At 72.8% G+C, this 55,430-nt stretch carries 57 protein-coding genes, 1 pseudogene and 1 riboswitch (1 of these 59 running past the window's edge); of the genes and pseudogenes, 24 read left to right on the forward strand and 34 right to left on the reverse strand.

Translation table 11 applies throughout. The features are described 5' to 3' along the window. Window positions 1-93 precede the first annotated feature (93 nt). Window positions 94-1,197, reverse strand: a complete 1,104-nt coding sequence (locus tag ABZ193_RS06960; protein WP_354709213.1) for a hypothetical protein — start codon at window positions 1,195-1,197, stop codon at window positions 94-96. Window positions 1,198-1,243: 46 nt separating this feature from the next. Next, a pseudogene (locus tag ABZ193_RS06965) lies at window positions 1,244-2,126 on the reverse strand (IS5 family transposase). 162 nt (window positions 2,127-2,288) lie between these two features. On the opposite strand from ABZ193_RS06965, the gene ABZ193_RS06970 reads away from it, so the two are divergent. The 3 genes from ABZ193_RS06970 (at window position 2,289) to ABZ193_RS06980 (ending at window position 3,347) form a co-directional block, all read left to right on the forward strand. After that, window positions 2,289-2,447: a CBS domain-containing protein gene (locus tag ABZ193_RS06970; protein ID WP_237340335.1), complete on the forward strand. Its 159-nt coding sequence runs from the start codon at window positions 2,289-2,291 to the stop codon at window positions 2,445-2,447. Between the two features lie 57 nt (window positions 2,448-2,504). After that, a complete protein-coding gene (locus ABZ193_RS06975; protein ID WP_345075276.1) occupies window positions 2,505-2,876 on the forward strand; it encodes an anti-sigma factor antagonist in 372 nt (123 codons plus the stop codon). A gap of 150 nt (window positions 2,877-3,026) precedes the next feature. Further along, window positions 3,027-3,347 carry a hypothetical protein gene (locus ABZ193_RS06980; RefSeq protein ID WP_354709215.1) on the forward strand — a complete coding sequence of 107 codons (321 nt, stop codon included), beginning with the start codon at window positions 3,027-3,029 and terminating at the stop codon, window positions 3,345-3,347. A gap of 1 nt (window position 3,348) precedes the next feature. On the opposite strand, the gene ABZ193_RS06985 is transcribed toward ABZ193_RS06980, so the two are convergent. Genes ABZ193_RS06985 through ABZ193_RS06995 form a run of 3 tightly spaced genes read right to left on the reverse strand, consistent with a single transcriptional unit; the run spans window position 3,349 to window position 5,937 of the window. Then, entirely contained in the window at window positions 3,349-4,383 is a 1,035-nt protein-coding gene (locus ABZ193_RS06985) for a ferrochelatase (RefSeq protein WP_354709216.1), read from the reverse strand. Between the two features lie 46 nt (window positions 4,384-4,429). After that, the gene (fabI, locus tag ABZ193_RS06990; protein WP_020418437.1) at window positions 4,430-5,197 is read right to left on the reverse strand and encodes an enoyl-ACP reductase FabI; all 768 of its coding nucleotides are present in this window, start codon (window positions 5,195-5,197) and stop codon (window positions 4,430-4,432) included. Window positions 5,198-5,232: 35 nt separating this feature from the next. Continuing rightward, window positions 5,233-5,937 (reverse strand): beta-ketoacyl-ACP reductase, encoded by a 705-nt coding sequence (locus ABZ193_RS06995; RefSeq protein WP_020418438.1) that lies wholly within the window; start codon window positions 5,935-5,937, stop codon window positions 5,233-5,235. Between the two features lie 219 nt (window positions 5,938-6,156). Here ABZ193_RS06995 and ABZ193_RS07000 point away from each other — a divergent pair, with 219 nt between their 5' ends. The 6 genes from ABZ193_RS07000 (at window position 6,157) to ABZ193_RS07025 (ending at window position 11,974) form a co-directional block, all read left to right on the forward strand. After that, window positions 6,157-7,467 carry an MFS transporter gene (locus ABZ193_RS07000; protein ID WP_354709217.1) on the forward strand — a complete coding sequence of 437 codons (1,311 nt, stop codon included), beginning with the start codon at window positions 6,157-6,159 and terminating at the stop codon, window positions 7,465-7,467. Window positions 7,468-7,478: 11 nt separating this feature from the next. Then, window positions 7,479-8,135: a response regulator transcription factor gene (locus tag ABZ193_RS07005; protein ID WP_020418440.1), complete on the forward strand. Its 657-nt coding sequence runs from the start codon at window positions 7,479-7,481 to the stop codon at window positions 8,133-8,135. After that, window positions 8,136-9,524 (forward strand): HAMP domain-containing sensor histidine kinase, encoded by a 1,389-nt coding sequence (locus ABZ193_RS07010; protein ID WP_354709219.1) that lies wholly within the window; start codon window positions 8,136-8,138, stop codon window positions 9,522-9,524. It begins immediately after the preceding gene. A 418-nt stretch (window positions 9,525-9,942) separates the two neighbouring features. Beyond that, a complete protein-coding gene (locus tag ABZ193_RS07015; protein WP_354709220.1) occupies window positions 9,943-10,887 on the forward strand; it encodes a TAXI family TRAP transporter solute-binding subunit in 945 nt (314 codons plus the stop codon). A gap of 17 nt (window positions 10,888-10,904) precedes the next feature. Continuing rightward, window positions 10,905-11,321 (forward strand): thioesterase family protein, encoded by a 417-nt coding sequence (locus tag ABZ193_RS07020; protein ID WP_020418443.1) that lies wholly within the window; start codon window positions 10,905-10,907, stop codon window positions 11,319-11,321. After that, window positions 11,318-11,974 (forward strand): class I SAM-dependent methyltransferase, encoded by a 657-nt coding sequence (locus ABZ193_RS07025; protein ID WP_237340208.1) that lies wholly within the window; start codon window positions 11,318-11,320, stop codon window positions 11,972-11,974. The genes ABZ193_RS07020 and ABZ193_RS07025 overlap by 4 nt, the downstream gene beginning before the upstream one ends. Here the strand turns inward: ABZ193_RS07025 and ABZ193_RS07030 are convergent. Further along, window positions 11,962-13,557, reverse strand: a complete 1,596-nt coding sequence (locus tag ABZ193_RS07030) for an alkaline phosphatase D family protein (protein WP_354709221.1) — start codon at window positions 13,555-13,557, stop codon at window positions 11,962-11,964. The genes ABZ193_RS07025 and ABZ193_RS07030 overlap by 13 nt on opposite strands. Before the next feature lie 107 nt (window positions 13,558-13,664). Here ABZ193_RS07030 and ABZ193_RS07035 point away from each other — a divergent pair, with 107 nt between their 5' ends. Then, on the forward strand, window positions 13,665-14,129 hold the full coding sequence (locus tag ABZ193_RS07035; RefSeq protein WP_020418445.1) for a tRNA (cytidine(34)-2'-O)-methyltransferase: 465 nt from the start codon (window positions 13,665-13,667) through the stop codon (window positions 14,127-14,129). On the opposite strand, the gene ABZ193_RS07040 is transcribed toward ABZ193_RS07035, so the two are convergent. The 7 genes from ABZ193_RS07040 to ABZ193_RS07070 all read right to left on the reverse strand — a co-directional run bounded on the left by ABZ193_RS07040 (window position 14,126) and on the right by ABZ193_RS07070 (window position 22,567). Further along, window positions 14,126-14,527: a DUF2267 domain-containing protein gene (locus ABZ193_RS07040; protein WP_020418446.1), complete on the reverse strand. Its 402-nt coding sequence runs from the start codon at window positions 14,525-14,527 to the stop codon at window positions 14,126-14,128. The genes ABZ193_RS07035 and ABZ193_RS07040 overlap by 4 nt on opposite strands. A 61-nt stretch (window positions 14,528-14,588) precedes the next feature. Next, a complete protein-coding gene (locus tag ABZ193_RS07045) occupies window positions 14,589-17,339 on the reverse strand; it encodes a transcriptional regulator (RefSeq protein WP_354709222.1) in 2,751 nt (916 codons plus the stop codon). Window positions 17,340-17,457: 118 nt separating this feature from the next. Then, a complete protein-coding gene (locus tag ABZ193_RS07050; protein ID WP_020418448.1) occupies window positions 17,458-18,438 on the reverse strand; it encodes a VWA domain-containing protein in 981 nt (326 codons plus the stop codon). Then, window positions 18,435-19,388, reverse strand: a complete 954-nt coding sequence (locus ABZ193_RS07055; RefSeq protein ID WP_020418449.1) for a DUF58 domain-containing protein — start codon at window positions 19,386-19,388, stop codon at window positions 18,435-18,437. Before ABZ193_RS07055 ends, ABZ193_RS07050 begins: the two co-directional genes overlap by 4 nt. After that, window positions 19,388-20,458, reverse strand: coding sequence for a MoxR family ATPase (locus ABZ193_RS07060; RefSeq protein ID WP_354709224.1), 1,071 nt, complete (start codon window positions 20,456-20,458; stop codon window positions 19,388-19,390). Before ABZ193_RS07060 ends, ABZ193_RS07055 begins: the two co-directional genes overlap by 1 nt. A gap of 120 nt (window positions 20,459-20,578) precedes the next feature. Continuing rightward, on the reverse strand, window positions 20,579-21,124 hold the full coding sequence (locus ABZ193_RS07065) for a molybdenum cofactor guanylyltransferase (protein ID WP_354709225.1): 546 nt from the start codon (window positions 21,122-21,124) through the stop codon (window positions 20,579-20,581). Between the two features lie 90 nt (window positions 21,125-21,214). Then, entirely contained in the window at window positions 21,215-22,567 is a 1,353-nt protein-coding gene (locus ABZ193_RS07070) for an NlpC/P60 family protein (protein ID WP_354709226.1), read from the reverse strand. Window positions 22,568-22,716: 149 nt separating this feature from the next. Between ABZ193_RS07070 and ABZ193_RS07075 the strand changes: the two genes are divergently transcribed. From ABZ193_RS07075 to ABZ193_RS07090, 4 genes are all read left to right on the forward strand, one after another. Next, window positions 22,717-23,157 carry a hypothetical protein gene (locus ABZ193_RS07075; RefSeq protein WP_027935933.1) on the forward strand — a complete coding sequence of 147 codons (441 nt, stop codon included), beginning with the start codon at window positions 22,717-22,719 and terminating at the stop codon, window positions 23,155-23,157. After that, the gene (locus ABZ193_RS07080; protein WP_354709227.1) at window positions 23,154-24,542 is read left to right on the forward strand and encodes a flagellar basal body protein FliL; all 1,389 of its coding nucleotides are present in this window, start codon (window positions 23,154-23,156) and stop codon (window positions 24,540-24,542) included. The genes ABZ193_RS07075 and ABZ193_RS07080 overlap by 4 nt, the downstream gene beginning before the upstream one ends. A gap of 184 nt (window positions 24,543-24,726) precedes the next feature. Then, window positions 24,727-27,540 carry an aconitate hydratase AcnA gene (acnA, locus tag ABZ193_RS07085; RefSeq protein WP_354709228.1) on the forward strand — a complete coding sequence of 938 codons (2,814 nt, stop codon included), beginning with the start codon at window positions 24,727-24,729 and terminating at the stop codon, window positions 27,538-27,540. 452 nt (window positions 27,541-27,992) lie between these two features. Continuing rightward, complete coding sequence (locus ABZ193_RS07090) at window positions 27,993-28,172, forward strand: hypothetical protein (RefSeq protein WP_354709229.1); 180 nt, start codon at window positions 27,993-27,995, stop codon at window positions 28,170-28,172. Window positions 28,173-28,206: 34 nt separating this feature from the next. Here the strand turns inward: ABZ193_RS07090 and ABZ193_RS07095 are convergent, their stop codons facing one another. The 8 genes from ABZ193_RS07095 to ABZ193_RS07130 form a co-directional block, all read right to left on the reverse strand. Further along, on the reverse strand, window positions 28,207-29,442 hold the full coding sequence (locus ABZ193_RS07095; protein ID WP_354709231.1) for a DUF6596 domain-containing protein: 1,236 nt from the start codon (window positions 29,440-29,442) through the stop codon (window positions 28,207-28,209). After that, on the reverse strand, window positions 29,439-29,762 hold the full coding sequence (locus tag ABZ193_RS07100) for a YciI family protein (protein WP_020418460.1): 324 nt from the start codon (window positions 29,760-29,762) through the stop codon (window positions 29,439-29,441). Before ABZ193_RS07100 ends, ABZ193_RS07095 begins: the two co-directional genes overlap by 4 nt. A 32-nt stretch (window positions 29,763-29,794) precedes the next feature. Beyond that, window positions 29,795-30,409, reverse strand: a complete 615-nt coding sequence (locus tag ABZ193_RS07105; protein ID WP_354709233.1) for a dihydrofolate reductase family protein — start codon at window positions 30,407-30,409, stop codon at window positions 29,795-29,797. Window positions 30,410-30,518: 109 nt separating this feature from the next. Then, complete coding sequence (locus tag ABZ193_RS07110; RefSeq protein ID WP_020418462.1) at window positions 30,519-30,989, reverse strand: nitroreductase family deazaflavin-dependent oxidoreductase; 471 nt, start codon at window positions 30,987-30,989, stop codon at window positions 30,519-30,521. A 466-nt stretch (window positions 30,990-31,455) separates the two neighbouring features. Beyond that, the gene (gene egtD / locus ABZ193_RS07115) at window positions 31,456-32,430 is read right to left on the reverse strand and encodes an L-histidine N(alpha)-methyltransferase (protein ID WP_354709235.1); all 975 of its coding nucleotides are present in this window, start codon (window positions 32,428-32,430) and stop codon (window positions 31,456-31,458) included. Further along, window positions 32,430-33,188: an ergothioneine biosynthesis protein EgtC gene (gene egtC / locus ABZ193_RS07120; RefSeq protein ID WP_027935935.1), complete on the reverse strand. Its 759-nt coding sequence runs from the start codon at window positions 33,186-33,188 to the stop codon at window positions 32,430-32,432. Before egtC ends, egtD begins: the two co-directional genes overlap by 1 nt. Before the next feature lie 2 nt (window positions 33,189-33,190). Beyond that, window positions 33,191-34,552, reverse strand: coding sequence for an ergothioneine biosynthesis protein EgtB (gene egtB, locus ABZ193_RS07125; RefSeq protein ID WP_354709237.1), 1,362 nt, complete (start codon window positions 34,550-34,552; stop codon window positions 33,191-33,193). Next, entirely contained in the window at window positions 34,549-35,802 is a 1,254-nt protein-coding gene (locus ABZ193_RS07130) for a glutamate-cysteine ligase family protein (protein ID WP_354709238.1), read from the reverse strand. The genes egtB and ABZ193_RS07130 overlap by 4 nt, the downstream gene beginning before the upstream one ends. Window positions 35,803-35,969: 167 nt before the next feature. Here ABZ193_RS07130 and ABZ193_RS07135 point away from each other — a divergent pair, with 167 nt between their 5' ends. From ABZ193_RS07135 to ABZ193_RS07155, 5 genes are all read left to right on the forward strand, one after another. Next, a complete protein-coding gene (locus ABZ193_RS07135; RefSeq protein WP_237335783.1) occupies window positions 35,970-36,563 on the forward strand; it encodes a TetR/AcrR family transcriptional regulator in 594 nt (197 codons plus the stop codon). A 191-nt stretch (window positions 36,564-36,754) separates the two neighbouring features. Continuing rightward, a complete protein-coding gene (locus tag ABZ193_RS07140) occupies window positions 36,755-38,086 on the forward strand; it encodes a hemolysin family protein (RefSeq protein ID WP_020418468.1) in 1,332 nt (443 codons plus the stop codon). Continuing rightward, window positions 38,083-39,126 carry a hemolysin family protein gene (locus tag ABZ193_RS07145; protein WP_354709239.1) on the forward strand — a complete coding sequence of 348 codons (1,044 nt, stop codon included), beginning with the start codon at window positions 38,083-38,085 and terminating at the stop codon, window positions 39,124-39,126. Before ABZ193_RS07140 ends, ABZ193_RS07145 begins: the two co-directional genes overlap by 4 nt. After that, window positions 39,126-39,989 (forward strand): 3-methyladenine DNA glycosylase, encoded by an 864-nt coding sequence (locus ABZ193_RS07150; protein ID WP_354709284.1) that lies wholly within the window; start codon window positions 39,126-39,128, stop codon window positions 39,987-39,989. The genes ABZ193_RS07145 and ABZ193_RS07150 overlap by 1 nt, the downstream gene beginning before the upstream one ends. Before the next feature lie 531 nt (window positions 39,990-40,520). Further along, the gene (locus ABZ193_RS07155; RefSeq protein ID WP_354709241.1) at window positions 40,521-41,729 is read left to right on the forward strand and encodes a hypothetical protein; all 1,209 of its coding nucleotides are present in this window, start codon (window positions 40,521-40,523) and stop codon (window positions 41,727-41,729) included. Between the two features lie 15 nt (window positions 41,730-41,744). On the opposite strand, the gene ABZ193_RS07160 is transcribed toward ABZ193_RS07155, so the two are convergent. Next, on the reverse strand, window positions 41,745-42,515 hold the full coding sequence (locus ABZ193_RS07160) for a helix-turn-helix transcriptional regulator (protein ID WP_354709285.1): 771 nt from the start codon (window positions 42,513-42,515) through the stop codon (window positions 41,745-41,747). Window positions 42,516-42,640: 125 nt separating this feature from the next. On the opposite strand from ABZ193_RS07160, the gene ABZ193_RS07165 reads away from it, so the two are divergent. Then, entirely contained in the window at window positions 42,641-43,003 is a 363-nt protein-coding gene (locus ABZ193_RS07165; protein WP_354709243.1) for a nuclear transport factor 2 family protein, read from the forward strand. A 161-nt stretch (window positions 43,004-43,164) separates the two neighbouring features. Then, window positions 43,165-43,266: riboswitch (glycine riboswitch) on the reverse strand. A gap of 42 nt (window positions 43,267-43,308) precedes the next feature. Here the strand turns inward: ABZ193_RS07165 and ABZ193_RS07170 are convergent. From ABZ193_RS07170 to ABZ193_RS07200, 7 genes are all read right to left on the reverse strand, one after another. Continuing rightward, window positions 43,309-43,875, reverse strand: coding sequence for a MerR family transcriptional regulator (locus ABZ193_RS07170; protein WP_020418474.1), 567 nt, complete (start codon window positions 43,873-43,875; stop codon window positions 43,309-43,311). 359 nt (window positions 43,876-44,234) lie between these two features. Then, window positions 44,235-44,708 (reverse strand): bifunctional nuclease family protein, encoded by a 474-nt coding sequence (locus ABZ193_RS07175; RefSeq protein ID WP_017988091.1) that lies wholly within the window; start codon window positions 44,706-44,708, stop codon window positions 44,235-44,237. A gap of 248 nt (window positions 44,709-44,956) precedes the next feature. Then, window positions 44,957-45,709 (reverse strand): MerR family transcriptional regulator, encoded by a 753-nt coding sequence (locus ABZ193_RS07180; RefSeq protein WP_039791535.1) that lies wholly within the window; start codon window positions 45,707-45,709, stop codon window positions 44,957-44,959. Beyond that, window positions 45,706-46,170 (reverse strand): glycogen accumulation regulator GarA, encoded by a 465-nt coding sequence (gene garA / locus ABZ193_RS07185; protein WP_017988089.1) that lies wholly within the window; start codon window positions 46,168-46,170, stop codon window positions 45,706-45,708. Before garA ends, ABZ193_RS07180 begins: the two co-directional genes overlap by 4 nt. 104 nt (window positions 46,171-46,274) lie before the next feature. Next, window positions 46,275-46,658 (reverse strand): glycine cleavage system protein GcvH, encoded by a 384-nt coding sequence (gcvH, locus tag ABZ193_RS07190; RefSeq protein WP_027935938.1) that lies wholly within the window; start codon window positions 46,656-46,658, stop codon window positions 46,275-46,277. A gap of 57 nt (window positions 46,659-46,715) precedes the next feature. Then, window positions 46,716-47,327: a CDP-alcohol phosphatidyltransferase family protein gene (locus ABZ193_RS07195; RefSeq protein ID WP_020418478.1), complete on the reverse strand. Its 612-nt coding sequence runs from the start codon at window positions 47,325-47,327 to the stop codon at window positions 46,716-46,718. A gap of 467 nt (window positions 47,328-47,794) precedes the next feature. Then, on the reverse strand, window positions 47,795-47,992 hold the full coding sequence (locus tag ABZ193_RS07200) for a hypothetical protein (RefSeq protein WP_027935939.1): 198 nt from the start codon (window positions 47,990-47,992) through the stop codon (window positions 47,795-47,797). Between the two features lie 155 nt (window positions 47,993-48,147). Here ABZ193_RS07200 and ABZ193_RS07205 point away from each other — a divergent pair, with 155 nt between their 5' ends. Beyond that, complete coding sequence (locus ABZ193_RS07205) at window positions 48,148-48,588, forward strand: hypothetical protein (protein ID WP_354709244.1); 441 nt, start codon at window positions 48,148-48,150, stop codon at window positions 48,586-48,588. A 34-nt stretch (window positions 48,589-48,622) separates the two neighbouring features. Here the strand turns inward: ABZ193_RS07205 and ABZ193_RS07210 are convergent, their stop codons facing one another. Next, window positions 48,623-50,326, reverse strand: a complete 1,704-nt coding sequence (locus ABZ193_RS07210) for an AMP-binding protein (RefSeq protein ID WP_020418481.1) — start codon at window positions 50,324-50,326, stop codon at window positions 48,623-48,625. An 11-nt stretch (window positions 50,327-50,337) separates the two neighbouring features. Continuing rightward, a complete protein-coding gene (locus tag ABZ193_RS07215; protein ID WP_354709245.1) occupies window positions 50,338-51,180 on the reverse strand; it encodes a crotonase/enoyl-CoA hydratase family protein in 843 nt (280 codons plus the stop codon). A gap of 80 nt (window positions 51,181-51,260) precedes the next feature. Between ABZ193_RS07215 and ABZ193_RS07220 the strand changes: the two genes are divergently transcribed. Beyond that, window positions 51,261-52,088 carry an alpha/beta hydrolase gene (locus ABZ193_RS07220; protein WP_354709247.1) on the forward strand — a complete coding sequence of 276 codons (828 nt, stop codon included), beginning with the start codon at window positions 51,261-51,263 and terminating at the stop codon, window positions 52,086-52,088. On the opposite strand, the gene cobA is transcribed toward ABZ193_RS07220, so the two are convergent. Continuing rightward, window positions 52,076-53,305 (reverse strand): uroporphyrinogen-III C-methyltransferase, encoded by a 1,230-nt coding sequence (gene cobA, locus ABZ193_RS07225; RefSeq protein ID WP_020418484.1) that lies wholly within the window; start codon window positions 53,303-53,305, stop codon window positions 52,076-52,078. The genes ABZ193_RS07220 and cobA overlap by 13 nt on opposite strands. A gap of 477 nt (window positions 53,306-53,782) precedes the next feature. Between cobA and ABZ193_RS07230 the strand changes: the two genes are divergently transcribed. Together ABZ193_RS07230 and ABZ193_RS07235 are read left to right on the forward strand one after the other, a co-directional pair. Next, a complete protein-coding gene (locus tag ABZ193_RS07230; protein WP_354709248.1) occupies window positions 53,783-54,211 on the forward strand; it encodes a hypothetical protein in 429 nt (142 codons plus the stop codon). Window positions 54,212-54,309: 98 nt separating this feature from the next. Further along, window positions 54,310-54,717, forward strand: a complete 408-nt coding sequence (locus tag ABZ193_RS07235) for a DUF3558 domain-containing protein (protein WP_354709249.1) — start codon at window positions 54,310-54,312, stop codon at window positions 54,715-54,717. Between the two features lie 56 nt (window positions 54,718-54,773). On the opposite strand, the gene ABZ193_RS07240 is transcribed toward ABZ193_RS07235, so the two are convergent. Both ABZ193_RS07240 and rpsR read right to left on the reverse strand, forming a co-directional pair. Then, window positions 54,774-55,163 (reverse strand): ankyrin repeat domain-containing protein, encoded by a 390-nt coding sequence (locus ABZ193_RS07240; protein WP_354709250.1) that lies wholly within the window; start codon window positions 55,161-55,163, stop codon window positions 54,774-54,776. A 47-nt stretch (window positions 55,164-55,210) separates the two neighbouring features. Then, a protein-coding gene (gene rpsR, locus ABZ193_RS07245; RefSeq protein ID WP_017988079.1) for a 30S ribosomal protein S18 crosses the window boundary here: on the reverse strand, window positions 55,211-55,430 show its 3' portion. The gene runs 29 nt beyond the window's last position; the window shows 220 of its 249 coding nt (coding positions 30-249); the start codon falls outside the window, past its right edge — the gene reads right to left on this strand; its stop codon occupies window positions 55,211-55,213.

Consider the following 55,430-nt stretch of genomic DNA (forward strand, 5'->3'; position numbering starts at 1 on the left):
TCCCACGGCCTACGCTGCGCCACCAACAACCTCCCGACACAAGATCAACAACGGGAGACATCAAACCACACCAAGATCATTCTGTTACGACCTCTAAGCGGGCCTCAGGAACGCGCGGCGCACCTCGGCGTGCAGGCGGGGATAGCCGCTGCCGAACGTCACCGTGGCGTGGAACAGGGTTTCCAGCGCCGCCGCCAGCGGGTCGCCCGCCACGGCAGACAGGACCGCGGGCAGGGCCGCGTGCTGCTGCGAAACCCGGTCGTGGCGCCCGTCGTAGGACGGCACCGCCGTGTAGGCGACGCGGTCGTCGCCGTGCAGCCGCTCGAAAACCGCGGCGTGGTCGTCGAACGGCGGCACCGCTTCGCCGTCCCCCAGCGCGGCCAGCGCCGGGGCGACCCAGTCGAGGTCGCTCAGGCCGGCCTCGTCGCAGGCCCGGCGAGCCAGCCACCCGGCGACGGCGCGCTGGGTGGCCTCGTCGAGCCGCTCGATCGCGTCGGTGAGATCCCGGTCGAGCCGCGCCAGGATCAGACCGCCGTTCACGCGCTTGATCCGTTCACCCGGCGGCCGCCCGCCCCAGCGCCGGGCTTCGGCGGCACGTGCGGCCTCCCGGCGGGCCCGTTCGCGTTCCAGACGTTCCCGCCGCCGGGCTTCCGCCCGCTGCTCCGGAGTGGGTGGCGGCGGCAGCGTCCGGGCGTGCTTGTGCCAGTAGGCGGCGGTCGCGCTGGTCTCCCGGACGACCACGTCGGCCGCCGGGGGCGCGGGCCACAACTGCAGCAGGTACCGGTCGAGCGGGGGTTCGCCGGTCAGCCGGGTGTCCTTCGCCCGCGCCTGCTCAATGCCCGACGCGCAGTACCGCACGCGGTAGTCGACGGGTTCGAGGTCGAGGGGCCAGCTCGCTTCCGCCGCCCACTGCACCAGCTGCACGGCCGCCGTTCGCGGCCGGAACGACACCTCGACGACCTCCTCCCAGTCCTCCCCCACCGGCGCGGGCCCGTCCAGGACCTCCACGGTGAGTTCGACGTTCCCGGTGTGCAGGCCGGTGATGAGGAACAGCAGACCGGGCACCGCGGCCCCGCACAGACCGTTCGACTGACCGCCGCGGGCGTCGGCCAGCCCGTCGAAGAACTCGTCGGTCCGGCTCTCCACGTAGAACTGCCCGTAGTGCACGTGCAGCTCACCCTCGAACAACAACGTCACGGCCGCAGTCTGCCAGCAACCCGGGCCGGAAAACGCTTCCCGATCCCTAGGCCGTGTCTGACAATGTCTTTGTCCAGGTGATGACGTCGTGGATGAGGATGGCGGCGCGGTAGAGCGTGGCCAACTTGTCGTAGCGGGTGGCGATGCCGCGCCATTGTTTGAGCTGGTTGAAGCTGCGTTCGATGACGTTGCGTCCGCGGTAGTCGACCTCGTTGAAGGCGGGTGGTCGTCCGCCGCGGGCCCCGCGGCGTTTGCGGTGTCGGGCTTGGTCGGCCGGTTCGGGGATGACCGCCTGGATCCCCCGCCTGCGTAGGTGCGTGCGGATGGCGCGGGAGGAGTAGGCCTTGTCTGCGCGGACCCGGTCGGGGCGGGTCCGTGCTCGCCCGCCGCCCTGTCGGGGCACCTGAAGGTGGGCCATCAGCGGCTCGAACATCGGCGAGTCCCCGGCCTGGCCTGGTGTCAGCAGCGTGACCAGTGCGCGTCCGTTTCCGTCGACGACACGGTGGATCTTGGTGGTCCAGCCGCCGCGGGAGCGGCCGATGGCGTGGTCAAGCGGCTCGATTCCGGGTTTCGTGTAGTTCGATCCAGCCCCCTGTGTGGCGGGTGATGTTCGTGGCGTGCTGATGCACCCGCACGATGCTGGAGTCGACCGAGACCGACCAGTCGATCAGCCCCGTGGCGTCCGCGAAGGCCTGGAGCCGCTGGAGCACCACATCCCAGGTGCCTTCCTGGGCCAGCCGGCGGTGCCAGGTCCAGATCGTCTGCCACGGCCCGAACACTCCCGGCACATCCCGCCACGCCAGCCCACAGCGGTACCGGTAGATGATCCCCTCCACCATCGCCCGCGCGTCCGAAAACGGCCTGCCCGGCCTACCGGTCCGCGCCGGCAACAAGTCCTCGATCAACGCCCACTGCTCATCCGAGAGCATCTGAAACCGCGACACGACCAGCAGCATCCCAGCCACCAACCGCGATCTTTGTCAGACACGCCCTAGGCGGGCAGATAGGCCGGGCGACCACGGTGCCGATCGCGAGTCAGACAGGGACGTCATGCCCGACATCGACGCGATCACGGTCCGGTCGGGCGGGTAATGCGGGCGCCTGCCGACGCGGACGTCGCGGCGGTGGCGACCGGCCTGGTCGATTCGCACCAGCGCTGCCTGCCGGTGGTCGACCACGGCAAGGTGGTCGGCATCGTCAGCTGGCGCGACCTGCTGACCCACCTGCTGAACGCGCGCGCCGCGCGGTGAGAACCCACGCCGGCGCATTGGTGCCGCCCGCACGCCGTTTGCCAGACTGGGGCGGTGATGGCTGAGCACGGTGCTCCCGGGGGCGGGCCGGGGCGCGAGCAGCTGCGCGTCGGCGTCGACGTCCTGGACCGCGAGGTCGTGGTGCGCGTCGCGGGCGACGTGGACCTGGAGAGCGCCACGCACCTGGAGCAGGCCCTGACCGAGTCGGCCGAACGGATTCCGCCGGTGCTGGTCGTCGACCTGACCGGCGTGGAGTACTTCGGCTCCGCCGGGATGCGGGTGCTGGTCGGGTTGCAGCAGCGCTGCGGTGACGCCACGCGCGTCCGGGTCGTCGCCTCCGACCAGCGCGTGCTGCGGCCGCTGGAGATCACCGGGCTCACCGAGGTGCTCGACGTCCGCCCCACCGTCGCCGAGGCGCTGCACAGCTGACGGACCCGCTCTCGCGTGCTGTCCACTCAGGACGCTCGCTGGTGGCTTGCGGCCCGTGCGCCTGGTGGATCAGCACTCGGCCGACGAGCGCGCCGGAGCGGTCCATGGTTTGATCACCGCGTCTCCAGCCCGGACCGCAGGGGGAACCTCATGGACTACGTGGACCCGGCCCGCAACCTCATCTCGTTCACCACCGGCGCGGGCGCGGTCTTCACCGAGTCCGCGCCCGCGCAGGCCGTCGACGCCTTCCGCCAGGCCTGGGAACGGGTCTCGGCGGACCACGGCGTCGAGGCGGGCGACGTGACCCGCATCGAGGCCTACTGGCAGCCCGCGCACTGGGACGAGCGCTACCTCACGCGCACCTTCGGCGACGTCGAGCTGGAGTACGTCTTCCCCCGGCCCGACCCGGGCGGCTGGCACACCGCGCTGGACCGGGCGCGGGAAGTCCTCGACGAGGTCGCCGCGGGCTGACTCAGCGGGCCGGGCGCTTCACGGGCTCGCAGCACCCGACCGCGCACGGCGCGCCGTTCACGGTGCAGCCGGCCGGCGGGAAGTCCGACAGCTTCCGCACCGGCGCCTGCGCCAGGTGCTCGCGCACCAGCTCCACCACCAGCTCCGCGAACCGCGGGTCGCCGTTCGGGGTCGCCGCGCGGGCGAAGCCCATGCCGTGCTCGGCGGCGCGCTCGGCGGCCTCGTTGTCCAGGTCCCAGATCACTTCGAGGTGGTCGGAGACGAACCCGACCGGGCACACGACGACGCCCTGGACACCAGCAGCGTGCAGCGCGTCGATGTGGTCGACGATGTCCGGCTCCAGCCACGGCACCTGCGGCGGCCCGGACCGCGACTGCCACACCACGTCGTACTCGGCGACCCCGGCCTGCGCGGCCACCAGGCGCGCGGCTTCGTGGATCTGCCGCGAGTAACGCCGCCCGCCCTCCTCCGGCGGCCCGGCGGCCTTGTCCGCGCTCTCCGGCACCGAGTGCGCGGTGAACACGACCCGCGCGCCGGGCACCTGCTCCAGCGCGGCGCGCAGCGCGTCGGCGAAGGCGCCGACGAACAGCGGGTGGTCGAAGAAGTGCCGCAGCTTCACCAGTTCCGGCGCGCCCGCACCGACGGCGGCGCGGGCCCGCTCGATGTCCTCGTCGTACTGGCGGCACGCCGAATAACCGCCGTAGGCGCTGGTCGGGAACACCAGCGCGCGGCGCACCCCGTCGGCCGTCATGCGGGCGACGGTGTCCTCCACCATCGGCTCCCAGTTGCGGTTGCCGAAGTACACCGGCAGGTCGATGCCCTGCGCGGCCAGCTCCTTCTCCACCGCGGCGATCGCCTCGCGGTTGAGCCGGTTGATCGGCGACACGCCACCGAAGTGCTGGTAGTGCTCCGCGACCTCGAGCAGGCGTTCGCGCGGCACCCCCCGTCCCCGGGTCACGTTCTCCAGGAACGGCATGACGTCGTCCGGTCCCTCCGGACCGCCGAAGGACAGCCACAGCAGCGCGTCGTAACTCACGGTAAGAGATTCTGCCGCTGTGGCCGCCTTCACGCCCGCTCAGGGGTCAGAGTCCGAGCGCGTGCACCCCGCCGTCGACCCAGATCATCGAGCCGGTGGTGGCAGGCAGCCAGTCCGACAGCACGGCGCAGATGGTCTTCGCGACCGGCGTCGGGTCCTCGGCGTCCCAGCCCAGCGGGGCGCGGTCGCCCCAGCCGCCCTCCAGCTCGCCGAAGCCCGGGATGGACTTGGCGGCCATGGTCTTGACGGGGCCCGCCGCCACCAGGTTCACGCGGATGCCCTGCGGGCCCAGGTCCCGCGCCAGGTACCGGTTGACCGACTCCAGCGCCGCCTTCGCCACGCCCATCCAGTTGTAGGCCGGCCATGCCACGCGCGCGTCGAAGTCCATGCCGACCACCGAAGAACCACGCGACAGCAGCGGCAGCAGCGCCTTGGTCAGCGACATGAACGAGTACGCCGAGACCTCGACCGCGACCGAGACGTCCTCCTTCGGGGCGTCCAGGAACGGCGCGCCGAGGCAGGACTGCGGCGCGAAGCCGATCGAGTGCAGCACCCCGTCCAGGCCGTCGACGTGCTCCCGCACGCGGTCGGCCAGCGTGTCCAGGTGCTCGGTGTTCTGCACGTCCAACTCGATCACCGGCGCCTCCTCCGGCAGGCGCTTGGCGATGCGCTCCACCAGCGAAAGCCGGCCGAAACCGGTGAGCACGACCTTCGCGCCCTGCTCCTGCGCGGCCTTCGCCGCGTGGAACGCGATCGAGCCGTCGGTGATCACCCCGGTGATCAGCAGTCGCTTACCTTCCAGAAGTCCGGCCACGCCAGTCCTTTCGGTGTCGGTTCGGGAGAAGAGGGTCAGTGGCCCATGCCGAGGCCGCCGTCGACCGGCAGCACGGCGCCGTTGATGTAACCCGCCTCGTCGGAGGCCAGGAAGCGCACCGCGGCGGCGATGTCCGCGGTGTCGCCGTAGCGCCCCGCCGGGATCTGGTTCAGCGCCGCGTTGCGCTGGTCGTCGGTCAGCGCGTTCGTCATGTCGGTGACGATGAACCCGGGCGCCACCACGTTCGCGGTGATGTTGCGCGAGCCCAGCTCGCGGGCCAGCGACCGCGCCATGCCGACCAGGCCGGCCTTGCTCGCGGCGTAGTTGACCTGCCCGGCGCCGCCGGAGAGGCCCACCACGGACGAGATGAAGATGAACCGGCCCCACTTGCCGCGCAGCATGCCGCGCGAGGCGCGCTTGGCGACCCGGTAGGCGCCGGTGAGATTGGCGTCGACGACCCGGGTGAACTGGTCCTCGCTCATCCGCATGAGCAGCGTGTCGTCGGTGATGCCGGCGTTGGACACGACCACCTCGACCGGGCCCTGGTGCTCCTCGACCTGCTTGAACGCCGCGTCGACCTGCTCGCTGTCGGTGACGTCGGCCTGCACGCCGAACAGGCCCTCCGGCGCGCCGGACCCGCGGTGCGTCACCGCCACCTGGTGCCCGGCCTCGGCGAGGCCCCGGGCGATGGCCAGGCCGATGCCGCGGTTGCCGCCGGTGACCAGTACGGACCGTCCCACGTGACACTCCTCGTTCGATTTCCCTCAGTTGCCCGGTGAGGTTATCCGGCGGCCCGGAGGCGGGGCAGCACCGCCCGGCCCACTACCTGGAAGTAACCCGGTGAGCCCGGTCACGAGGCGTGCCGGCTTAAGGGACTGTTAGGTCTGCGCGCACTCCCTTGTCCGCGGTGGCCCCCGCCACCGAACGTGGTCCGCGGTCATGAGACAAGGGAGTTCCTGATGACGACTGGCATCGACGCCGGGGCGGACCGGCGCGCCGGGCGCCGCGTGGTGAGCAACATCCTCCGCGGCTCGGTCGGCAACCTGATCGAGTGGTACGACTGGTACGCCTACACCGCGTTCAGCGTGTACTTCGCCGCCACCTTCTTCCCGAAGGGCGACTCGACCGCGCAGCTGCTCAACACCGCGGGCGTGTTCGCGGTCGGGTTCCTGATGCGGCCGCTCGGCGGCTGGCTGCTCGGCCGCTACGCCGACCGGTTCGGGCGGCGCTCGGCGCTGACGCTGTCGGTCAGCCTGATGGCCGCGGGTTCGCTGCTGATCGCACTGACGCCGGGCTACGCCTCGATCGGCATCGCCGCGCCGCTGCTGCTGGTGCTGGCGCGGCTGCTGCAGGGCATCTCGGTCGGTGGCGAGTACTCCACCTCGGCGACGTACATGTCGGAGGTCGCCACGCGCGGCAAGCGCGGCTACTACTCGAGCTACCAGTACGTCACGCTGATCGCGGGCCAGCTGGTCGCGCTCGCGGTGCAGATCCTGCTGCAGCAGGTGCTGACCACCGAGCAGCTGGACAGCTGGGGCTGGCGGATCGCGTTCGGCATCGGCGCGATCGGCGCGCTGATCGTGTTCTGGCTGCGCCGCGGCATGGACGAGTCGGCCGACTTCGAGGCCGCCAAGGCCGACCGCGACCGCGCCGCGCACGGCACGCTCAAGGCGCTCGCCAAGCACCCCAAGGAGGTCGCCCTCGTGGTCGGCCTGACCATGGGCGGCACGCTGTTCTTCTACACCTACACGACCTACCTGCAGAAGTTCATGGTCAACACCAGCGGCATCAGCAAGCCGAACGCGGCGTGGATCAACTTCTTCGCGCTGGTGGTGTTCGTGCTGCTGCAGCCGCTGTACGGGGCGCTGTCCGACCGGGTGGGCCGCCGTCCGCTGCTGATCGGGTTCGGGGTGCTGGGCACGCTGGTGACCGTGCCGTCGCTGACGCTGCTGGCGCACACGCGCAACCCGGTGTTCGCGTTCGTGCTGATGGTGGTGCCGCTGGCGATCAGCGCGCTCTACACCTCGATCAGCGCGGTGGTGAAGGCCGAGCTGTTCCCGACCAACATCCGCGCGCTGGGCGTCGGGCTGCCCTACTCGGTCGCGGTCGCCGTGTTCGGCGGCACCGCCGAGTACATCGCGCTGTGGTTCAAGCAGGCCGGGCACGAGTCGCTGTTCTTCTGGTACGTGACCGCGGTCGTGTTCGCCTCGCTGGTCATCTACGTGCGGATGCGGGACACCAGCAAGGACTCGGCGATGGACCGCCCGTAGTGTGTAGGGCCGTGCGCGTGTTGCTGGTCGAGGACGACGACGGGGTGGCCGATGCCCTCGTCGACTCGCTCGGCGCGCACGGCCACCAGCCCACCCGGGTGCGGCGCGGCGAGGACGCGCTGCTCGCCCACCGCGACGCCGACCTGGCCCTGCTCGACCTCGGCCTGCCCGACCTGGACGGCCTGGAAGTGCTGCGCAAGCTGCGGGCGGTGAGCACGCTGCCGGTCATCGTGCTCACCGCCCGCGGCGACGAACGGTCGGTGGTGCGCGGGCTGCGGCTCGGGGCGGACGACTACCTGGTCAAACCGGTGCGGCTGAGCGAGCTGCTGGCCCGGATCGAGGCGGTGACCCGGCGGGCCGCGGCCGCGCGGCCGGAACCGCAGGTGGTCGTCGTCGGCGACATCGAGGTGGACCTCGGCGCGCGGCGGGTCGTGGTGGGCGGCGCGGAGGTCGAGCTGACCGCGAAGGAGTTCGCCGTGCTGGCGGCGCTGGCGCGGCGGGCGGGCACGGCGGTGAGCAGGCAGCAGCTGATGGACGAGGTGTGGGGCGACGCGTACGTGGCGGTGTCGCGGTCGCTGGACGTGCACCTGACGCAGCTGCGGGCGAAGCTGCGGCGGCCGGAGCTGCTGACCACGATCCGCGGGTTCGGCTACCGGCTGGGCGCGTAGGTGCGCACCCGGGTCCTGGCCGTCCTGCTGGCCTTCGTCGTGCTCGCGACCGCGGGGTTCGCGCTGCCGCTGCTGACCGTGACCGCCACCGAGCGCACCCAGCAGCTGCTGCTCGCGCGGACCGCGGACCTGGACCGGTTCGCGGCGCTGGCCGACCAGGCGGTCGCCGCGGGTGACGCGTCGGCGCTGCGGGCGGAGGTGACGCGGTACACCGAGCTGTACGGCGAGGGGATCGTGGTGGTCACCACCCGGCGCGCGCCGGTGGCCGAGACCGGTGGGCTGAGCGCGTCGGACCCGGTGGTGGCGGAGCTGGTCGACGCCGCGTTGCGGAACCAGCCGAGCCAGCCCGCGGCGACCGTGCGGCCGTGGTCGCGGACGCCGGCGCTGCTGGCGCGGCCGGCCGGGACGGGCACGAAGGTGTCGGGAGCGGTGGTGCTGCGGGCGTCGGTGGCGGCGGCCGCGGCGGACGTGGGCCGCAGCTGGTTCGCGGTCCTGGCCGGGGCGGCGCTGGTGACGCTGGCCGGTGCCGGGCTCGCGCTCGGGGCGACGCGGTGGGTGCTGGGCCCGATGCGGCGGCTGGACCGCGCGGTGGGCGACCTGACCGCGGGGCTGCGGCCGGTGCACGCGGACTTGGCCGGGCCGCCCGAGCTGCGGCAGCTGACGGCGGGTTTCAACCGGATGTCGGACACGGTCACGGCGGCGCTGGACCAGCAGCGGCGGCTGGTCGCGGACACCTCGCACCAGATGCGCAACCCGATGACGGCGCTGCGGTTGCGGGTCGACGCGCTCGGGTCGTCGCTGCCCGCGTCGGCCGCGCGGACGTACGAGGGCGCGGTCGGGGAGCTGGACCGCCTGGAGGCCCTGCTGGACGACCTGCTGACCCTGGCGGCGGCCGAGCACCGGGCGGGTGAGCTGGCCGTGTCCGGCGAGGGCGCCTCGTGTGACGCGGCGGCCGTGGCGGAGGCGCAGGTGCACCTGTGGCAGCCCGCCGCGGAGCGGGCCGGGGTGTCGTTGCGCTTCACCGGGAGCCCGGCCCACGCGGCGGCGACGGAGGCCGAGCTGGCGCAGGTGCTGGACGTGCTGCTGGACAACGCGCTGAAGTACGCGCCGGGCACGGACGTCACGGTCTCGTGCGGCGCCGAGGGCGCGTGGGTGGTCGTGTCGGTGGCGGATGCCGGGCCCGGGCTGTCCGCGGAGGAGCTGGCGCAGGCGCAGGCACGGTTCTGGCGCGCCGAACGGCACCGGAACCTGCCCGGAACGGGCCTGGGCCTGGCCATCGCCGAGCGCCTGACGGCGGGCCGGGGCGGCCGGATCGAACTCCGGGCCGCGGAGCCGCACGGCTTGGTGGTGCGGGTGCTGCTGCCTCGCGTGGAGGTGGGTGCGTCGTGAGCACGCTGCCCGCCGAGGCCCGCCACGGTCAGCATGCCGAGGCCGGCCACGATGGTGCACTGGCCACCGCGGCCGCGACACGGCGTGGCACCCCGCCACCCGCCGCCAGGCCAACCACTCCCGGCAGCCTACGGGCCGCCGCAGGCGAATCTCGCCGCACGGCGGCACTCACCGCACTTCCCGCGCCTGCCGCCGGGCGCGACGCGCCACTCGCAGCCTGCCTCGCGCGGCGGAAAGCGCCGCCTCGCGGCGGTCAGCAGGGTCCGCGGCGCGCGCCGCACGGGTGCCCCGGGCGGGGCCGCATGACCACCCAAGCCACACTCCCGGCCACCGGCCGGGCCGGAGTCGTGCCGCCGCCGGCGCGCGGTCTTGCTGCCGGAAGTGCCACCCCCAACCGCCGCCCCAGCGGAGCCGCGCCATGACCAGCCGCCGCAGCCTGCTCCGCGCCGGGATCGCCGTCGCGGCCACCGGGGCCCTCCTCGGGGCCGGCGCCCCGCCCCGTCCCGGCGGGCCCGCGGGAACGCTGCGCATCGCCACCGGGGAGGAAGCCGGGTTCTACCTCGCCTTCGGCCAGCTCCTCGCCGCGGAGCTGAACGCCGCCCACCCCCGCCTGCACACCGTCGCGCTGCCGACCGAGGCCAGCGTCGCCAACCTGGAGATGCTCGACGCCGGCACGGCCGAGCTCGCCCTCAGCCTCGCCGACATCGCGGGCGCCGCCACCGATGGCGCGGCCCCCTTCGGCCGCCGCATCGAACTGTGCGCGCTCGGCCGCGTCTACGAGAACTACCTTCAGCTCGCCGTCCGCGCCGACTCCCCCATCACCTCGGTCGCCGGCCTCGCCGGGCGCACCGTCTCCCTCAGCGCGCCCCGCTCCGGCGCGGCCGTGCTCGGCGAGCGGCTGTTCGCCGCGGCCGGGGTCGCGATCGTCGACCGGCACCTGCCGATGCTCGAGGCCGGCGAGGCCCTCCGTCAGGGCCGGATCGACGCGATGCTCGTCTCCGGCGGGGTCCCGCTGCCAGTTCTGTCCACCTTGGACAACGAGATCGGCATCCGCCTGCTGCCGCTGGCCCCCTACCTCCCCGCGTTGCGCGGCCCCGGCCAGGAAGCCGTGCGCGTGCCCGCCGGCGCCTACCGCTCCCCCGAGGTCGACACCATCGGTGTCGCGAGCCTGCTCGTCTGCCGCCCGGACCTGCCCGCCGACGTGGCCGCCGCGGTCACCCGCGTGCTCGTGCAGCGGGCCGCCCAGCTGGTGCCGGCGCAAGCCGTGGCGACCCAGTTTCTCGATGTACGTTCGCTGATCGGAACCGGTACCGTTCCCCTGCACCCCGGAGCCGTGGCGACCTACCGCGCGTTGCACGGCTGAGCGAGGAAGGAGCACCGGTGACCCAGTCCCGCCCGCCGGTCGTGGCCATGCCGCTGCGCGTCCGCTTCCACGAGTGCGATCCGCAGGGCATCGTCTTCAACGCCCACTACCTGGCCTACTTCGACATGGCCTCGTTCGAGTTCTTCAAGGCGATCTTCGGCTCCTACGACGCGCTGCGCGACCAGGGCGTGGACTGCGTGGTGGCCGAGTCGAACCTGCGGTACCGCGCGCCGAGCCGGTTCGACGACGAACTGGTCGTCGAGGTCGCGATCGACCACCTCGGCACGACCTCGATGATCCTGGCGTTCACCGTCCGCCGCGGCGACGACCTGATCGCGACCGGCACGAACCGCTACGTGTTCGTCGACGCCCGGACCCTGGCCAAGGCCGCGCCGCCGGAGGACGTGCGCGCCAAGCTGCTGGCCCACACGTGAGCGAACCCGCCTTCGTGCGGGACACCCGCGCGGCCTACGACGCCATCGCCGGCGAGTTCGCCGAGTGGATCCGCGACGAGCTGGCGGTCAAACCGCTCGACCGCGCCGTGCTCGCCGCGTTCGCCGAACTCGCCGGCGGGCCGGTGGCCGACGTCGGTTGCGGCTCCGGCCGCATCACGGCGCACCTGCGGGGCCTGGGCGTGGACGCGTTCGGCATCGACCTGTCCCCGGAGATGGTCGCCGTGGCGCGGCGCACCCACCCGGGCGTCCGCTTCGAGGTCGGGTCGATGACCGCGCTCGACCTCCCCGACGGCAGCCTCGGCGGGCTCGTGGCCTGGTACTCGATCATCCACGTCCCGCCGGACACGCTGCCCGCGGTGCTCGCCGGGTTCCGCCGGGTCCTCGCGCCCGGCGGCTGGCTGCAGCTGGCGTTCGGGGTCGGCGACGAGCCCGTGCACCGGGACGAGGTCGGCGGGCACCGGGTGAGCCTGGACTTCCACCAGCGCCGCGTGGACGAGGTGGCCGCCCTGCTCACCGAGGCCGGGTTCGAGGTGCGCGCCCGGCTGGAGCGCGCACCGGACGAAGCGGGGCCGTTCCCCGAAACGGCCCCGCAGGCGTTCGTCCTGGCCCGGCGGCCCGCTCAGGCCTCCTGAACGCCCGGGCGCCGGTCCTCCACGACGTAGCTGGCGCGCGTGCTGATCGGCGCGCCCGGCTTCGTCACGTACGGCACGACCCGGAAGTCGCTGCGCCAGCGCTGCCGGTTGACGTTCACCCGCACGTAGCCGCGCTGGGCGTTGAAGAACTTCATGTGCGGGTTGGCCGCGAGGAAGTTCGTGCCGTCGGTGTTCATGTCCGCGCCGTCGCCGCCGCTGGTGATCGAGGTACCGACGAACTCGCTGCCGACGGTGGCCGAGCCAGGGTCGGCGTAGTCGCGCTTGAGGTCCCAGGCGTAGTTCTGGTGGCGGTCGCCGGTGATCACGACCAGGTTGCGCACGTCCCGGTCCTGCGCCGCGGCCAGCACCTTGTTGCGCTCGGCGACGTAGCCGTCCCACGGGTCCAGCCACACGTCCACCGGCGCGCCCGGGTCGCGGTCGGTCTGGCCCATCGGCGCCTGGTTGCCCAGCACCTGCCAGCGCGCCTTCGACCGGGAGAACCCGTCGATGAGCCACTCCCGCTGCTGCGGGCCGAGCAGGGTGCGCTCCGGGTCGAGCCGCTCGGTGCAGGTGGCCGAGTTGCCGTCGCCGCAGGGCTGGTCGTCGCGGTACTGGCGGGTGTCCAGCATGGTGATCTCGGCCAGCTGCCCGTAGGACAGGCGGCGGTGCAGCCGCACGTTCGGCCCGGACGGCATCTGCGTGTGCCGGTAGGGCAGGTTCTCGTAGTTGGCCTGGAACGCCTGCGCCCGCCGCTGCCGGAACACGGCCGGGTCCTGGTCGGGCTCGGTGTCGGCCTGCGAGATGTCGCCGGCCCAGTTGTTCTCGACCTCGTGGTCGTCGATGGTGTGGATCCAGGGGAAGCGGGCGTGTGCGGCCTGCAGCGGCGCCTCCGCCTTGTAGAGCGCGTACTGCAGGCGGTAGCGGGCGAGGTCGAAGGTCTCGGTCTTGAACTTGTCCTCGACGGTCACGCCGCGCTTGTTGGTGCCCACGCCGGACTCGTACAGGTAGTCGCCGAGGTGCACGACGAAGTCCAGGTCCTCGGCGGCCATGTGCTCGTAGGCGGTGTAGTAGCCGTCCTGCCAGGCCTGGCACGAGGCGAACGCGAAGTTCAGCTCCCGCGGCGACGACCACAGCGCCGGGGCCGTGCGGGTGCGGCCGACCATCGAGATCTCGCCGCCGACGCGGAACCGGTAGAAGTACTCGTGGTCGGGCGCCAGGCCGGAGATCTCCGGGTGCACCGAGTGGCCCAGCTCGGGGGTGGCGATCGCGCTGCCCCGCCGCACCACGGCGCGGAACCGCTCGTCGTGGGCCACCTCGTACTCGACCCGGACCGGGACCGCGGGCATCCCGCCCGCGCCGTCGGCGGCGAACGGTTCCGGGGCGAGCCGGGTCCACAGCACGACTCCGTCGGGGGCCGGGTCGCCGGAGGCGACGCCGAGCGTGAACGGGTTGGTCCCCTTGACGGGGCTGGCGTAGGCATTCGCCGCCGTCCAGGCGCCGGTGCCGAGCAGCACCGCCGCGGCTCCCGCCCCGCTGAAGCCGAGGAACCGGCGGCGGGACAGGTGGTTCGGGCGCACGACCATGTGAGGTCCTCCTGTGGTGGGATGGGAGCACCAGGATGCTCACGGCCGGACATGGCCGTCAGCGTCCGGACGGGCGAACCACAGGTGAACGGAAACGATCAACTCGAATGTTCCGGATTCTCTTCTACCAGCCGGAGATCCCGCCCAACACGGGCAACGCGATCCGGCTCGCGGCCAACTCGGGCTGCCAGCTGCACCTCGTCGAGCCGCTGGGCTTCCGGTTCGAGGACAAGCACCTGCGCCGCGCCGGGCTGGACTACCACGACCTGGCCGACGTGCACGTGCACCCGGACCTGGACAGCGCGTGGAAGGCGCTGCTGCCGGCGAACGTGTACGCGTTCAGCGCCGGCGCCACCCGGTGGTACACCGAGGTGGCGTACCAGCCGGGCGACGTGCTGCTGTTCGGGCCCGAATCGTCCGGGCTGCCCGCCGAGGTGCAGGACGCCCCGCAGGTCACCGACCGCGTGCGCGTCCCGATGAAGCCGGGCGTCCGCTCGCTCAACCTGGCCAACACCGCCGCCATCGCGGTGTTCGAAGCCTGGCGGCAGCAGGGGTTCCCCGGCGGCGTCTAGCGATGCTCGTTCACCGGCGCCGTGGACAGCAGGTCGTCGCGGTAGTCGGCGGGCAGCTGCTGCGCCAGGTCGTCGAACTCGCCCTCGCTCACGCCTGCCTTCAGCGCCGCGACGACCGCGCGGGCGTGCTCGCGGGCGCCGTCCTGCGTGCAGCCGTGGCCTTCCGCGTCCATGACGCGCCGGTAGAACTCCTCGACGCCGAACGACGCGCCCTCACCGGTCTCGGGCAGCGCCTCCTTGATGCCGGCGGGCAGCTGTCCGGCCAGGTCACCGGGCTCACCGCCGGCGAGCCGCTGCCCCAGCACGGTCAGGGTCGCGCGGGTGGCGTCGGCGGCGTGCCCGGCGTCCTCCAGCCCGGCGGTCCGGCGCACGGCGGCGACGATCTCCTGTTCCTTCATCACACCTCCCGGTGAACTCGTCTCCGCAAGGCGCATACCCGGCCGCCGCGGGCCTGACACGTCACCCGGCCTCCGGGGGCGCCACCGCCTCCAGCCCCCACGCCTCGCGGAACGCGCTGACCGTCAGCCACGCCAGCCGGGCGTTCACCGCGAACAGCTGGCGCACCGAGGTGAGCGTGTCGAAGGAGGCGTCGCCTTCGCTGTCCCGGCCGCGCGCCAGCTCGGCCTCGCCGAAGCCGTCGCCGAAGACCTCCCGGATCGTGCCCAGGTAGTAGAGGTAGCCGAGGGTTTCGAGCTGGACCCGGCGCAGGCCCTCGTCGTCGCCGGGCGAGACGGGCGGTCGCGTCGCCGCCTTCAGCAGGACCGGCGCGTCCGGCACGGCGTGCGCCTCGACGTGCCGGACCAGCTCGCTGGCCCGCGCGTGGTCGTACGCCTCGCGCGCGACGACCGTGCGCAGCCCGGCGAGCTTGCCCTTCAGGTCTTCGTCGACCACCCGGCGGCACACCGCGTCGAGCGCCCCGGGCTCCGCGGTCACCAGCCGCGCGACGCGGATCAGCTCCCGCGGCAGCCCGCCGGCCAGGCAGTGGCAGAGGCAGACGAACGGCTCGGGCAGGCCCAGCACGCGGGCGCCGAGCACGGCGCTGGCGTCCGGCAGGCGCAGGTGGTCCAGCCGGAAGATCATGTCGAAGGCGCTGTCGAACGCGTCCCGCACCGGCAGCCCGCGCCGTTCGAACGACGCGAGCGCGTCCTCCGACACCGACACCAGGAACAGGAACCCGGGCACGTCCAGGTTGAACAGGGCCTTGACCTCGTTGACGAAGTCCTGCGCCTCCTCCGGGGAGAGGATCTTGTCCAGCTCGTCGAGCACGATCACCACCGAGGGCGTGGCGATGTCCGGCAGGCGGGAGACGCAGTCGATCGTGGTGCGGAGGAACTCGCCGAACTCGTGCACGATCTGCGGGTAGCTGCGCGGCTGGCGGGTCAGCTCGCGGGAGTCGCTCAGCCCGGTCTCCGCCCCGAACAGGAGGCCGACCTTGCCCGACCACCCCGAGGTGTGCTTCTGCTGGAACTCGATGCCGTCCAGGGTTTCCCTGGCCAGGTCCCGCAGTCCGGGCAGGTCCCGCGGCCTGCGGGTGAGGGCGGGTGCGGGCGCCGGCGTGAACCGGCGCCGCCGCGCCAGGTACAGCACGGTCATCCCGGCCAGCACGACGACGAGCGGCCACCACATGGCCGACAGCCAGCTGCCGAGGTCCTGGCGCGGCCCGTTGACCGCGGCCGCGCCGACGAACCCGACCACGACCCACAGGACGACGGCGGCCAGCAACGGCGCGGCGGGCCGCAGCAGCGCGAGCCGCTCGGTCCACCGCGGCGGCCGGTCCTTGATCCGCGCGGCGCAGAACCCGAGCACCTCGGCGCAGGTGCGCGCGAAGAGGTGGAGGACGAACTCGCGGGCGTCGTAGCGCACCGGGACGCTTTCCAGGACCACGATGTGCTGACGGCCCGCCTCGAGGAACCGGCCCGCCTGGTAGGCCTCCAGCAGGGTCGACTTGCCCGCGCCGCGCGGCCCGGCCACACCGATGGCCCCGCCGCTGATCCCGCTGGTGAGCCGGCGCAGCCGGGTGAACGCGGCGGTGTCGACGATGCGGTCGCCCGCGCGCATCAGCCCGAGGCCGGCGCGGTTGAGCTCCGGCAGCACCGTGCTGAACGACGGGTTCACCGCCTCGTTCAGGTGCCGGGTGACCGCCGGGAGCACCGCGCGCATCGCCGCGGACAGCCAGTCCCGCTCGGCCTCGCCGACGCGCACCCGCAACGCGTCCCGCGTGGCGGTCCACTTCGCACTGCCGCGCCGGTCCGGGTCCTGCGACAGCCGGGCGGGCACCAGCCCGGGGCTCAGCGACAGCGGGCCGCCCAGCACGAGGACCAGCAGGGTGACGCCGTCGGCGAGCAACCACACCTGCCAGTCCGGCCACGGCAACGGGATCACGTGCGACAACAGCAGGTAAGCCGCCACCGCGGCCACCGCGGCGGTGAGCGTGGTCCGCGCGACGACCGGCGGCGGGATGCGGCGTCCCGGCTCCTCGTCCTTCTCCGGGCTGAAGGTCGCCAGGCACGCCGTCAGGAGCACGAACCCGGCGGCCAGCCCGGCCAGCACCCACACCACGGTGGCCCAGAACGGCCCCATCGCCGCCTTCGACGACGGCCACAGCCGCCACAACACCAGCAGGAAGGTCGTCGCGATCGCGGTCGTCACCGGGAAGCCGGCGCCGGCGCGGGCGGGCTGGCCGGTGAGCCTCGTGCCTGCCCTGGCGATCAGCCGATGGGCCCACCGCAGCGAGAACCCGCCCACCACCGCCCCGGCCAGGAAGATCCAGAACCGCGCGCCGCCGCTCAGCGACGTCTGGCCGAGCTGCCAGGCCGCGAGCGGGAACACCAGGCCCGGCCACATCGCGGCGCCGGTGAGCGCGTGGCCCTTCCGGTCCCGGGCCGACGGCGTTCGCACGGCCGGGGTGGCGTCGCGTTGCTCGTGGTCGGCCAGCGCCTGCCGGGCCAGCCGCAGCCCCGCGATCTCCGGGTTGGTGTACCGCAGGATGCCCTGGCTGCCGCGCAGCACCGCCGACCGCACGTGCGCCCGCACGCCCGCCCGGTCGGCCTCGGCCACGCGACGGCCGAACTCGGTGGCGACCGAGGGATCATCCAGGGCTACGTCGACGAGGTCCGGCAGGCGATCGCGGAGTTCCGAGACCAGCGCATCCGGGACGGCGCCCGCCGTGTCGCCCGGTGCCCCGGCGGACGCCTCGTGCAGTGCGGTCATGATCGAGCACTGTATCGGCGCGCCGCCCGGACGGCCCGCGTTTCGGCGGATCTAGGTCCCGACGGTCCGGCTGCGGCTGGCCCGCCGGCCGCGGCACCAACCTCACCGCCCAACCCACCTAGGGCAGGCGCTGCCCCACGAACAGCGACGTGCCCGCGGCGGCGACGAGGGCCAGCGTGCCGAGCAGGACCCACGGCCTGCTGGCGTCGGCTTCCTTCATCTCGTAGCCGATCTGCTCGCCGAGGTCGGCGTAGACCTCCTTGAGCTGCTCGGCCGAGCCCGCTTGGTAGAACTGCCCGTCGGAGAGGCGGGCGACCTCCTGCAACGAGCCGTCGTCGACGTCCACCGGCACCTCGCGGCCGTCGATCTCGACCGTGCCGTGGCTGGTGCCGAAGGAGATCGTGGAGATCGGGACCTGCTGCTTGCGCGCCTCCTGCGCGGCGGTGAACGCGCCGCGCGGCGCGTAGAGGTCGTCGGGCACGGTCTGCTTGCCGTCGCTCATCAGCACGATCCGCGCGGGCGGCGGCCCGTCGGCGCCCCCGACCACCGCCGAGAAGCCCTGGATCGACTGCAGCGCCGCGTAGATGCCTTCGCCGGTCGCGGTCGACTGGGCCAGCTTGAGGTTGTCGATCGCGCTGACCACGCTCTGCCGCTGCGTCGTCGGCGCCACCAGGACCGTCGCGGTGCCCGCGAACGACACCAGGCCCAGGTTGATGCCGGGCGTGAGGCCCTGCGCGAACTGGGTCGCCGCGTCCTGGGCCGCCTTGATGCGGGACGGCTTGACGTCGGTGGCCTCCATGGACAGCGACACGTCCACCACCAGCATCACCGTGGCCCGGTTGCGCGGCACCTTCTGCTCGGCGGTCGGCCCGGCCAGCCCGACGGTCAGCAGCAGCAGCGAGACGATGATCAGCGCGGCCGGCACGTGCCGCGGCCAGCCCTGCGAGCGGGGCGCGATGCGGTCGAGCAGTTCGAGATTGGTGAACCGCATGGTGCGGCGGCGCCGGGCGCGCTGCGCCAGCACGTAGCCGACCGCGACCGCGGCGACCACGAACAGCAGCAGGAACCACCAGGGCGCGCTGAATCCGGAGAGGCTCACGCGACGCCCCCGCTCCACCGCCGCTTGCGTGCCACCACGAACCGCACGGTGTCGGCGATCCAGTCGGAGTCCGTGCGCAGCACCAGGTGCGCCGCGCCGGCTTGCCGCAGCGCCCGCGCCACCTGGTCGCGGTGCGCCTGCGCGGCCGCGGCGAACTCGCGCCGCAGCAAGGCCGAGGCCCGCACCTCGCGTTGTTTGCCGGTCTCCGGGTCGGCCAGCACGATCGTGCCCACCTCCGGCAGGTCGACGTCGCGGGGGTCGATCACCTCGATGCCGATGAGGTCGTGCCGCGCGGACAGCGCGCGCAGCGGGCGCTGCCACCCGGTGCCGCCGAGGAAGTCGGACACCACGACGACGAGACCGCGCCGGCGCGGCGGCCGGCGCAGCTGCTCGACCATGGCGGCGAGGTCGCCCCGGGTGCCCTCGGCCGCGCGCGGCATCTCGGCGATCTTGCGCAGCAGGTTGCGGGCGTGCGCGCGGCCGCCGCGCGCCGGGACGCGTTCGGTCTGATCGCCGTTGGAGAACACCGCGCCGAGCCGGTTGCCACCGCCGCCGGTCAGGTGGGCGATCGCGGCGACCGCGCACACCACCAGGTCGCGCTTCTCGGACAGGGCGGTGCCGAAGTCCAGGCTCGCGGACAGGTCGGCGGCCACCCACGTCTCCAGCTCGCGGTCGGCGACCGTCTCGCGGATGTGCGGCTCGGTGGTGCGGGCGGTGACGGCCCAGTCCATGCGCCGCACGTCGTCGCCCGGCTGGTAGGGCCGCGCCTCGCCCGGCTCGGAGCCGGGGCCGGGCACGAGACCGAGGTGGTTGCCCTGCAGCAGGCCGTCGAGCCGGCGGCGCACCTCGAGTTCGAGCATGCGCAGGCCGGCGTCGAGCCGTTCACCACGGAGCACGGGCGGCGCCCACGCGGGCCGGGCGCTGCCGTCGCCGGTGTTTCCCCTGGCCACTACCGCCCCGGGGTCCCGTTCGGCAGCGGCTGGGCCGGACCGCCCTGCGGCCGGGCGGAGACCTGCGGCAGCGGCACGGTCTGCAGCACGCGGGTGACGATGTGGTCCAGCGGCACGGCGTCGGCGAGCGCGTCGTAGGACAGCACGAGCCGGTGGCGCAGCACGTCCGGCACGACGTCGACGACGTCCTGGGGCAGCACGTAGTCGCGGCCGCGGACGAGCGCGAGCGCGCGGGCGGCGGCGATGATGCCGAGGCTGGCGCGCGGCGAGGCGCCGTAGGACACCCAGCCCGCGACGTCGGTGAGGCCGTGCTCGGCCGGGGTGCGGGTGGCCAGCACCAGGCGCACCACGTAGTCGACGAGCGAGTGGTGCACGAACACCTTCGCGGCGACGTCCTGCAGCCGGACCAGCTCGGCCGGGCTGAGGACCTCGTGCGGCTCCGGCGGCGTGACGCCCATCCGGTAGATGATCTCGCGCTCCTCCTCCGCGGAGGGGTAGTCGACGATGATCTTGAACAGGAACCGGTCGCGCTGCGCCTCCGGCAGCGGGTAGACGCCCTCGTTCTCGATCGGGTTCTGGGTCGCGAGCACCAGGAACGGGTCGGGCATCGGGAAGGTCTTGCCGCCGATGGAGACGTGCCGTTCGGCCATCACCTCGAGCATCGCGGACTGCACCTTGGCCGGCGCGCGGTTGATCTCGTCGGCGAGGACGAAGTTCGCGACGACCGGGCCGAGCTCGACGTCGAACTTCTCGCTGCCCTGACGGTAGATGCGGGTGCCGAGGATGTCGGCGGGCACCAGGTCGGGCGTGAACTGGACGCGCGAGAACGAGCCGCCGACGACGCGGGCGAGGGTCTCCACCGCGAGGGTCTTCGCCACGCCGGGCACGCCCTCCAGGAGCAGGTGCCCCTTGGCCAGCAGGCCCACCAGGAGCCGCTCGACGAGCCGGTCCTGCCCGACGATCACCCGCTTGACCTCGAACACGGTGCGCTCGAGCAGCTGCGCGTCCCGCGCGGGGGTCGCGGACTGCTGTTGCCCGTTCGCGCCCTCCGGGTAGCGGGGCTCGGTCACGGTTCCCTCCTCGCTCACGTTCACCTCTGCGCTGCGACCGTACTAGCCGGCCGGGCGCGGGAGGTCGCCACGGTAGTCAACTCGCTCAGCGGTGTGACGACTGTGAACTGCCGGACGGCGTCAGGCCAGGCGGTCGAGGTCCTGCGGCGTGTCGACGTCGGCGCACTCCCCCGGCGCGGCAGGCACCTCCACGATCTCCAGGTGGCCGAGCACGCGGCGCAGGGCAGCCCCGTGCGGTTGGGCAGGCAGGGCGGCGCGCAGGCTCGCGGTGCGCCACACGCCGATGAGCCACTGGCGGCGGCCGGTGTGGTCGGTGAGCAGTGCGCCGTCGGCGTCGCCGAGCGCGGCGGTGAGCCGCTCCACTGTGGACGGTGTGACGCCGGCCAGGTCCCCGGCGAGCAAGACGACGCGGCTCGCCGAGACGTGCCGGAGCCCCGCGGCGACGGCGGCGACCGGCCCGCCGCCCGGCGGGTCCTCCCGCGCCCAGCGCACGCCGGTGATCCCGTCCCGCGCCGGCCCCACCACGACGACCGGATCGGCGCCGGCGACCGCGTCCAGCGCGCGGCGCAGCAGGGGCCGCCCGCCGACCGGCAGCATGGGTTTGTCCACACCGGACATCCGGCGCGCGGAGCCTCCCGCGAGCACGACGGCGGCCAGGTCGGTCACGCCGCCCAGGCTAGCCCCGCCGGTGCCGGCGCTCGCCGGGGTGGGTCTCACAGAGGTTCCGGCTGGCGGCCGGCGGACTTCAACGCGCCGCTAGCCGACCAGGCGCGTCGCGAACGGCATGATGTCTCCGTAGCGCACCCGGGTCACCCGCACGGTCAGCCCGGACTGCGGGGCCTCGATCATCATCCCGTTGCCGAGGTACAGCGCCACGTGGTGGATGCCGCTGCGGCCCCAGAACAGCATGTCCCCGCGCCGCATCTGCGCCAGCGGCACCCGCCGCCCGGAGGTGTACTGGTAGCCGCTGTAGTGCGGCAGCGCCTTCACCCCCGCGAAGGCGTAGATCATCAGCCCGGAGCAGTCGAACCCGACCTTGCGGTAGTCGCCGTAGGCGTCGGCCACGCCGCCGTCGCGGATGCCGCGCGTGGGGCCGTAGGCGTTGCCGCCGCCCCACGCGTACGGCACGCCGAGCTGCGACATCGCCCGCGCGACGACCCGCTCGATCGTCGCGGACGCCGAACCGGACGCGACCGGGGGCGGCGACGGCCTGCCGGCGTTCCCGCCGCCGCTGGGCTGCGAGTTGGACGCCTGCGCCGCGGCCAGCGCCGCCTGCCGCGCCTGCTCCTCGTCCTCGCGCTGCTTCTGCGCGAGCCAGTCGTCGTAGCGCTGCCGCTGGCCCTGCAGCCCGCTGACCCGCTGCTGCGCCTCGAACAGCTGCTGCTCGACCGTGGTCTTCTGCGCCACCAGCTGCGCGTTCTGCGCCGCCTGGTTCTGCTGGGCCTGCACGGCCACGGCCTGCGCGGAATCGGCGGTGATCTTCGCCCGCGCGGCCTGGTCCTGCGCTTGCTGGGCGAGCTGCAGCGCCTGGCGCGCGGCGGCGTCCTTGTTGGACTTGTCCGTCTGCGCCTGCTGCATCATCTCCAGCGCGTTGAGCTGGCTGCCGCTGACGGCTTCCAGCAGCTGGGCGCGGGCCAGCAGGTCCTTCGGGCTGCTCGCGCCCAGGTAGGCCGAGATCGACCCCATGGTGCTGCCCTGCTGGTAGCTGCTGGAGATGAACGCGTCGAGGTTCGCCCGGGCCGCGTCGATCTGGGCCTGCGCGGCGTCGGCCTCGCGCTTGGCCGCGTCCGCGTCGCGTTGCGCCTGGTCGGCCGCGTCCTGCGCGGCCTGCAGGTCGACCAGCGCCTTGTTGGCCTCTTCCATGCGCAGCTCGACCGTGCTCTGCAGCTCGTCGAGCCGCGACTCGGCCTCGGCGAGCTGGTTGGTCAGCTGCCCGACCTCGCCTGCCTTGGCGTCGGCGTCGCGCCGGCTCGCGCTGATCTCGGAGTCGCTCGGGTTCGGCGGCGGTGGCGGCACCGCGGCGGCCGGCCCGGTCGCGATGGACACCACCACGAGCGCCAGCGCCCCGGCCCCCAGCCAGCGGCGCGCTCTCCGGCCCTGGTCACCCACGCCCTCGACTCCCTCCCGCGGACAGACTTCCCCACTGCATCGCGAACTGTGCCACCCGAGTCACTCGCAGACCAGGTGTCACACGCGGCACAGCTGCAACTTTCACCCCAACCGGGGATCCTCCGGGCGTTCCGGCGCGTCGGAGGAGCGTGCAGAGATCGCGAGTCGGCCCCGCCGTCGCCACGCTGGGCCTCGCCCTGGTGGTGGCGGGCACCTTCCTGCCCTGGTTCCGGTCGGGGTCGGTCAGCCGGAGCAGCTACGCGGCGGCCGGGCTGGCCGACCGGCTGGCGCTGCTCGACGACCCGCTCGCCGGCACGGCGCTGCGGGCGTGGGTGGCGGTCCCGGCGCTGGCGGCGGCGTGCCTGGTGCTGCTGGTCTGCGGTCTGGCGCGCACCGGCGCAACGTTGACGGCCCTGCTGGCGATTACCGGGGGAACCGTCGCGCTGATCGCCACCGTCCAAGCGGGCGGAACCACGGGGGTGGTCTCCGTCGCCCTGGCCGGGCCGGTGACCACGCTCTGCGGTTCCGCCCTCGCGCTGGCCGGCGCGGTCGGCACCTTCATCACGGCGAGAGCAGGTAGAACACGGTGAGCACGCCTCCCCAGGACGGTCAGTGGCCGTACCAGCAGAACCAGTACCCCGGGCAGCAGTACCCGCAGCAGCCGTACCCCGGGCAGCCGTACGGCCAGGGGTACCCGCAGCAGCAGTATCCGCAGCAGCCGTACACGCAGCCCTTCCAGCAGCTGCCGCCCCAGCAGCCGCCGAAGCGGGGCCGCCGCGGCCTGATCATCGGGCTCGTCGTCGCGCTCGTCGTGCTGCTCGGCGGTGGCGGCACGTGGTTCGCACTTTCGCAGCGGAATTCGATCGCCTCCGGCGCGGCCACCCCGACCGAGGCGGCGCGGAACCTGGCGACCGCGCTGAGCGGCAGCGACGTGGTCGGCATGGTCGGCGCGCTCGCGCCCGCCGAGGCGAAGCTGCTCACCGAACCGATCGGGCAGACCACCGACGAGCTCAAGCGCCTGGGCATCCTCAAGCCGGACGCGAACCCCGAGGCGCTGACCGGGATGCAGGTCAAAGCCGAGAACCTGACGTTCGACGAGGCGGGCGCGGAGCAGGTCAACGACCACCTGACGATCACCAAGCTCACCGGCGGCACGATCACCGTCACCGCCGACCCGTCCAAGCTGCCGCTGTCGGACAAGCTGATGGAGCAGATGCCGGCGGGTGAGGGCCCGCAGACCGAGACGATCGACATCGCCGACGAGGTCGCCGACTCCGGCGAGCCGATCCGCATCGCCACGGTCAAGGTCGACGGCGAGTGGTACCCGAGCCTGCTCTACACGATGGCCGACTACGCGCTGCGGGACGCGAACGAGCAGTGGCCGTCCACCTCGATCCCGGCGCGCGGCGCGACCAGCCCGAACGAGGCGGTCAAGCAGCTCGTGCAGGCCGCGCTCGACGCCGACGTCACGCGCGTCATCGAGCTGCTGCCGCCGGACGAGATGGCGGTGCTGCACGACGCCGGCCCCGCGCTGGTCGCCGCCGCGGCCGAGGACGCCGAGCCCAGTGGCGCGAAGCTGCTCGACCTGCGGACCGAGACCTCCGAGGTGCCCGGCGGCACCCGCGCCACCGTCACCCACGTGCAGATCCAGGGCCCGGACGGCGAGACCTACACCGTGACCAAGAAGGGCGACTGCTACGAGGCGACCGGTGAGGGCCGCACCGAGGAGCTGTGCGCCGACTACCTGGCGGACACCCTCGAGGACGAGGTCGGCTCGTCGGTGCCCGAGGAGGTCACCCAGGTCCTGCAGCACCTGTCGAGCGGCATCCTCGGCCAGGGCCTCGGCGTGATCACCACCGAGGTGGCCGGGCAGCACTACGTCAGCCCGCTGCGCACGTTCAACGAGCTGGGCCTGACGGTGCTGCGCAGCCTGCAGCCGGAGGACATCACCGCGCTGCTGCGCCTGGCGGAGTAGCGCGAAGCAGATCACACCGCTGCCTGGGCGGGTCGCGTTGAAGTCAAAAAAGGACAAGCGTACTGTTTGCCGTGTGGGAGCCTGCGCCGTCCCCGCGTCTGCGGACGCGAGCCGCGTGCGCCAGACTCGCGACAGACAGACCCGAACCGAACTGACGGCGACGACCCTGCCCAGGGAGTTAGACGTGACCGCACCAGCCAGCAAGGACAGCTTCGGCGCCCGCGACACCTTGAAGGTGGGTGACGCCTCGTACGAGGTGTTCCGCCTGGACAAGGTGTCCGGGTCCGAGAAGCTGCCCTACAGCCTGAAGATCCTGCTCGAAAACCTCCTGCGCACCGAGGACGGCGCGAACATCACCGCCGACCACATCCGCGCGCTGGGCAACTGGGACCCGACCGCCGATCCGTCGATCGAGATCCAGTTCACCCCGGCCCGCGTGATCATGCAGGACTTCACCGGTGTCCCCTGCGTGGTCGACCTGGCCACCATGCGCGAGGCCGTCACCGACCTCGGCGGCGACCCGGACAAGGTGAACCCGCTCGCCCCGGCTGAGCTGGTCATCGACCACTCGGTGATCATCGACGTGTTCGGCCGCGCGGACGCCTTCGAGCGCAACGTCGAGATCGAGTACGAGCGCAACCGCGAGCGGTACCAGTTCCTGCGCTGGGGCCAGGGCGCGTTCGACGAGTTCAAGGTCGTCCCGCCGGGCACCGGCATCGTGCACCAGGTCAACATCGAGCACCTGGCCCGCACGGTCATGGCGCGCAACGGCCAGGCCTACCCCGACTCGTGCGTGGGCACCGACTCGCACACCACGATGGTCAACGGCCTCGGCGTGCTGGGCTGGGGCGTCGGCGGCATCGAGGCCGAGGCCGCGATGCTCGGCCAGCCGGTGTCGATGCTGATCCCGCGCGTCGTCGGCTTCAAGCTGACCGGCGAGATCCCGGCCGGCGTGACCGCGACCGACGTGGTGCTGACGATCACCGAGATGCTGCGCCGCCACGGCGTGGTCGGCAAGTTCGTCGAGTTCTACGGCGAGTCCGTCGCCCAGGTGCCGCTGGCCAACCGCGCCACCATCGGCAACATGAGCCCGGAGTTCGGCTCGACCGCGGCGATCTTCCCGATCGACGACGAGACGATCCGCTACCTCAAGCTGACCGGCCGCTCGGCCGAGCAGGTCGCGCTGGTCGAGGCCTACGCCAAGGAGCAGGGCCTGTGGCACGACCCGAGCCGCGAGGCGTCCTACTCCGAGTACCTGGAGCTGGACCTGTCGACGGTGGTGCCGTCGATCGCGGGCCCGAAGCGCCCGCAGGACCGCATCGAGCTGACCGACGCGAAGTCCGCGTTCCGCAAGTCGGTGCACGACTACGTCGAGGAGCAGCACCCGACGCCGCACACCAAGGTCGACGAGAAGGTCGAGGAGTCCTTCCCGGCCAGTGACGCGCCGAGCCTGTCCTTCGCGGACGAGGACGCGGAGCCCGCGCTGCAGTCGGCCGCGAACGGCGCGTCGGGCCGCCCGTCGAAGCCGGTCACGGTGCGCTCCGAGGAGCGGGGCGAGTTCGTGCTCGACCACGGCGCCGTGGTGATCGCCTCGATCACCTCCTGCACCAACACCTCCAACCCGTCGGTCATGCTGGGCGCCGCCCTGCTGGCCCGCAACGCGGTGGAGAAGGGCCTGTCGGTCAAGCCGTGGGTGAAGACGTCGATGGCGCCGGGTTCGCAGGTCGTCACCGACTACTACGAGAAGGCCGGCCTGTGGCCGTACCTGGAGAAGCTGGGCTATCACCTGGTCGGCTACGGCTGCACCACGTGCATCGGCAACTCCGGCCCGCTGCCCGAGGAGATCTCGGCCGCGGTGCAGGAGAACGACCTGACCGTGGTGTCGGTGCTGTCCGGCAACCGGAACTTCGAGGGCCGGATCAACCCGGACGTCAAGATGAACTACCTGGCGTCCCCTCCGCTGGTCATCGCCTACGCGCTGGCCGGCACGATGGACTTCGACTTCGAGGAGCAGCCGCTCGGGCAGGACTCGGACGGCAACGACGTGTTCCTGCGCGACATCTGGCCGTCGCCGCAGGAGATCCAGGAGACCATCGACTCGGCGATCACGCAGGAGATGTTCTCCAAGGACTACGCCGACGTGTTCGACGGCGGTGAGCGCTGGAAGTCGCTGCCCACCCCGGAGGGCAAGACCTTCCAGTGGGACCCGGAGTCGACCTACGTGCGCAAGCCCCCGTACTTCGAGGGCATGCAGGCCGACCCGGAGCCGGTCACGGACATCAAGGGCGCCCGCGTGCTGGCGAAGCTGGGCGACTCGGTGACCACCGACCACATCTCCCCCGCCGGCGCCATCAAGGCGGACTCGCCCGCCGGCCGGTACCTGGCCGAGCACGGCGTGGACCGCAAGGACTTCAACTCCTACGGCTCCCGGCGCGGGAACCACGAGGTGATGATCCGCGGCACCTTCGCCAACATCCGGCTGCGCAACCAGCTGCTGGACGACGTGCAGGGCGGCTACACCCGCGACTTCACGCAGGAGGGCGCGCCGCAGGCGTTCATCTACGACGCGGCGCAGAACTACGCCAAGGCCGGCATCCCGCTGGTCGTGCTGGGCGGCAAGGAGTACGGCTCGGGTTCGTCGCGTGACTGGGCCGCCAAGGGCACCCGGCTGCTCGGTGTGCGCGCCGTGATCGCCGAGTCGTTCGAGCGGATCCACCGGTCCAACCTGATCGGCATGGGTGTCATCCCGCTGCAGTTCCCGGAGGGCGAGTCGGCCTCGTCGCTGGGCCTGGACGGCACCGAGACGTTCGACTTCGAGGGCATCACGAAGCTCAACGAGGGCGAGACGCCGCGGACCGTCAAGGTCACCGCGACCAAGGAGGACGGCACCAAGGTGGAGTTCGACGCCGTGGTGCGGATCGACACCCCGGGTGAGGCGGACTACTACCGCAACGGCGGCATCCTGCAGTACGTGCTGCGCAAGATGACCCGCGCCTGACGGTTTCTCTTCCGAGAAGCGCCCGCGAGCCCCGCTCGCGGGCGCTTTTTTCGTTCGTGCGGGAAGCGCCGCGCGTGCTGAGCGGGTTCCCGTGCCCTGCCGCCCGGAATCGCGACCGCTTTGACGTGCCGTAGGAGGACGGTGGCCTGCCCGGCTACCTGCTGCGGCCCGACGCCTCGGGCCGCAGCAGGCGGACGCTCGTGGTGCCCCACGGCAGCCAGGGGTGGTGGACGTGCCGGCCTCGTGGACCGCGCCCCTGCCAGGGGGCATGGACCCGCAGCTCGACGCGGGCGAGAGCGACGGGTCCTCCAAGGGCGTGCGGACGGCCGAACGCCCGCCGGACGGTGGAGTTCCGCGCCCGCCCCTACGGCTTCCGGGACCGCTTCCACCTCTGCCGCCCCGTGCGCGAGTACCGGCGAGGGGCAGGCTTCGGCCGTCCGCACTCCCCGCTGTTGACCGATCCCGAGTGTGAGCAGTTCTGGCCCGGCCAGGCCGCCCGGTCGGCCGGGGTCGTGCGGTTCACCAGGTCGGAAGGCGTGTCCGGGCACTGTGAGCCGATGGCACGGCTGCTAGTCGAGCAGCGGGTGTTCGACTGGCTCGGCGAGCGAATCGGCCAGGGCCGCGCCGTATAGGTCGTTATACGCCGATCGCGGCGCGCGGCCTGCGCTACCGCAGCTGGTCGCGGCGGCGCGTGAGGTAGGCGGTCTCGGCGGTGTTGCCCGCCAGCTCGATGGCCTTGTCGTAGGCCGCGCGGGACTCCGGGCCGCGGCCGAGCCTGCGCAGCAGGTCGGCGCGGGTGGCGTGGAACGCGTGGTAGCCGGCCAGCCGCTGCTCCAGGCGGTCGACGGCGGCGAGCGCCACCTCCGGGCCGTCGAGTTCGGCGACCGCGACGGCCCGGTTGAGCGCGACGATCGGCGACGGGTCGAGGCGGACGAGCTGGTCGTAGAGAGCCAGGATCTGCGACCAGTCGGTGTCGCGGCCGTCGCGGGCCGAGGTGTGCACGGCGTTGATCGCGGCCAGGATCTGGTAGCGGCCCGGCGCCACCCCGGCCGCGGCGGCCGCGAGGCGCTCGCGCACCAGCCGGTGGCCCTCGGCGATGAGCGCGGCATCCCAGGCGCCGCGGTCCTGCTCGTGCAGGGGAACCAGCTCGCCGCTCGCCGACACCCGCGCCGGGCGGCGCGCCTCGATGAGCAGCATCAGCGCCAGCAGCCCGGCCACCTCGCCGTCGTCCGGCAGGAGGGCGCGGATCAGGCGGGTGAGCCGGATCGCCTCGGCGGTCAGGTCGTCCCGGACCGGGGCGGCGCCGGACCCGGTGGCCAGGTAGCCCTCGTTGAACACCAGGAACAGCACCGCGAGCACACCGGACACGCGTGCCGGGAGGTCCTCCGCCGACGGCACCCGGTACGGGATGCGGGCGGCCTTGATCTTGGCTTTCGCGCGGGTGATCCGACGCTCCATCGCGGTCTCGGCCACCAGGAACGCGCGGGCGATCTCGCGCACGGTCAGGCCGCCGACCATGCGCAGCGTCAGCGCCACGCGAGCCTCCACCGCCAGCGCGGGGTGGCAGCAGGTGAAGATCAGCCGCAGCCGGTCGTCGTCGATGACGCCGAGGGGCCCGGGTGGTTCGTCGTCGTGCACCATCCGGGCCTCCTTCTGCTTGTCGTCGCGATTGTTCTCGCGCCGGATGCGGTCGATGGCCTTGCGGGTGGCGGTGGTGGTCAGCCACGCGCCGGGGCTGGGCGGCACCCCGTCGGCGGGCCACCGCTCGACCGCGGTCGCGAACGCCTCGGCGGCGGCCTCCTCGGCGATGTCGAGGTCGCCGAAACGCCGGGTCAGGGCAGCCACCACCCGGGCCCACTCCTCGCGGTGGGCCCGGGTGACCGCCTCGCGCGCGTCCGTCACCGGAACGGCCGCACCTCGATCTTGCGGTCGCAGATCTTGGAGGCCTCGGTGGCGAGCTTGAGCGCCACGTCCAGATCGGGGGCCTCCCAGATCCAGACGCCGGCGAGGTACTCCTTCGACTCGACGAAGGGCCCGTCGCTGAACACCGCCTGCTCGCCCCGGTTGTCGACGACCGTGGCCGACTCGGTGTCCGCGAGCCCGCCCGCGAAGACCCAGTAGCCCTCGGCGATCAGGCGTTCGTTGAACGCGCTGATGGCCGGCTGCCGGTCCGTCCGGCCGGGGTTGTCCTTGTCGTCGATGACGGAAACCAGGTACTGCATCTGAAGATCAGCTCCTCGGGTGGGCGGGGTTTTCAGGCGGTGGCGTACTGCGGGCGCCCGGCGGGCCGGTAGACCTGGATGGTCACGCCCTTCGAGTCGGTCCGCGAGTCGACGAGGTCGAGCGCGAGATCGGGGCCCGCGTCCGGGAACAGCCGCGCGCCCTGCCCGACGACCACCGGGATCACGATCAGGGTCAGCTCGTCGACCAGGTCGTTGGCCAGCAGCCACCGGATCAGGGCGCCGCTGCCGTGCACCTGCAGTTCGCCGCCGGGCTTGGCTTTCAGGTCGGCGACGGCGGCGGCCAGGTCGCCGCGCAGGACGGTGGTGCCCGCCCACGCCGGGTCGGTCAGGGTCGTCGAGGCGACGTACTTGGGCCGGTCGTGCAGCGCCCGCCGGACGGGCTCCCAGCCGGGGACGTCCGCGTCGGTCCCCCACGCGCCGGCGAACAGCTCGTAGGTCCGCCTGCCGAACAGGAACGCGTCGGCGCGCTGGTAGGTCTGCTTGATCAGCGCGCGGGTGCTGTCGTCGCCCTTGCCCATCGCCCAGCCGCCGCGGTCGAACCCGGCGCGGCGGTCCTCCTCCGACGCGCCGCCGTTGCCCTGCATCACGCCGTCGACGCTGATCTGGGTCATGGTCGTCAGCTTCATGGTCGCGGTTCCTCCACCTCGGCGCCGCCCCATCCGCGGGCGGCCTCACCCTGACCACGAACGCGACCACCCGGATCCGACACCGCCCCCCGGAATTTCTTGCCGCGGCCTATCGGCGGGTGAGCAGGAAGATCGGCAGCTCGCGGCCGGCGGCGAGGCGTTCCATCTCGTAGCCAGGCCAGAAGTCGAGCAGGCGCTGCCACATCCGGTCGTAGTCCTCGCCCTTGACCGGCTGCGCGGTGACCGGGATTTCCTTCCCGCGGATGGCCACCGTCGCCTCGGCGTGCTCGCGCAGGTTGAAGGTCCAGCCGGGGTCGCGGGGGCGGCCCCAGTTGGAGCCGACGAGCACGAAGCCGTCCTCGTGCGGGAAGTACAGCAGGTTCGTGCTGCGCGGCAGGCCGCTCTTGCGCCCCAGGGTGGTCAGCCGCAGCGACGGCAGGCCCGCGATGCCGACCAGGGTCACGCGGCCGCCGAACCAGCGGTGCAGCCGCTTGTCCGCCCAGATGATGACCTTCGCGAGCCGCATCAGCCACGGGCGGGTGCCCAGCCTGCGGGCCAGGAGCGGGAGCGGATTCTTCACGACCCCTATTGGACCACCCGCCCGCCCCCGCCACCGGGCACCCCACGCTGCGGCGCCGGTCACGATCCCGCAGCGGCGACGCCTGGTCGGTTTCCGGGGCGGGTGACGGGCAGGCATCGCACCAGATGCGGAGGCATCGGCGCACCCGCGGCAGGGACAAGCCCGAGCCACGAGCGGCGGTCCGTTGCCGCCGAGAGTGCGGACCTGGTCGGCCCGGCCTTCGGCACGGCTGAGCAGCCTGCGCCGCGGCGCCGGCCACCGCCCGCGCAGCGGCACCTCGAGCCCTTGTCCGCGTGACGGGTAGGCAACGCACCAGACGCGGAAGCATCGGCGCATCTGGTGCCAGGCCAGGACCGACCGGAACCACGAGCGGCCATCCGTTGCCGCGAGCGTGCCGGCCCCGGCCTTCGGCCCGGCTGAGCAGCCCACGCCGCGCCGCCAGTCAGGATCCCCCGCGGCCGGCCGGCTAGCTCATCGCGCGGGCCAGGGACACCCCGAACCGTCCAGCGGCGTCGGTCCACCAGTGCTCGACCTCGAAGCCGGCGTCGGCCAGTTCCGCGGTCACGCCGTCGCGGCGGAACTTCGCCGAGATCTCCGTCCGGATGTGCTCGCCCGCCTCGAACGAGACCTCCATGCCCGCGCCCGGGATCGACACCCGCATCGGCTCCGGGGCGCGCAGCCGCATCTCGATCCACTCGTTCCGAGCGTCCCAGTGGGCGACGTGCTCGAAGGAGTCCGGGGCGAAGTTCGCGCCCAGCACCTCGTTGACCACCCGCAGCACGTTGCGGTTGAACTCCGCCGTCACCCCGGCGGAGTCGTCGTAGGCGCGGACCAGCGTCTCCGGGTCCTTGACCAGGTCGGTGCCCAGCAGGAACCACTCGCCCGCGGCCAGCACGTCCCGCACCGAGCGCAGGAACTTGCCGCGGTCGGCGGGCAGGAAGTTGCCGATCGTGCCGCCCAGGAACGCGACCAGCCGGGGCGGCTCGCCGGGCAGCAGGCCGAGGTGCTCGGTGAAGTCGCCGACCACGCCGCGCACGTCGAGCCCCGGGTAGTCGGCCTGGATCGCCTCCACCGCCTCGGCGAGCGCGGCCTCCGACACGTCCAGCGGCACGAACGTCCGGAGACCGCCGTGGTCGCGCAGCCCGTCGAGCAGCAGCCGGGTCTTCTCGCTCGACCCCGAGCCGAGTTCGACCAGGGTGTGCGCGCCGGTGATCTTCGCGATGCCGGCGGCCTCCCGCGCCAGCACCTCGCGTTCGGCCCGCGTCGGGTAGTACTCGGGCAGCGCGGTGATGTCCTCGAACAACCGGCTGCCCGCCGCGTCGTAGAACCACTTGGACGGCAGCCACTTCTGCTCGGCCGACAGCCCCTCCCGCACGTCCGCGCGCAGCGCCTCGGCGATCTCGGTGGCGCTGCGGTGGATGTCCAGTTCGGACTCGGTCATCAGGGAACACTCCGATCGGCGTTGAGGGGAATGACTTCGACGGCGCCGTGCCGGGCTGCGACGAGGTGCCGGTCGGGCACCTCCGACCAACCGGGCGCGTCGTCGAGCGGTTCGGACGCGAAGAGGACGGCCTCGCCCTCGACCCGCACCGACAGGGCGTGGGTCCAGGCGGTCCCGACGAGGACGGCGCCGTCGGTGAGCAGGAAGTTCAGCCGCGACCCCGGCGCGGCGCGCTCGACCTGGGCGATCAGGTCGGCGACCGCGCCCACGGGGTCCTCCCCCGCGTCCAGCCGCTCCCGCAGCAGCGCCCACAGCACCGCCGAGTCGGTGGGCGCCTCCAGGGTCATCAGGTCGGTGACCGGCAGCTTCCCGGCCAGCGCGGCGAGGCTGTCCGGCCAGCCGCGCACCATCCCGTTGTGGCTGAACAACCACCGGCCGCCGGTGAAGGGCGCGCACGCGCCCTCCCCGGACGGCATCCCGGTGGTGCCGTTGCGCACCGCGGCGACGAACGCTCCACTGTGGACCGACCGCGCCAGCCGCGGCAGGTCCTGGTCGCTCCACAGTGGAACCGGGCGCCGGTACCGCACCGGCTCCGGGCCGTCGCCGAACCAGCCCAGCCCGAACCCGTCGGCGTTGACCACGCCGCCGCCACGCATGTCCCGCGGCGCGTAGGTCTGCCGCAGCAGCGAGTGCGGCGCGTCGAACACCGGCTCCGCCGGCGAGCGCGGCGGGCCGAGGTAACCCAGGTGGCGGCACACCGTCAGGCCCGCTCGCCCGGCGCGGCGTCCCGCGCGCAGCGGAACCCGGCGAAGATCTGCCGCCGGATCGGGTAGTCCCAGTTGCGGAACGTGCCGCGCACGGCCGCCGCGTCGGTGCCGAACGAACCGCCGCGCAGCACCTTGTACTCGGGCCCGAAGAACACCTCCGAGTACTCCCGGTACGGGAACGCGCGGAAGCCCGGGTAGCCGGCGAAGTCGGTGCTCGTCCACTCCCACACGTCGCCGATCAGCTGGTGCACGCCGAGCGCCGAGGCGCCCTTCGGGTACGCGCCGGCAGGGGCGGGCGAGAGGTGCCGCTGGCCCAGGTTCGCGTGCTCCGGCGTGGGATCGTCGTTGCCCCACGGGTACCGCCGGGACTCCCCCGTCGCCGGGTCGAACCGGGCGGCCTTCTCCCACTCCGCCTCGGTGGGCAGCCGCTTGCCCGCCCACCTGGCGTACGCCTCGGCCTCGTAGTAGGACACGTGCACCACCGGCTGGCCGGCGGGCACCGGCTCGTGCACGCCGAAGCGGACCCGCCACCAGCCGTCCGGCTCGCGGCGCCAGAACCGCGGCGCGGTGATGTCGTGCTCGGTGCGGTAATCCCAGCCCGCCGCGCTCCACAGCTCACGCCGGTCGTAGCCGCCGTCTTCGAGGAACTCCACGTACGCGCCGTTGGTCACCGGCACGGTGTCCAGGTAGAACGCGTCCACGTCGACCTCATGGGCCGGGCGCTCGTTGTCCAGCGCCCACGGCTCCAGCGACGTGCCCATGACGAACGGGCCGGCCGGGACGAGGACCTCGCCCGGCAGTGGCCCCGATCGCGCGGGCGGCGGCGCGGGCGCGTGCAGCACCGGATCGCCCTTGCGCAGCTGGTGGGTGGCCAGCATGGTCTCGTCGTGCTGCTGCTCGTGCTGGGTGATCATGCCGAAGGCGAACCCGGCCTCGGTGAGCGGGCGGCCGGTCATCGGCGCGCGCTCCAGCACGTCGAACGCCTTGGCCCGCACCTCGGCGACGTAGGCGCGCGCCTCGGCCGGCCCCAGCAGCGGCAGCGACGGCCGGGTGGCGCGCGGGTGCTGGAACGCGTCGTAGAGGTCGTCGATGTCGGGCCGCAGCGGCTCCCGGCCGCCCACGTCCCGCACCAGCCACAGCTCTTCCTGGCTGCCGATGTGCGCGAGGTCCCACACCAGCGGCGACATCAGCTTCGAGTGCTGGCGGACGAGGTCGTCGTCGTCCACCGCGGCGGTCAGCGCCGTGCTGCGGGCCCGCGCCCGCTCCAGCGCGGCGGCCGCGCGGGAACGCAGGGCCTCTTCGGACAGTTCACGCACCGGGTTCGGCGCCTCGGTCAACGGCGGCACGCCGGTCATTTCGTCCCCTCCCCGGCGTGCGCGAGCCGCTGCACGCCTTCGCTGATCCGGTTGACGGTCTCCTCGGTCAGGTCGGTGCGGGCCAGCTCGGCGCACCCGAGGTCGGCGACCTCGCGCGCCACCGCCGCTATCCGCGGGTCGGCCATCCCGGCGCGCGCGGCGCGCTCCCACTCACCGTCGACGGGCGCGCACACCTCGCGCACCCGGTCCACTGTGGAGGGACGGTCGAGCAGGGCGGTCAGCAACGCGACCGGGTGCAGCCAACGGTCCCGCGGCTGGGCGTCGAGGTAGCGGACCTCCAGGTAGCCGTGCGGCCGCACCGGGGTGAACATCGTGGTCAGGTGGTAGTCCAGATCGGCCACGGTCGGCCGCCGCAGGACCCGCCCCGCGCCGCGGCCGGCGGCCCAGTCGGCGAAGGTGAGGCCGTCCGGCGCGTCCCACGGCCCCTCGCCCCGCCGCACCACCAGCAGCGGGGTGTCCATGATGCGGCGCGACCAGCTCGCCGCCGGGTCCGGGCCGCACGCGGCGGCCGCGGTCCGGCACGCTTCGGTGGCCATCACCGCGAGCCAGCGGGCCGACGCCGCGCCGGTGTCCCGCCCCGCGTGCCGCCGGGAGTTGGCGAACAACGCGAGCAGCGGCGGGCCGAGGGCGTGGACGGCGGCCCACCTGGCGGCGAACGAATCGGCCTCCCCGGCGTCGACGCAGACCTGCAGGCCGGCGGTGCTGCACATCATCGTGACGCCGCCGTCGCCCATCGGGGCGAACCGGCGTTCCATCGCGGCGTAGCGGGGGGTGTCCAGCAGCCGGGCCGGGGCGCGGTGGGCGTCGATGCCGTCGTCGCGCAGGACGAACCCGTGGCGGGCGAGCAGTTCGGTGAGGTGAGCCAGATCGGCGGCCACCGCGTCGGCGAGCTCGCGGAGCGAGGCCTGGGGCAGGGCGGAGATCTCCACCTGGCCGCCGGGTTCGAGAGTCAGGGGCGAGCCGGCGGGCAATGGCCTGGCCGGGCTCTCGGGACTGAGGGTGCGCGGGGCGTGCGGGCCGAGCGCACGGGCGAGATCTGCACGGTCGAGTGGTCTTCGCGGGTCTTGCACGTAGTGCACGGTGTACTCGAGCTCCACGCCGAGCAGGCGCGGTGGCCCGTGCTTGAAGCACACGGACGCCACGTACGCCTCGCCCTCGGCGCGGTCGGAGACCACCTTCGCCGCCACCGCCCCGCCGGGGGCGGGTGACGTGGGCCGGACCGCTGTCATGTCGTGTCCAATCGCCGGGGATCACTCGCTTTCGGACGCTACACGCGGGCACCGACAATTTTCAGGGTTGACCGGGGCCGTTCCCGGCTACCGGCAAGACATCCGTAAGGATTGCAGTAAGTACGTACGGTTTGCGAAAGCCGGGCTCGCGGTGTCAGGATCTAGCCATGCCCCGGGTCAGCCAGGACCACCTCGAAGCGCGCAGGCGCCAGATCCTCGACGGATCCCGTGTCTGCTTCGCCCGGTACGGGTACGAGGGTGCCACGGTGCGCAGGCTGGAGGAAGCGACCGGGCTGTCCCGCGGCGCGATCTTCCACCACTTCCGCGACAAGGAGTCGCTCTTCCTCGCCCTCGCGGAGGAGGACGCGGCCCGGATGGCCGACGTGGTCGCGCAGCAGGGCCTGGTGCAGGTGATGCGTGAACTGCTCGCCGAGGGCAGCGACCACCCCGCGGACTGGCTGGGCACGCGGCTGGAGGTCTCCCGGCGGCTGCGCACCGACCCGGAGTTCCGCGGCCGCTGGGCCGAGCGCTCACAGCAGCTGACCGCCGCCACCCGGCAGCGCCTGCTGTGGCAGCGCCAGGCCGGCAACCTCCGCGACGACGTCGACGTGGACGTGCTCACCGCCTACCTGGAGCTGGTCCTGGAGGGACTGGTGTCGCACCTGGCGATGGGCCTGCCCGCCGACGACCTCGGCCCCGTGCTCGACCTCGTGGAGGAGAGCGTGCGGCGGCACCGGGTGCGCGCCTCGGCCGACTCCTGACACGCTCACCAGCGCCGACGCCCTCGTCCGGCCGCCCGGTTCGGGTATCATGGCGCACACGTTTCCAGCCATTCCCAAGGAGTGACTTCTTTCGTGCGCGACGCGCAGTCACCTGGTGACAGTACGAAGCCGGGTGGCGAACCCGGCGTTCCCGAGCACCTCCCCGGCCCGGTTCAGGACCGTGACGGCCGATGATGGAAGTGCTCCTCTCCGTTCTCGGAGTCGTTTTCTTCGTGTTGCTGACGGTCGGCACCGGTCTCGCGGTGGCCGCCGAGTTCTCCCTCACCGCGCTCGAGCGCAGCACCGTCGAGGCGCACGTCCGCCAGGTCGGTGACAAGCGGGCCCGCACCGTCCGCAAGGCGCATTCGACGCTGTCGTTCCAGCTCTCCGGCGCGCAGGTCGCGATCACGCTGACCACCCTGGTCACCGGGTACGTCGCGGAGCCGCTGATCGGCAACCTGGTCCGCCCGCTGCTCACCGCCGCCGGACTGTCCGAAGGCTTCGCGGGCGGCGCCTCGCTCGTCATCGCGCTGCTGCTGGCCACGATCCTGTCGATGGTGCTGGGCGAGATGGCGCCCAAGAACCTGGCCGTGGCCAAGCCGCTGGAGACCGCGCGGGCCGTGATGGGCTACCACTCGCGGTTCTCGGCGCTGTTCCGCTGGCTGATCACGCTGATGAACAACAGCGCGAACTGGCTGGTGCGCAAGTTCGGCATCGAGCCGCAGGAGGAGCTGCGCTCGGCGCGCTCCCCGCAGGAGCTCGGCTCGATCGTGCGCACCAGCGCGGAAAGCGGCACCCTCGACACCTCGACCGCGCGGCTGCTGGACAAGTCGCTGCGCTTCGGCGACCGCACCGCGGAGGAGCTGATGACCCCGCGCGTGCAGGTCGAGTCGCTCACGGTCGGCGACACGATCAACGACCTCGTGGAGCTGTCCCGGCGCACCGGCCACTCCCGTTTCCCGGTCTACACCGAGGACCTGGACGACGTGCAGGGCGCGGTGCACGTGAAGCAGGCCTTCACCGTGCCCGCCGCCGAGCGGGCCACCACCCGGATCGCCTCGATCATGCGCCCGGTGCCCACCGTGCCGGAGTCGCTGCCCGGTGACGCGCTGCTGTCCCGGCTGCGCGACTCGCGCTTCCAGGTGGCGATGGTCGTCGACGAGTACGGCGGCACGGCCGGCCTGGTGACGCTGGAGGACGTGGTCGAGGAGATCATCGGCGACGTCCGCGACGAGCACGACACCGGCGAGGCGCCGTCCTCGCAGCAGGTCGGCTCCGACACCTGGCTCGTGTCCGGCCAGCTGCGCGCCGACGAGGTCACCGAGGTCACCGGGTTCCGGATGCCCGACGGCGACTACGAAACCATCGCCGGCCTGATGCTGGAGCGGCTCGGCCGCATCCCCGACCCCGGTGACTCCACCGAGGTCGACGGCTGGTGCCTGACGGTGTCCGAAATGGACCGGCTGCGCATCGCCGAGGTGAGCCTGCGGCCGCTGGCCGGGCGGACGGAGGTGGCGCGGTGAACGACTGGCTCGCGATCTTCCTGATCGTCGTCCTGCTGCTGCTGAACGCGTTCTTCGTGGGCGCGGAGTTCACCCTGATCTCCTCGCGCCGCGACCGGCTGGAGGCCCTGCTGGAACAGGGCAAGACCCGGGCGCGGATCGTCATCAACGCGAGCAGGCACGTGTCGCAGATGCTCGCCGGCGCCCAGCTGGGCATCACGATCTGCTCGCTGGTCCTCGGCCGTCTCGGCGAACCCGCGGTGGCGCACCAGCTCGAAGGGTTGTTCGGGCTGCTCGGCCTGCCGGACGTCGTGCTGCACACGGTGTCCTTCGCGATCGCGCTGGCGTTCATCACGATCCTGCACGTGCTGATCGGCGAGATGGTGCCGAAGAACCTCGCCATCGCCGAGCCGGAGCGGCTGGCGCTGTGGCTGGTGCCGATCCACGTCGCGTGGGTCAAGCTCGCCAACCCCTTCATCTGGCTGCTCAACGCCATGGCCAACGCGCTGCTGCGGCTGGTCCGGGTCGAGCCGAAGGACGAGCTGGAGACCGCCTACACCTCCGACGAGCTGGCCGAGCTGCTCTCCGAATCCCGCCGCGAGGGCCTGCTGGAGCAGTCCGAGCACGAGCGGCTGAGCCAGACGCTGTCGTCGGTCGAGAAGACCGTCGCCGACGTCCTCGTGCCCACCGCGGAGCTGACGACGCTGCCGAGCACGCCGACGGTGGGCGACGTCGAGGAAGCGGTCTCGTCGACCGGCTTCTCGCGGTACCCGCTGCGGTCGGCGGGCGGCGAGCTGATCGGGTACCTGCACGTCAAGGACGTGCTCGACCAGATCGGCGAGGCCCCGGGGAGCCGGGTGCCCGCGGACAAGACGCGGCCGCTGACCGACCTGCCCGCGCACGCCCGCCTCGACGAGGCCCTGTCCGCGATGCGCCGCGAGGGCAGCCACCTGGCCCGCGCGCGCGGCGCGGACGGCACGATCATCGGCGTGGTCGCACTGGAGGACCTGGTCGAGGAGTACGTGGGCACGGTGCGCGACGGGACGCACGTGACGGCGTGATGCGGGTTCTGGCCGAGGACGAGTGGCGGGCCCGGCAACGCGAGCACGCCGCGCGGGTCCGCCGCTGGACCGGGCCCTACCAGGAGCGCCGGTCGCGGGGCGAGAAGCACCCGGTGCACGACTTCCTGTTCCAGTACTACCCGCACCGCCCCGCGCACCTGGAACGGTGGAGCCCGGGGCCGGGTGTGGTGCTGGCGGGGACTGCATCGGAGTTCCTGGCGCGGCCGGAGTTCCGGGAGACGGCGGGCGGCGTGGTGCTCGGTGAGCTCCCCGCCAAGCGGGTGCCGACGGTGCGGGCGTTGCTGGTGCTGCTGGAGGCCACCGCGTCCCGGCCGCCGCGGCTGAGCTGTTTCGGGCTGCACGAGTGGGCGATGGTGTACCGGCAGGCGCCCGGGCAGGTGCGGCACAACCAGCTGCCGCTGCGGCTGGGCACGGCCGGCACCGACACCGTCGTCGAGTCGCTGGAGCTGCGCTGCGGGCACTACGACGCGTTCCGGTTCTTCACCCCGCCCGCGCGGCCGCGCAACGCGCTGGAGCCGTCGCGGGAGCGGCAGGTGGAGCTGGAGCAGCCGGGGTGCCTGCACGCGAACATGGACCTGTACCGGGCGGCGTTCAAGCTCGACCCGTTCGTGCCGTCCGAGCTGGTCGCGGACTGCTTCGAGCTGGCGGTGGAGATCCGCGAACTGGACATGCGGGCGAGCCCGTACGATTTGTCGGGACTGGGCTACTCCCCCGTGCGGATCGAGACCGCGCGGGGGCGGGCGGAGTACGCGCGGGCCCAGGCGGCGTTCGCCGCCAGGGCGGAACCGCTGCGCGCTCGGCTGATCGAGCACTGCCGGACGCTCCTCGCACAAGGGCAGTAACGCTCAGTCCTGCGATTTTCTTGGGTTCATCACGTTTCGCTAACGACGGACCCCTGTTAGGGTGAACGTCGTTTGTCGGAGCACACGGAGAGTTGAGGAAGAGCACGCATGGGGCGACACAGCAGGGGCGACGACCCCGCTCACGGCCGTCCTGAGGCTGGGGAGCCGACGGGGTACCGGCAGGCGGCGCCGCGACCGGGCGAGGCCGTGGGCGCGTTCCCGGTGGATCCCGGCTCGGCGAGCGGGTACCAGCGCGTGCCCGGCGGTGCTCCTGGCGATGGTTCCCGCGGCGTGGTCCCTGGTGCGACCCCCGGTGCTCCCCGCGGCGTGGCCCCCGGTGTTCCCCACGACGCGGCCCCTGGTGCTCCCCGCGGCGTGGCCGCCGGTGTTCCCCACGACGCGGCCCCTGGTGCTTCCCGCGGCGTGGCCGCCGGTGTTCCCGCGGGTGGCCGGATTCGCCCCGTTGAGGCGGGCAGTCGCCGCGCAGGCGGTTTCGCCGCGCCCGGTGAGACGACCGGCAGCCGCCGCGCTGTGAGCTCAGGCTTCGGCGGGTCCCGCTCGGTGGCGGCCCCGGGCGAGGCGACCGGTAGTCGCCGGACGGTCGGCGCCTCCGAGTCGACTGGCAGCCGCCGCGCTGCGGGGGCCGCTGAAACCACCGGCAGCCGCCGGGCAGTCGGCGCCTCCGAGTCCACAGGTAGCCGCCGGGCCGAGGGGGCCGCTGAGTCCACCGGCAGCCGCCGCGCGGTCGGCGCCTCTGAAACCACCGGCAGCCGCCGGGCGGTCCGTGCCTCCGAGTCCACCGGCAGCCGCCGCGCGGTCGGCACCTCCGAAACCACCGGCAGCCGCCGCGCCATCAGCGCCTCCGAAACCACCGGCAGCCGCCGCGCCATCAGCGCCTCCGAAACCACCGGCAGCCGCCGCGCCATCAGCGCCACCGAGACCACCGGCAGCCGCCGCGCCATCAGCGCCACCGAAACCACCGGCAGCCGCCGGGTGGTGGGTGAGTCCAGTGGCTACCGGCGCGCGGGCGAGGGCACCAGCACCCGCATCCTGGCCGTGGACGGCCGCCCGCAGCTGGGCCGCCGCCGGGCCGGGACCGGCGAATCCACCGGCTCCCACCGGGTCGCGCCCGGCGAGGCCACCGGCTCGCACCGGGTGCTCGGCGAGGCCAAGCGCGGCATCGCGAAGTGGCCCATCGTCGCCGGGGTGTTCGTCGTGCTCCTCGTGCTCGGGATCCTCGGCTGGGGCTGGGCGGACAGCATCGTCGCCAACCGGGCCGAGGCCCAGGCCAGCGCGTGCGCCGAGGGCGACTCCAACCTCAGCGTCGTCGCCGCCCCGTCGGTGGCCCCCGCGGTGACCGCCGCGGCCGAGCGGTGGAACCAGGCGAAGACCGTGGTGCACGCGCACTGCATCCACGTCCAGGTCCAGGCCATCGACGACCAGCGCGTCCTGCTGGCCCTCACCGGCCGCGGCAACCTCGACTCCATCGGCGGCCAGCCCGCCGTCTGGATCCCGGAGACCTCGGCGACGATCACCGAGCTGACCACCGCCCGGCCCACCCTGCTGACCTCCCCGGCCGAGCCGCTCGCCGCCAACGCCCCCGCGGACTACCCCTGCGCGGTGCTCACCGCCGAGGACGTCGACGAGGTCCAGCAGCGCGCCTCCCAGCGGTTCCGCAACTACCTCCAGGAACCGGCCCAGCAGGCCGACTTCACCCGCCTCCTCCACCCCGGCGCCTAGTGCAGGACACCGCGGTCACGCCGGCCGTCCGCCGGTGAGCGCCTCGCGCGTGGCCGCGTCGGCCGGGTAGAACGACTCGATCACCAGCTCGGCCAGCGTCACGTCCAGTGCGGTGCCGAAGGTGGCCACCACGGACAGCAGGGTCAGCTCGGCGTCGCCGCGGCGCAGCCGCACCGGCACGAACACCGAGCCGGCCGGCGCCTCGTCCACCGGGTCGTCGCACGGGTACCCGCTCACCTCGGCCAGCAGGCCGGCGAGGTCGGCGTCGCCGGTGATCTCCACCTGCCGCCGCAGCCTGCCGAGCAGCTCGGCCCGCCACTGCCCCAGGTTGATCACGTGCGGGGCGAGGCCGCGGGGGTGCAGTGCGATCCGCAGCACGTTCGCGGGCGGTTCCAGCAGCGCGGGGTCGACGAGGTCGGTCAGCAGCGTGATGCCGCTGTTGCTCTCCACCAGGTCCCAGTTGCGGTCCACGACGACGGCCGGGTACGGCTCGTGGCCGGCGAGCAGGTGCCGGACGGCGTCGAGCGCGGCGCCCAGGTCGGGCAGCGGGGTCTCGGGGAAGACGGGCGCGTAGCCGGCGGCCAGCAGCAGCCGGTTGCGGTCCCGCAGCGGCACCTCCAGCCGCTCCCCCAGGCGCAGCACCATTTCCCGGCTCGGCCGGGACCGGCCGTTCTCCAGGAAGCTGAGGTGGCGCGTGGAGATCTCGGCGGACAGGGCGAGGTCGAGCTGGCTGAGCCGGCGGCGTTCCCGCCACTGCCGCAACTGCTCGCCCACGGGGCGCTGCATGGTCGTCACCCGTGCGAAGTTACGGGGCGCGCGCACGGCGCCGCCATTACCTCCCGCGTAATCGACGGGCCGCGCGATCCGGGCGATGGTGATCAGGTCACACCGACTCGATCAGGAGGAATCCGATGACCGACTACACCGCTCTCGCCCAGGCCTACATCGACGTCTGGAACGAGACGGACGCGGACAAGCGCCGGGCGCTGGTGGAGGAGCTGTTCACCCCAGACGCGACCTACACCGACCCGGTCGGCTCGGTCCGCGGCACCACCGCGATCGGCGACTTCGTCGGCGCGGCGCAGGCGCAGTTCGCGGGACTGGAGTTCAGCCTCGGCGGCGCCGTGGACGGCCACCACGACCAGGCCCGGTTCACCTGGCACCTGGGCGCGCCGGGCGCCGCGGAGCCGCTCGTGATCGGCTTCGACGTCGTGGTGGTCGAGGACGGCCGGATCGGCCAGGTGCTGGGCTTCCTGGACAAGGTGCCCAGCTGACGCGGATCCGCCGACCGGCCCGGAACCCCCAGTTCCGGGCCCTCCCCACTCTGTCGTGCCCCGTGAGGGCGCCTGAGAGGTTCACCCGAGTGTTGAGCCGGGTTTGCACCTTCGGCGGGGCCGGACGAAGTTGTGCCCGTCGGCCCGCTTTCCAGAGGCGTCTCGTCCGCGCGGTCCAGGGTGCCTGAGAGGTTCCCGGGGAGGCTTTGCTCCTTCGGCGCCGGGCGCGCTGGTGGTGGCCCGGTCTCTCCCGCGCGGCTTCGGCGACCGCGCTCAGTACCCTACTCCCCGGTTCGGGGAGACGATCACCCGGTCCGGCGTGCGTTGCGGCGCTGCGTGAGTTCGTCCGGAACGACCGGTTCGACCTCGCCGCCGTCGGCGCGCTCGGCCGGGAACTCGTGGATCGTGCCGCTGATCTCCTGCATCGGGACCTTCACCGCGATGCCGAACACGCCCTGGCCGCCCTGGAGCAGATCCACGATCTCCTCCGGCGAGGTGCACTCGTAGACGGTGGTGCCGTCCGAGACCAGGGTGACTTTCGCCAGGTCGCGCGCCCCGCGCTTGCGCAGGTGCTCGACGGCGACACGGATGTTCTGCAGCGAGACGCCCGTGTCGAGTAAACGCTTGACGATCTTGAGGGCGAGGATGTCCTTGAACGAGTACAGCCGTTGCGAACCCGAACCGTGCGCCGTGCGGATGCTCGGCGCGACCAGCCCGGTGCGCGCCCAGTAGTCCAGCTGCCGGTAGGTGATGCCGGCGATCTGACAGGCCGCGGGACCCCGGTATCCGACCAGCTCGTCAGGCAGGGACGAGTCCGGGAAGAGCTCACCCTGCTCCCCGGGCACGACCTGAACCGGCCTTTCGTCGACCACGCATGCCTCCCCTCGCCCGGCCGTGCGGCCGGTCGAAACAAGCACCCGGGGCCCTGGAGTAGGACCCGCGGCAGTGGCAAACCGTTCTGGTGCCCCAGTGACCGCGCCGCGGCCGAATCACACCGAAGCGATTTACCGCCATCGACGGTATGCGCGGGCGCGCGCCCGGTCAACGCGACGCGCGGCCACGCCTCGACGCAGTATGGAGAGTTGATCGGTGAAGACGCCCCGACCACGGTTACCCGGCCGGGTAATTTTCGCCGCGGAGGCGGCGGAGGGCCCCGGAACGCGCCGAAGGGGCCCTCCCGGCCGGTGCTCGAGCCGGGAAGACCCCTTCGGCGCCGCCGGAGGCGGGGCGGTCAGGTGTCCGCGCCGCGGAAGTCCTCCGGCGAGACGGATTCGAGAAATTCGCGGAACTTCTCGACCTCGTCCTCCTGCTCGTCCGGGATGATCAGCCCGGCCTCGTCGAGCACCGCGTCCACCGCGTGGATCGGCACCCCGACGCGCAGGGCCAGCGCCACCGAGTCGCTCGGCCGCGCGGAGACCCGCACGTTGCCGTCGAAGACCAGTTCGGCGAAGAACGTGCCTTCGCGCAGGTCGGTGATCACGACCTGTTCGAGCTCGCGGCCCAGCGCGCCGATGACCTCCTTGAGGAGGTCGTGGGTCAGCGGGCGCGCGGGGCGCACGCCCTGCTGCTCGAGTGCGATCGCGGTGGCTTCCACGGACCCGATCCAGATGGGGAGGTACCGCTCACCCTGCGCCTCCCGGAGCAACAAGATCGGCTGGTTCGCGGGCAACTCGACCCGCACGCCGACGACGCGCATTTCGCTCATCGGGCTTCGCCTCCCTCTCGTGTGCGCGGGCCGCGGCGCTGGTCCGGGGACCCCGCATCGACATCTCCGACGCTACCCGCCATCCCGGCGCCGTGCTCGTTCGCGGGGACTGGGTGGCAGTCGCGTGGACCGTTCCGGCAAATCCATCACCAACGGTACGGCATCGGCGGCTCGCTGCGGAGTCCCGAAACCATGTCATTACCGTCGCGACCCACGACCAGCGGAGATCCAGAACCGCACCGCCGGGCTCACCCGCCCGTCACGTCCCGGATGCCCGCTTTGACCAGCAGCGTGTGCAACGTCACGGACAGTGCCGCCAGCTGCCGTGCCAGCTCGTCCGCCCGCGCCTTGGCGTCCGGGTCACGCTGCCGCGACACGGGCGCGACGATCTGCTCGAGCAAGCCGACCTCGCGGTCCGCCGACGCGCGGAAGGCACGCAGGTGCCGCGGCTCGATGCCGAACTCCGTCATGGCGCGGACCGTGCGGGCCACCAGCACCGCGTCCGGGTCGTAGAACCCGGCCGCGCCGGGGCGGATCAGGCCGTACTGCTCCAGCTCGGCGAGCAGGGAGCTGTCCACGCCCGCCTCGGCAAGCAGGTCCTCCCTGGTGAGCCGGACGTCGCGGCCCGGCGCGAAGTCGTCGGGCCGGGGCAGCCCGTCCCCCGGGCCCGGCGCCGCCGGGATGGGGACCAGCTTGCGCGGCAACCGCCCGCCGAGGCCCTGGCCGTCGGACAGACCGCGGTCGGCGGCGTCGAGCTGCTCCTTGATGACCTTGAGCGGGAGGTAGTGGTCCCGCTGCGCGGCCAGCACGAACCGCAGCCGCTCGACATCCGCCGCGGAGAACTGCCGGTATCCGGACGCGGTCCGGCCCGGGCGGACCAGCCCCTCGGACTCGAGGAACCGGATCTTGGAGATGGTGACATCGGGGAAGTCCGGGCGCAGCTGCGCCAGCACCGCCCCGATGCTCAGTCCATCACGCTGTGGCCGCCCGGCAGCCGTCACCGCGCCCCCTGGCCCCCGTGCCCCGGGCCGGTCAGGAAGACCAGGCGGAACTTGCCGATCTGCACCTCGTCACCGCCCGCGAGCACCGCCTGGTCGACCGGCTCGCGGTTCACGTAGGTGCCGTTCAGGCTGCCCACGTCGATGACGACGAACTCCCCGCCCTCGCGGCGGAACTCCGCGTGGCGGCGGGACACCGTGACGTCGTCGAGGAAGATGTCGCTGTCCGGGTGGCGCCCGGCGCTCGTGGTGTCCCGGTCGAGCAGGAAGCGCGAACCGGCGTTCGGGCCCCGCTTGACCACCAGCAACGCCGTGCCTGCCGGCAGCGCGTCGACACCGGCGACCGAAGGCTCCGGCGTCGGCGCCTCCTGACCCTCCACGTCCGCCAGGAAGTCGGCCCGGAAGACCGAGGTCCGCTCCGGAGACTGCTCCGGGGGAACGCCGGGCCCGTCGTTGGTGCTCACCTGAGCTCTCCTCACCACTGATGTGTCGCTGGCTGAAAACCTGTGGCTGCCAACGTACCGTGCCTGATCGATTCGGCCCCCGCGGCTCCCCCCAAAACGCGGTCCTAGCCTGCGGTCAGCCGGTTGTAGGCGTCGGCGTCGAGCAGCCCCGCCACGGCGTCGGCGTCGCTCACCCGGATCTCGACGAGCCACCCCTCGCCGTAGGGGTCGCTGTTGATCAGCTCCGGCGAGTCGCTCACCGCGTCGTTGACGGCGACGACCTCGCCGTCGACCGGGGCGAACAGCTCGGACACGCTCTTGGTCGACTCGACCTCGCCGAACGGCTCCCCCGCGGTCACCGCCTTGCCGGCCTCGGGCAGGTCGACGAACACCACGTCACCCAGCTGGTCCTGCGCGTACTCGGTGATCCCGACCCGGACCACGTCCCCGTCACGGGTGGCCACCCACTCGTGCTCCTCGGTGTAGCGCAACTCTTCTGGCGCGGACACTCCACGTCCCCTTTCCTGCCCCGGCTCGCGGGTCTTTCGCGATGCTCGCGCGAAGTCTTACATCCGCGCGCCCGCTCTGGCACGCCGGACCGCCCAGAAGGTCTGCAGCAGGTACAACGCGCCGGACCACACGTACAGCACGGTGCCCCACGCGGTGAAGGAGTAGGCGATGGGCCGGGCGATCGCGGCCGCGGTCGAGCCGCCCTGCGTGAGCAGCAGGAACGGGAAGGCGTACATCAGCACGAAGGTCGCGGCCTTGCCGATGTAGGTGACCTCGGGGGGCGCGTAGTCGTTGCGGCGCAGCACCAGCAGGGCCACCCCGACCAGCAGCTCACGCCCGACGAGCACCGCGACGAGCCACCAGGGCACGATGCCGCGGACCAGGAAGGCGATCAGCGTGGCGACGATGTAGAGCCGGTCGGCGGCCGGGTCGAGCAACTGCCCGAGGCGGCTCGTCTGGTCCAGCCAGCGCGCGAGCTTGCCGTCCAGCCAGTCGGACAGGCCGCTGAACACCAGCAGCGCCAGGGCCCAGCCGTCGGCCCGCGGGCCGAGCAGGAGCCACAGGAACACCGGGACGCCCGCGAGCCGCAGCAGGGACAGCAGGTTCGGCACCGTCCACGCCTGGCGCAGCAGGCTGGGCTCGGCCGTCTCGGCGCGGGGTTCGATCACGAGGTAACCCTAATCGGTGGGGCTGGGGCGGGTTCACCCTCGGAGTGGCGGTGCCCGGTGGTTGTGGCGACGGCTCGGGCCCGGCGGCTCGGGCCCGGCGGCTCGGGCCCGGCGGCTTGGGGCTGGCGGCTTGGGGCTGGCGGCTCGGGGCTGGCGGCTCGGGGCTGGCGGCTCGGGGCTGGCCGGTTCACGAAGCGGGCTCGGCCCCGCCGGGCCGACGGCGGCCGTGGAACCGATCGAGGCTTGCGGCCCGTGCCCGCGGGCAGCCGGGCGAAGTGCTCGCCCCGGGCCATTCGCGGAACCCGACCGGGCTCGGGGTCGCTGCCCGCGGGCCGCCGGCGGCGAGCAGCCTCGGCAATCGCGCGATCCCGGCCTCCCGCCCGGGCAGCAGGCCGGGCAGCCGGGCGAGACGCTCGACCCGCGACCGCTCTCGGAGCCCGGCTCCGCCGGACCTCGCGCGCGGGGTGTCAGCCCGCGCGGCGGTGCGTCCAGCCGCGGCGGCGGAGTTCGTCGCCGGTGAGGGTGAGTGGGCGGCCCAGGTGGTCGGTGCCCACCCAGCGCAGGGTCCCGGCCCCCGCCTCAAGGACGTACGGGCGGCCCTGGCTCCACACGACGGAGCAGGGGGCGGTCGGAAGCGGATCCGTCTCGGTCTCGGTGCTCAACACGACTGTGGTGTCGCGCGAGGCGGGCGAAGTGTTAGCCGCCTGCCAACTATTCACCCGGCCGGTGGATCATCGTCCACAGTGGAGCCTCGCCGGGCGCGTCCTGCCTGCGATTTCGCCGAAGCCACGGTACTTTCCCGCCGAGGAGGCAACCACTGATGACCGCACCCCGCCGCGTCCTGCCGCTGCTGCTCCTGTCCGCCGGCGTCCTGGCCGGCTGCTCCGCCACGCCCGGCGTCGCACCCCAGACGAGTGCCCCCGCGAGCGTCCCGGCGAGCACGGCCACCCCCGCGCCGAGCACGTCGCCCACCACGACCGGGGCACGCGCGGACGGCTGCGGCACCGTGCCGGCCGCGAGCGGCCTGACCCTGCAGGTCATGGAGACCTCGACGAGCAGCCTGAGCTGCGGTCAGGCCACCGACCTGGTGACCCGGTTCCAGCGGGCGATCGCCGGGCGGCAGCCCGCCGGGTCGGGCCGTCCGGTGAGCGAGACCGTCGACGGCTGGCTGTGCGTCTCCGGCCCGCCCGCGTCCCAGGGCGGCACCACGTGCAGCCGCGGCGAGGACACCGTCTTCGCCCGCGTCACCGAAGCGGAGTAGCCGCCCCCGGCCGCGAACCGGGGGCGGCCCGCGCTCAGCCCTTCAACCCCGGGAAGTCGTCCTCGCGGAACTCGCCGGCCGGGCGGGAGTCCGGCGTGGCCTGTTCCTTGCCGCGCAGCTCGACGCGGCGGATCTTGCCCGAGATCGTCTTCGGCAGCTCGGCGAACTCCAGCCGCCGGATCCGCTTGTACGGCGCCAGGTGCTCCCGGCAGAACGCCAGGATGCTCTCCGCCGTGGCCGCGTCCGGCTCGTGCCCGGCCGCGAGCACCACGTAGGCCTTGGGCACCGCGAGCCGGATCGGGTCCGGCGCGGGCACCACCGCGGCCTCGGCGACCGCCTCGTGTTCGAGGAGCACGCTTTCCAGCTCGAACGGCGAGATGCGGTAGTCCGACGCTTTGAACACGTCGTCGGTGCGGCCGACGTAGGTGATGTAGCCGCGCGCGTCGACCGAGCCGACGTCGCCGGTGTGGTAGTAGCCGCCGCGGAACGCCTCCGCGGTCCGCTCCTCGTCGTCGGCGTAACCGACCATCAGCCCCACCGGCCGCTCGGTCAGGTCGAGGCAGATCTCGCCCTCCTCGGCGGGCTGCCCGCTCACTGGGTCGACCAGCACGACCTTGAACCCGGGCACCGGGCGGCCCATCGACCCGGACTTGACCTCCTGGCCGGGCGTGTTGGCGATCTGCACGCTGGTCTCGGTCTGCCCGAACCCGTCCCGGATCGTGACGCCCCACGCCTTGCGGACCTGGTCGATCACCTCCGGGTTGAGCGGCTCGCCCGCGCCGACCACCTTGACCGGCGGCGTCTCCAGCGCGCCGAGGTCGGCCTGGATCAGCATCCGCCACACCGTCGGCGGCGCGCAGAAGCTGGTGATCCCGCACCGCTGCATCTGCGCCATCAGCGCGCCGGCGTCGAAGCGCGTGTAGTTGAACAGGAACACCGTGGCCTCGGCGTTCCACGGCGCGAACACGTTGCTCCACGCGTGCTTCGCCCAGCCGGGCGAGGAGATGTTCAGGTGCACGTCGCCGGGTTCGAGCCCGATCCAGTACATCGTGGACAGGTGCCCGACCGGGTAGGACACGTGCGTGTGCTGCACCAGCTTCGGCTTGGCGGTGGTGCCGGAGGTGAAGTACAGCAGCAGCGGGTCGGTCGCGGCGGTCGGGGCGTCCGGCGTGAACGATTCCTCCGCGGAATAGGCGTCGGCGAAGGAGTGCCAGCCCTCGGCCCGCTCCCCCACCGCGATGCGGGTGTAGTCGCCGGCGACGTCGGCGAACTTCTCGACGTCCGCCGACCGGACCACGACGTGCCGCGCGTTGCCGCGGTCCACGCGGTCGCGCAGGTCGGCCGCGCCGAGCAGCGTGGACGCCGGGATGATCACCGCGCCGAGCTTGATCGCGGCGAGGATCGTCTCCCACAGCTCGACCTGGTTGCCGAGCATGAGGATCAGGCGGTCGCCGCGGCGGACGCCGAGGCCGCGCAGCCAGTTCGCGACCTGGCTGGAGCGGCGGGACATCTCCGGGTAGGTCCAGCGGCCCTCGCCGCCGTCCTCCTCGACGATCCACAGCGCGTACTTCTCCGCGTTGGCCGGATCGGCGGCGACCACGTCGAACCAGTCCAGCGCCCAGTTGAACTCGTCCAGTTCCGGCCAGGCGAACTCGCGGTAGGCGGTGTCGTAGTCCTCGCGGTGCGCGAGCAGGAAGTCGCGCGCCTCGCGGAACTGCTGGTGAGCGGCGTTGCTCATGGCCTTGCTCCTCACTCGCCGGTGAACTCGGGCGCCCGGCGCTCCATGAACGCCCGCACCGCTTCCTGGATGTCCTTGCTGGGCAGGAAGGCCGCGTTCCAGGTGGAGACGTAGCGCAGCCCGTCGCTGACCTGCCGCTCGGTGTTGAGCGAGAGCACCTCCTTGACGCCCTGCACGACCAGCGGCGGGTTGGCGGCGATCTCGCGAGCCAGCTCGTCAGCCGCGGCCAGGACCGCGTCCTGGTCGGCGTACACGTCGTTGACCAGCCCGATCCGCTCCGCGCGCGCGGCGTCGATGTCCGTGCCCGTCAGGGCGAGCTCACGCAGGTGGCCCTCGCCGATGATCCCGGCCAGCCGCTGCAGGCTGCCCAGGTCCGCCACGATCGCGACCTTCGCCTCGCGCACGCTGAACTTCGCGTCCGCGCTGGCCAGCCGCACGTCGGCGGCCGCGATCACGTCGACGCCGCCGCCGATGCACCAGCCGGACACGGCGGCGATCACCGGGGTGCGGCACTCCGCCACGGCGGTGACGCTGTCCTGCAGGACCCGGATCTCGCGGAGGAACTCGGTGCGCGGCCCGGCCAGGGCGTCGCCGGCGAGCAGCGGCGCCCAGCCGCCCATCATCGCGGGCAGGTCGAGGCCGTAGGAGAAGTTCTTCCCGCTGCCGGTCAGCACGATCGCCCGTACCGCGGGATCGGCGTCCAGGGTGCGGAACACGATCGGCAGCTCGCGCCAGAAGTCCGGGCCCATCGCGTTGCCCTTGCCCGGCCCGAGCAGGGTCACGCGGGCGACCGGGCCGGTTCGCTCGACGGCGAGCGAGACCAGGTCCGGGAGCTTGTCGGCGGTGTCAGTCATGCGGCCATCTTGACGCATCCGGACACGATCCCGCGCACAAGCCTGTGCGGGGACGCCCGGCGGGTGGTTTCCTGATCGTCATGCTGACCCGTCCCCTGGAGACCACCGGACTGGCCGCCGCGTTCACCTTCGAGGGCCACCGCCTCTGCTACACCGAGTTCGGCACCGGCGACCGCGTGGTCGTGCTGGCCCACGGCCTGATGTTCACCCGGCGGATGCACGCGCCGCTGGCGCGCGGGCTGGCCGCCGAGGGGTTCCGGGTCGTCACGCTGGACCTGCTCGGGCACGGCGACTCCGACCGGCCGCGCGAGTCGTGGCACTACTCGATCCCGGCGTTCGGCGACCAGGTGCTGGCGCTGCTGGACCACCTGGACGTGGACCGGGCCGTGGTCGGCGGGACGTCGCTCGGCGCGAACGTGGCGCTGGAGGCGGCGGTCAAGGCGCCGGAGCGGCTGCGCGGGGTCGTGGTGGAGATGCCGGTGCTGGACAACGCGATCGTCGCCGGGCTGCTGGCGTTCACGCCGCTGCTGTTCGCGGCGCGGTTCGTGCCGTTCGGGGTGCAGGCGGTGGCGAAGGTGGCCGGCCTGGTGCCGCAGGGCAGCCAGTGGGTGGACGTCGTCACCGACACGCTCGACCAGCGCCCGGCGTCGATGGCGGCGCTGCTGCACGGCGTGTTCTTCGGCCGGATCGCGCCGCCGCGGTCGGTGCGCAAGCGGATCGAGGTGCCCGCGCTGGTCATCGGGCACCAGCGCGACCCGGTTCACCCGTTCGGCGATGCCGACACGCTGGCCGCCGACCTGCCCGCGGCGGAGTTCGTGCAGGCGCGCAGCCCGGTCGAGCTGCGGTTCGACCCGCAGCGGCTGACCGCGGCGATCCTCGACTTCGTGCGGCGCTGCTACCGGAGCTGATCCGGCAGCAGGCCGGCGACCGGGCCGATCACGATCACCGCGGGCGGGCGCACCCCGGCGGCCTTGGCGTCCTCGGCCGCGGTGGCCAGGGTGAAGCGGTGCACCCGCTGGGTCGGCATGGTGCCGTTCTCCACGACCGCGACCGGCGTGTCGCCGGGGCGGCCGCCGTCGAGCAGCGCGGCGGCGAACTGGCCGAGCCGTTCCACACCCATCATCAGCACGATCGTGCCGCGCAGCTTCGCCAGGGCCGACCAGTCGGTCAGGGAGCTCTCGTGGTCCGGCGCGACGTGCCCGGACACCACGACGACCTCGTGGGCGACCCCGCGGTGGGTGACCGGCACCCCGGCCGCCGCGGGACCGGCGATCGAGCTGGTGATGCCCGGCACCACGGTCACCGGCACGCCCGCCTCGGCGCACGCGAGCAGCTCCTCGAAGCCGCGGCCGAACACGTACGGGTCGCCGCCCTTGAGGCGGACCACGAACTTGCCCGCCTTGGCGTGCTCGATCAGGGTGGCGTTGATGAAGTCCTGGCTGGCGGCGCGGCCGTAGGGGATCTTGGCGGCGTCCACGACCTCGACGTCCGGGTGCAGCTCGTCGAGCAGCTCGCGCGGGGCCAGCCGGTCGGCGACGACGACGTCGGCGCGGGCCAGCAGCCTGCGGCCCTTGACGGTGATCAGCTCCGGGTCGCCTGGGCCGCCGCCGACGAGCGCGACACCGGGCAGCTCGGCTGCGTCGGGCGGGGTGATGTCGTCGGCGATCGCGCCGGTGTGCAGGGCCTCGACGATGTTGTCGCGCACCGCGGCCGAGCGCAGCGGCTGGCCGCCGGAGAGGACGCCCACGACCAGGCCCTCGTGGCGGCCGACCGCGGCGGTCACGGCGGTGCCCTCGATGCCGGCGTCGGCGCGCACGCAGAAGATGCGGCGCCGCTCGGCCTCCGCGCACACCGCGGCGTTCACTTCGGGGTCGTCCGTGCAGGCGAGGGCGTACCACGCGCCGTCGAGGTCGCCGTCGGCGTAGCGGCGCTGGTGCCAGACCACCTCGCCGGCGTCGATCATGCCGCCGACGGCCGGGGTGGTGGACGGCGAGATCAGCTCGACCGCGGCGCCGGCGCTGATCAGGCGGGGCAGTCTGCGCTGGGCGACGGTGCCGCCGCCGACGAGCACCACGCGCCGCCCGGCGAGGTCGAGGCCGACGAGGTAGTGCTGGTCTTCAGGCATGCGGACAAGCATGCCTGCTGGGCGCCGCGAAAACACCTCAGGGTTGCAGGAGTGTGAGCAACTCCGTATTGCCTGCACTCTCGACCGGTCCCGAAACGCAGAGGTGGTCCGCCCCGTCCCCCGTTCCCGGTCCGCTTCGTCACCTGCTCGGCTCGCGGGAGACCCACCGCGGCTGCCCGCCCGAGGGCGGCATCGTGGCCCTGCGCCGAGGGGCCTCGGCGGGCATCCCCTGGAACTACGGCTCATCTGCCGACGGGATCACTAGGCCACCGCCGGATATGGCAGCAGCAGTGAGGTCATCCGGGCACTGGTTGGCCGCCCCGGGCGAGAATAAACAGAACGTTTTCGCGGGGTTGAAATCACGGATACGTTATATCCGCAGTCCGCACAGTTCCACTTGAGGAAGGTGATGCACCCGCACCTGCGGACTGCTACCGTATCGTCGCGCAAGTCCTGCGGAGGAGGGGGAGCCGTTAGGTGGCAGACTGGACCGAGACGGGGTTGACCGCAGCTTTTGGCGATCGAGAGCAACTGAAAGCCATGGCCAGCACCGCCCAGCAGATGCTGGCTGACGCCAAGTCCGGCCGGTGGGCGGTAGACGAAGAGACCGGCACTCATCTACGCCGCGCCATCTCCCAGATGGAAGAGAGACTGGCGGACATCGGCGTCAACATCCAGCGATTGCGTCGCAGACCCAAATTCGGTAATGATGACTACGCACAACAAGCCGCCGCGCATGTCCAGGCCGCCATGGACTCAGATCAGAACTCGCTGGTCCCCGTATTCGAGACCGTGCGGGAGAACCTCAAACACATCCGCGAAGCGCTTGACATCGCGATGAGCAAATATGACGCGTCCGACGAAGCGGCAACTCGGTATCTCGGAAAGTTCAAGGACGCGGAGTGAACAAAAAGGTAGTCGCAGTAGCCGTCACTTGCCTCGGAATCGTCACGGCTGGATGCACGTCCACCGTGCAGGGGACACCGTCCCCCGCGACGAGCGGGATGCCGTCCACGGCGAACAACGCCGACGTCTTTGCCGGCCTGAACGCGTGCCAAGTGCTCGATCAACTGAACGCAGGCCAAGGGTTCGATCCCGGGCGCAACATCAGCCGCAGGAATGAGTGCACCGCCAGTAAGCCTGGCCTCGGCAGCAATGGCCTGGCACTGGATCCCGTGCAAGGACTTGCCGAGTTCCGGCAATCCGATCCGAACGCTACCGACACGACCGTGAACGGCCGGAAGGCCCTGGAGGTGTTCGACGTCGTGGGTGGGTGCACCGTGGCTTTCGAGGTCGGCGAGCACGCACGTGTCCTCGCCCAGATGGCGATGGCCGAGCCGGAACGCGACGCGGAGTCATGTCCGTTGGCGCGGGACCTGGCCGCTCGAGTCGAGCCGCTACTACCGAAGTAACGATGACCCGACCGCTTCGGTCGATATCCGCCCTGTTGGCGCAGGTCAGCAAGGCTCTAGGCGTGCCCCAGTAGCCCCAACATCTCCGTATTGCCGAACATGCGCGCGGTGTCCACGGCGGACGGGGTGCCCGCCGCCGGGTCGGCGCCTCCCGCCAGCAGCGCCTTGACGACGTCCGGGTCGTTCTTGAACACCGCGCCCGCCAGCGGGCTCTGGCCCCGGTCGTTGAGCCGGTTCGGGTCGGCGCCCCGGTCGAGCAGCGCCTTGACCGTCCCGGCGTGGCCGTGGTAGGCGGCCAGCATCACGAGCGTGTCGCCGCGGTCGTTGGTCAGGTTGACCGCGATGCCGGCGTCGACGTAGGCCGCCAGCGTCTCCGTCTGCCCCTCCCGGGCCATCTGGAACACCCGGCTCCACAGCTCGATCATCTCGTCGGACGGCTCGCTCATGACATCGAGCCTAGTGCGGGCCGTCCGGCCGGACGGCCCGCACCGGGTCAGCGCGCCGACGAGGGGTACGGCAGCAGGGCCATCTCGCGCGCGTTCTTGATGGCCTGGGCCACCTGCTTCTGCTGCGTGGGCGACAGGCCCGTCACCCGGCGGGCGCGGATCTTGCCCCGGTCGGAGATGAACTTGCGCAGCAGGTCCACGTCCTTCCAGTCCACAACGGACACGTCCGCCTCGGCGAGCAGGTTGCGGCGACGGCGGCCGGGCCGG

This window comes from Amycolatopsis sp. NPDC006125 (assembly GCF_040614195.1).
GTDB classification, from domain to species: domain Bacteria; phylum Actinomycetota; class Actinomycetes; order Mycobacteriales; family Pseudonocardiaceae; genus Amycolatopsis_E; species Amycolatopsis_E tucumanensis.

Coding starts and splice junctions, on each gene's coding strand:
- ABZ193_RS07215 (WP_354709245.1), bottom strand. CDS start 51,180: ATGACTGACACCGCCGACAAGCTCCCGGACCTGGTCTCGCTCGCCGTC.
- ABZ193_RS07000 (WP_354709217.1), top strand. CDS start 6,157: ATGACGACTGGCATCGACGCCGGGGCGGACCGGCGCGCCGGGCGCCGC.
- ABZ193_RS07175 (WP_017988091.1), bottom strand. CDS start 44,708: ATGAGCGAAATGCGCGTCGTCGGCGTGCGGGTCGAGTTGCCCGCGAAC.
- ABZ193_RS07235 (WP_354709249.1), top strand. CDS start 54,310: ATGCCGTCCACGGCGAACAACGCCGACGTCTTTGCCGGCCTGAACGCG.
- ABZ193_RS07130 (WP_354709238.1), bottom strand. CDS start 35,802: ATGACAGCGGTCCGGCCCACGTCACCCGCCCCCGGCGGGGCGGTGGCG.
- ABZ193_RS07140 (WP_020418468.1), top strand. CDS start 36,755: ATGATGGAAGTGCTCCTCTCCGTTCTCGGAGTCGTTTTCTTCGTGTTG.
- ABZ193_RS07240 (WP_354709250.1), bottom strand. CDS start 55,163: ATGAGCGAGCCGTCCGACGAGATGATCGAGCTGTGGAGCCGGGTGTTC.
- ABZ193_RS07150 (WP_354709284.1), top strand. CDS start 39,126: ATGCGGGTTCTGGCCGAGGACGAGTGGCGGGCCCGGCAACGCGAGCAC.
- ABZ193_RS07220 (WP_354709247.1), top strand. CDS start 51,261: ATGCTGACCCGTCCCCTGGAGACCACCGGACTGGCCGCCGCGTTCACC.
- egtB (WP_354709237.1), bottom strand. CDS start 34,552: ATGACCGGCGTGCCGCCGTTGACCGAGGCGCCGAACCCGGTGCGTGAA.
- ABZ193_RS07030 (WP_354709221.1), bottom strand. CDS start 13,557: ATGGTCGTGCGCCCGAACCACCTGTCCCGCCGCCGGTTCCTCGGCTTC.
- ABZ193_RS07100 (WP_020418460.1), bottom strand. CDS start 29,762: ATGCAGTACCTGGTTTCCGTCATCGACGACAAGGACAACCCCGGCCGG.
- ABZ193_RS07035 (WP_020418445.1), top strand. CDS start 13,665: ATGTTCCGGATTCTCTTCTACCAGCCGGAGATCCCGCCCAACACGGGC.
- ABZ193_RS07160 (WP_354709285.1), bottom strand. CDS start 42,515: ATGCAGCGCCCCGTGGGCGAGCAGTTGCGGCAGTGGCGGGAACGCCGC.
- ABZ193_RS07105 (WP_354709233.1), bottom strand. CDS start 30,409: ATGAAGCTGACGACCATGACCCAGATCAGCGTCGACGGCGTGATGCAG.
- egtD (WP_354709235.1), bottom strand. CDS start 32,430: ATGACCGAGTCCGAACTGGACATCCACCGCAGCGCCACCGAGATCGCC.
- ABZ193_RS06980 (WP_354709215.1), top strand. CDS start 3,027: ATGGACTACGTGGACCCGGCCCGCAACCTCATCTCGTTCACCACCGGC.
- ABZ193_RS07045 (WP_354709222.1), bottom strand. CDS start 17,339: ATGACCGCACTGCACGAGGCGTCCGCCGGGGCACCGGGCGACACGGCG.
- ABZ193_RS07135 (WP_237335783.1), top strand. CDS start 35,970: ATGCCCCGGGTCAGCCAGGACCACCTCGAAGCGCGCAGGCGCCAGATC.
- ABZ193_RS07015 (WP_354709220.1), top strand. CDS start 9,943: ATGACCAGCCGCCGCAGCCTGCTCCGCGCCGGGATCGCCGTCGCGGCC.
- cobA (WP_020418484.1), bottom strand. CDS start 53,305: ATGCCTGAAGACCAGCACTACCTCGTCGGCCTCGACCTCGCCGGGCGG.
- ABZ193_RS07205 (WP_354709244.1), top strand. CDS start 48,148: ATGACCGCACCCCGCCGCGTCCTGCCGCTGCTGCTCCTGTCCGCCGGC.
- ABZ193_RS06975 (WP_345075276.1), top strand. CDS start 2,505: ATGGCTGAGCACGGTGCTCCCGGGGGCGGGCCGGGGCGCGAGCAGCTG.
- ABZ193_RS07210 (WP_020418481.1), bottom strand. CDS start 50,326: ATGAGCAACGCCGCTCACCAGCAGTTCCGCGAGGCGCGCGACTTCCTG.
- ABZ193_RS07165 (WP_354709243.1), top strand. CDS start 42,641: ATGACCGACTACACCGCTCTCGCCCAGGCCTACATCGACGTCTGGAAC.
- ABZ193_RS07040 (WP_020418446.1), bottom strand. CDS start 14,527: ATGAAGGAACAGGAGATCGTCGCCGCCGTGCGCCGGACCGCCGGGCTG.
- ABZ193_RS06970 (WP_237340335.1), top strand. CDS start 2,289: ATGCGGGCGCCTGCCGACGCGGACGTCGCGGCGGTGGCGACCGGCCTG.